This window comes from Polyangium fumosum, assembly GCF_005144585.1.
In the GTDB taxonomy this organism is placed as follows: domain Bacteria; phylum Myxococcota_A; class Polyangia; order Polyangiales; family Polyangiaceae; genus Polyangium; species Polyangium fumosum.
The window spans coordinates 115,344-173,014 of sequence record NZ_SSMQ01000015.1; the positions used below are offsets into that span (position 1 = coordinate 115,344).

The window sequence follows — 57,671 nt, forward strand, 5'->3', positions numbered from 1 at the left end:
CTCGACGCGTACGTCATCGACTGGGGGACGAAGGCGCAGATCACGGCGAAGGGCGGCGCGGGCGGGATCGGCACGATCGGCGTCGGCGGCTCGGGCGGCGGCGGCATCGTGCGCATCCACGCGAGCACCGTCTCGGCGCCGCCGGTGGGCGTCATCGACGTGAGCGGCGGACCGTCGCCGATGAACTGCTCCACGGGCGCGGGGGATCAGGGGACGAACGAGTTCGACGATCAGAACGTCGAGTGCTTCGACCTCGACGGCGACGGCGCGCGCTCGGTCCTCTGCGGCGACACCGACTGCGACGACACCGACGCGGAGATCGCGCCGGGCCTGCCCGAGCTCTGCAACAACAAGGACGACAACTGCGACGGGCAGATCGACGAGGGCGAGACGGACTGCGCGCAGGGCCTGATCTGCAAGGCGGGCAAGTGCGGCTCCGAGGTGAACCCCGACGCGGGCACGATCGACGGCGGCGTCGCGCCGCCGGCGCCCGAGACCGTCGAGTACCGCGGCGGCTGCTCGCTCGCGCCGACGGCCCAGGGAGGCTTCGCGCTCGCGGGCCTCGGGATCTCTGCTGCGCTCGCGGGGCTGCTCGCGCGAAGGGCGAAGAGGGCGCGATGAGACCCGAAGCGAGGCGCGGGACGCGCAAGGCGAGCTGGCTTTTGTTCTCCGTGGCCCTCGCGGCCGCCCTGCCCTACGGCTGCGGCTCCGAGGAAGAGGGCCCGCTCTTCCCCAGCGCGAGCGGCACCGGGGGTGAGGGCGGCACAGGGGGCAGCGGCGGCGCGGGCGGTGAAGGCGGCCAGGGCGGCGAAGGCGGCCAGGGCGGCACGGGCGGCGGCGCGGCGTGTGATCCGGGCACGGGCGCGACCGCGTGCGACACCTGCGTCTACGACCAGTGCTGCGCGGCGGCGGTCGTGTGCGACGAAGGGACGCCCTGCGACGCGTTGTGGACCTGCGCGCGTTCGGCCGGGTGTCTCTCCCCCACGGAGGCGGACTTCGACGGTTGCGCCGTCAAGGCCTGTCCCAAGGAGGCGACGACCGAGGCCGTCTCCGACCTCGAATCCCTGGCCGGCTGCATCCGGACGAGTTGCGGGGAGACGTGCGGATGATGCAGACGGGAAAGCCGGGACTTGACAGAATCACGCCCGCGGAGGACACGCACACGGGCCGGGAGGCTGCGATCACCTCATGACCACGACGCGAAAGCATTCCGACGAGCTCCACCTCGCCCTGTATCGAAAGATGTTCCAGATCCGCCGCTTCGAGGAGGAAGCGGCGCGCGCGTACGCGCAGGGCAAGATCGGTGGGTTTCTCCATCTCTACATCGGCCAAGAGCCGGTGGCCGTCGGCGCCGTGGCGGCGCTCCAGCCGACGGACTACGCGATCACCACGTACCGGGATCACGGCCTCGCCCTCGCCCGCGGGATGACCTCGCGCGCGGCGATGGCCGAGCTCTTCGGCAAGGTGACGGGCTGCTCGAAGGGCCTCGGCGGCTCGATGCACTTCTTCGACGCCGAGCACAACATGCTCGGCGGCTACGGCATCGTGGGCGGCCACGTGCCGCTCGCGGTCGGCACCGCGTTCGCCTCGAAGTATCGGCAGGACGGGCGCGTCGCGATCGTCTTCCTCGGCGAGGGCGCGGTGAGCATCGGCGACTTCCACGAGGGCATGTCGCTCGCGGCGCTGTGGAAGCTGCCGATCGTGATCGTGGTCGAGAACAACGAGTACGCGATGGGCACGTCGCTCGCGCGCACGCTCTCGGTCGAGGACGTCTCGCTGAAGGCGGTGGGCTACGGCATGGCGCGGGATCGCTTCTTCGCGCACCACGTGCTCGAGGTGTACGACCGCCTCGGCGAGGCGATCGACCGCGCGCGGACGACGAGCGAGCCGACGCTGGTCGAGGTGCGCACCTATCGCTTCCGCGGCCACTCGATGAGTGATCCGGGCAAGTACCGCACGTCCGACGAGCTCGAAGAGCGCAAGCGCAAGGACCCGCTCCTGGTCTCGCGCGGCGAGCTCGAAGGGAAAGGCCATCAAGAGGCGCTCCAGAAGATCGAGGCCGAGATCGAGGCCGAGATCGAGGACGCCATTCGTTTCGCCGAGGAGAGCCCCGAGCCGGGGCCCGAGCTGCTCGAGGCGACCACCTACAAGGGAGCATTCGCGCGATGAGCGTCATGCGCTACAGGGAGGCGGTTCGCGCCGCCATGATCGAGGAAATGGAGCGCGACGAGCGCGTCTACCTCATCGGCGAGGAAGTCGGCGCATACCAGGGCGCGTACAAGGTGAGCGAGGGCATGCTCGAGCGCTTCGGCCCGAAGCGCGTGATCGACGCCCCGATCACGGAGAGCGGCTTCACGGGCATCTCGATCGGCGCGGCGATGGTCGGGCTGCGGCCGATCGTCGAGTACATGACGTGGAACTTCTCGGCCGTCGCGTTTGATCAGATCCTGAACAACGCGGCGAAGATCCGGCAGATGTCGGGCGGCCAGCTCCACGTGCCCATCGTGCTGCGCGCGCCGAACGGCTCGGCGCGGCAGGTGGGCTCGCAGCACTCGCACGCGATGGAGCATTTTTACGCGCACGTGCCCGGGCTCAAGGTGCTCGCGCCCGCGACGCCCGCCGACGCGAAGGGGCTGCTCAAGGCGGCGATCCGTGACGACGATCCGGTGCTCTTCATGGAGAGCGAGACGCTCTACAACGTGAAGGGCGAGGTGCCGGACGATCCGGACGTCGTCGTGCCGATGGGCCAGGCGCGGATCGCGCGCGAGGGCAAGGACGTCTCGATCATCGCGTACGGTCGCCCCGTGCACCTCGCGCTCGAAGCGGCGGCGCAGCTCGAAAAGGAGGGCATCGACGCGGAGGTCGTGGACCTCCGGTCGTTGCGCCCGCTCGACGAGCAGGCGCTCGTGCGGACGGTGCAGAAGACGCACCGCGCGGTGCTCACGTACGAGGGCTGGCCGTACGGCGGTGTGGGCGGCGAGATCGTCGACCGCATCCAGCGCCTCGCCTTCGACGAGCTCGACGCGCCGATTCTGCGCGTCACGTTCCGCGACGTACCCATGCCGTACAACGCGAAGCTCGAGCAGTATGTCCTGCCGCAACCGGATCGGATCGCCGACGCGGTCCGCGAGGTGCTGTACCGGAAGGGCTGAACGTCACACGCCGATCGGAGACGTCACATGGCCAAGGTTCTCGATATGCCGAAGCTGTCCCCCACGATGGAGGAGGGACAGATCAGCGTCTGGCACAAGAAGGAAGGGGATACGATCGGCGTCGACGATCTGCTCGCCGAGGTGGAGACCGACAAGGCGACGATGGAGTATCGGTCCTTCGACAAGGGCACGATCCTCAAGATCCTGACGCCCGAAGGCAGCGTCGTGCGCCTCGGACAACCCGTGGCGATCATCGGCGCGCCGGGCGAGGACATCGCCGCCCTCGTCGCGAAGGCGGGCGGCGGCGAAGCGCCGGCCGCGGCGCCGGCCCCGAAGGCCGAGGCCGCGCCCGCGCCTGCGCCCGCCCCCGCAGCCGCTCCCGCTCCCGCTCCCGCAGCCGCTCCTGCGCCCGCGGCTGCTCCCGCGCCCGCGCCCGCTCCCGCGCCCGCAGCCGCTCCCGCTCCCGCGGGTGAGCCTGGCCGGGTCAAGGCCTCGCCGTACGTCCGCAAGCTCGCCCGGGAGCGGGACCTGAGCCTCACGGGCGTCACGGGCTCGGGCCCCGGCGGCCGGATCGTCGCGCGGGACCTCGACACGCTCCCGAAGGCCGCGCCCGCGCCGGCACAGGCCCCCGCGGCCGCGCCCGCCCCGGCGCCCGTGGCCGCCGCGCCGGGCGAGCTCGCCGCGCCCGAGGTGCGTCCGCTCAGCATGATGCGCAAGGCCATCGCGCGGAGGCTCGTCGAGTCGAAGCAGACGGTCCCGCATTTCTATCTGACGATCGACGTCGACGCGGATCCGTTGAACGCGCTGCGCGAGCAGATCAACGCGGAGCTCGCCGCCGCGGCCGAGCCCGGCAAGGACGCGACGAAGATCTCCCTCAACGATCTCATCGTCAAGGCCTGCGCCATTGCCTTGCGCCGCGTCCCCGAGTGCAACGCGCAATATACGCCCGACGCCATTCTCGTGCACCGCCGCGTCGACATCTCGGTCGCCGTCGCCGTGTCGGAGGGCCTCGTCACGCCCGTCGTGCGCGACGCCGACAAGAAGAGCATCACCACCATCGGCGCGGAGATCCGCGATCTCGCGGGCCGCGCGAAGGGAAAGAAGCTCAAGCCGGAGGAAATGGCGAACGGCACGTTCTCCATCTCGAACCTCGGCATGTACGGGATCGACGAGTTCTCCGCGGTCATCAACCCGCCGGAGGGCGCGATCCTGGCCGTCGGTCAGGTGCGGCGCGAGCCCGTCGTGAAGGGCGACGCCGTGGTCCCCGGTCGCCGCCTCGCGATGACGCTCTCCTGCGATCACCGCGTCATCGACGGCGCCATCGGCGCGACGTTCCTGAAGGCGCTGCGGGCGCTGCTCGAGCGCCCGATGCAGATCCTCGTCTCCTGACGACGAAAAGGGTGCGCCCCCGTCGCGGGGCGCACCCTCGCACCTATCCCCTCACGGGCTCTTCGGGCAGTTGCGGCGCGTGAGCCACTCGACCACGGACCGCACCATCGGCCGATAACCGTACGACGGCGACGCGGGGTCGTCGAGGTTCACCGGACAAACCGAGCCGACGACCGCCTGATCGCCGAGCGCCTGGAGCAACGCGAGCGGCCGGAGGCTCGGGTACGCCTTCGCGCGGACCTGGAGCGTGGGCGCATTGCCGTTCGCGGGATCGGGCTCGCAGAGCGGGTTGTCGTTGGACGGCGTGCGGCAATCGCAGGCCGTGAGGCTCGGGTCCGTGCAGTCGCGCGCCTCGCCCGGCGGGAGCGGCAGGATGCACGCGTACTGGAGGTCGTCGTTGGGGATGGTCCACTCGTGCCCGTTGATCGGGTTCGCGTTCGGGCTCGCCGCGTCGACGAGGAGGTCGCCGGTGATCGGGTTCGTGCCGACGCGCTTCTCGACCGACTCGATCATGAGCGGATCGAGCGGCTTGAACTTGAAGTTCGTCAAGCTGCTGCCGAGGATGACGTCCCAGGTCGAGAAGTTGGTCCCGCCGATCGGCGCCGCGAGCTCGGTCGCGGACTTGAAGCCCTTCGAAGCGTCGGTCATGTCTCGCGCCACGTCCTGCCAGGGCACGCCCACGAGGCCGGTGACGAGGACCTTCGCGGGCCCGCGGATGTCCGTGAGGTCGTCGGTCGGGTCGAGGTCGGAGAAGAGCGGGTTCGGCACGAGATCACCGACGCGGTTCGGGATCATGTGCTGGGTGAAGGCCTGCGTGTACCGGTCGATCGGATAGAGGAAATCGATGCCGAAGCGGTTCTTTTGATTCCAGCAGCGCAGGTTGATGTCGTCCTCCTCGGCGTCGTAGAGCGCTATCTTGCCGTCCGGGGTCTGGCACGAGGGATCGGGCGCGCACGCCCCCGGATCCTGGCCACACGATTTGCAGCACGGATCGTCCGGGTAGAGCACGCATTCTTGACGCGCGCGCGGCATCCGCACGTTGCTCGCGCCGACGCGGAGCTGGTTCACGTAATAGAACTGTCCGTACTCCTTCGTCGAGCAATCGTTCTCGTCGGTCAACAGGAGCACGGTGACGAGCGAGTCCGGCCGCAAAAACTCCGCGCGTTGCTGCAAAAGCGCCGTGTCGATGCCCTCCGGCGTCGCCCGGTTGTTCACGATCGAGATGCTCTCGTACGGCTCCGGATCCACGAGGAAGCGGTAGATGCTCTCGAGCTGCGACTCGTAGCCGCAGCCGATCTGCCCGACGCCGACGACCATCTCGCGCAGCGCGGGCACGAGGCCGCCGCCCATCCCGTCGTCGACCACGGCCTCGCCCGGCGGCTGGAGCTGCTGCTCGGGATCCCAGGCGAGGAATCCCTTGTTCACGTAGGTCGGCACCTGCGCCGTGCCGCACGCATTCGTGCGCGCGAGCAGGTGCGCCTTGTCGTTGTTCGTCAGGTTCGGGTTTGGCGCGCACTCCGTGCTGTTCGTGTCCACGTTGGGGCACGAATCCGAGCCGTGGCCGCCGATGCTGGAGCTGATGACGCCGACGTGGATGTCGGTCATCGGCGCGAAGGCGCGGAACGTGCCGGCGGGACACGCCTCGGTCGGCGCGCTCGGCTGCTGGGAGGCCGCCACGCCCGCCTCGTCGATGCACGGCGGATTCACGACGCCCTGCACGATGTCCGGGATCGCGCGGGCCAGGATGTTCTGCTTGTCGGCCATGCTCCGCGAATTGTCGATCGCGAAGAGCAGGTCGAGCCGCTCGGCCGCGATGCAGCCCACGGGGCCGCCGCCCACGCCGCCGCTGCCGCCGTTGCCGGCTCCGCCCACGCCGCCGCCCGCGCCACCCGTGCCGCCCGTGCCGCCGCCCGTCACCTGATCAGGACACCCGACGAGCGCGAGGAGCGCCACCAGACCAAATCCGAAGACCGTCCCGCGTCGACCGTTCATGTCATGCCTCCCTGCAAGGATAAGGACCCTGCGAGGAGACCCGGCTCCAAAGCGAGCGTCAAGGGGCCCGCAACAAATCGCGCGCGCCGTCGGCGACGAATTGCACGGCGATCGCGGCGAGGATGAGGCCCATCACGCGCTCCAGGATCGCCACGCCGCTCTTCCCGAGGACACGTTGCACGAGCGAGGCGGCGCGCAGGATGTAATAGGCCGCGACAAACGTGATCGTGACGGCGAGGAGGACGGGCACGGCGAAGAGGAGGCTCCGCCCGTTGCCCTGGGACATGAGCACCATCACGCTGGCGATGGAGCCCGGGCCAGCGAGCAGGGGCATGGCGAGGGGCACGAGGGCCACGTCTTCCTTGCGGGCGCTCTCCTCGGTCTCCTCCGGCGAGGTGCGGGTCCCCGCGCGCTTGGCGCGCAGCATGTCGAGCGCGGTGAGCATGAGCAGGAGCCCGCCCGCCACGCGGAAGGCGCCGAGGCTGATGCCGAAGATCTTGAAAATGACGCCGCCGAAGATCGCGAACGTCATCAGGATCAAGTACCCCGTGACGCAGGCGCGGCGCGCCATCTGCCGGATCTTATCGGGCGGATCGTTCGACGTGATGGCGAGGAAAATCGGCACGACGCCGATCGGGTCGACCACGAAGAACACCGCCGAAAGGGCGACGAAGAAAAACGTCACGAGCTCGGTCAAGGCCGCATCCCCGGATGCGCTCGCTATAGCCCGGAACGGGCGAGACGCCAGGCACATCGGTCCCGCGAGGCGGGTTGACGTGGGGCGGACGCCGCGGTATCTCGCCTTCCGCATGTTCCGCGTGACCGAAGAAGTGCGGTTTTGTTATGGCCACCGCCTGCTGGACTACGAGGGCCCTTGCGCCCGCATCCATGGCCACAACGCCCGCGTGGAGATCGAGCTCTCGTCCCCCACGCTCGACCGCAAAGGGTTCGTCGCGGACTTCTTCGACATCGAGAAGGCAGGCAAGGACTGGATCCTCGCGCAGTTCGACCACCGCCTCATCCTGCGGGAGGACGATCCCGTCATTCCTTTCCTCAAGCAGGCGGGCGAGGCGTTCGTCACGTTGCCGGTGAATCCGAGCGCCGAGAATTTCGCGAAGCTCATTTTCGACCACCTGCGCGGGCACGGCGTGCCCGTCACGGCCGTGTCGTTTTATGAGACGGACACGGCCGTCGCGACGTACGACGAGCGCTGAGGGGTTTGGATGAGCAAGGCAGCCCTCGTCACCGGCGCAGGCAAGCGGATCGGCCGCGCGATTGCGATGATGCTCGCGCGGGACGGGTTTTCGGTGGCGGTCCATTACCACCGCTCACGGGAAGAAGCGGAGGGCCTCGTCGCCGCGATCGAATCGGCCGGCGGGCGCGCGGCGGCAGTCGGGGCGGACCTCGCGAACGAGGCGGAGACGGCGTCGCTCGTGGAGCGCGCGGCGGGCCTCGTGGGGCCGCTCGTGGCGCTCGTGAACAACGCCTCGACGTTCGAATATGACACGCCGGAGACGGCCACGCGCGAGAGCTGGGACCTGCACATGGAGGCGAACCTCCGGGCGCCCTTCGTGCTCACGCAGCAATTCGCGCGGCGCCTGCCCGAGGGGGCGGAGGGCGCGGTCGTGAACGTCCTCGATCAGCGCGTGTGGAACCTGAGCCCGCATTACACGACGTATACGGTGAGCAAGGCCGGGCTCTGGGCGCTCACGCGGACGCTCTCGCTCTCGCTCGCGCCGCGCATCCGGGTGAACGCGGTGGGCCCGGGGCCGACGCTGCCGAGCGCGAAGCAAACCCCCGAGCAGTTCGCCGCGCAATGCGCCGCCACGCCGCTCGGCCGCGGGGCCACGCCCGAGGACGTTTGCGACGCCGTGCGGTACCTGCTCTCGGCGCGCGCGGTGACGGGGCAGATGATCGCGGTGGATGGCGGGCAGCACCTCGGCTGGGCCACGCCGCCGGATTCGATGCCCGATTGAGGGCAGAGGCCCCGTGCGGCCGCTGCCGTGGGGCCGGCGGATGTGTTATCGAGGGGGATGACCCCGACGTCGATCCCCGTGGCCCCCGGCGACAACCTGCTCGGGCACGGCCATCTCTTCCAGGACGACCGATTGCCCTTCTTCCGGCGCGTCACCGACCAGGGTGACCTCGTCGCGGCCCGGATGGTCCACCGCAGCTTCTATTTCGTGAACGGGCCCCAGGTCGCGCACGAGATGCTCGTGGAGAAGGCCCGGAGCTTCGAAAAATCCCCCGGGATCCGGATCCTGCTCCACGACCTCGCGGGCCAGGGTCTCTTCACGAGCGAGGGTGATCTCTGGCGGCGCCAGCGCCGCTTGCTCTCGCCGCTCTTTCATCCGACGCAGCTCCAGACCTACGTGGGCGCGATGAACGGCGAGGCGCTGCGCGCCCGCGAGCGGCTGAAGGAGGGAGAGCGCACGGACCTCGCCGCCGAGATGACGCGGATCGCGATGAGCGTCGTCGGCCGCGCCCTCTTCGACGCGCGGACCTTCGACGAGGCCGACGAGCTCGGCGAGGCGCTCACCGTCGCGCTCGGCTGGGTGAACGACCGCATGGCGACGCCGTACATGACGCTGCAGGTCTCGGCGCTGGAGATGACCGAGTACCTCGACGGAAAGCTCCCGCCCTGGCTCGAAGACGTCCGCGCCCGCGCCCGCGCCGCGCTCGACGCGCCGATCCTGATGCCTGGCCGGAACGATCCCACGGTCGTGAAGGCGCTCGAGGTCCTCGACAAACGTATTCAGGCGATAATCGACGACCGCCGGGCGAGCCACGCGGATCGAAAAGATCTGCTCACGCGATTGTTGTATGCGCGCGACGCCGATCTCGGCGGCGAGGGCATGAGCGACAAGCAGGTCCGCGACGAGGCCAATACGTTGTTCATCGCGGGGCACGAGACCACGGCGACCGCGCTCGCCTGGTCGTTTTACCTGCTCGCGCGGGATCCGGCCGCGCGGGCGAAGGTGCAGGCCGAGGCCGACGCGTTCGGCCCCGAGGGCCCCACGTCGTACGACCCGGAAAAACTCGCCTACACGACGCGCGTCTTCAAGGAGGCGCTGCGCCTCTATCCGCCGGTGATCGTGCTGCCGCGGCGCGCGCTCGAGCGCGTCGAGATCGGCGGCCACACCTTCCCCGAGCGGACCCTTCTTTTCGTGAACGTCTACGGCATGCACCACCGCAAGGACCTCTTCCCCGATCCCGAGCGCTTCGATCCGGACCGTTTTTCCCCGGAGAACGAGGCGAAGCGCCACAAATCGGCCTGGGTCCCGTTCGGCGTGGGGCCCCGCGTGTGCATCGGCAACCATTTCGCCTTGATGGAAGGGCCCGTCGTGCTCGCCACGCTGATGCGAGGTTTGTCCTTCGAGGTCGAGCCCCAGGACGTCGAGCCCGAGACGTTCACCACGCTCCGCCCGAAAGGCGGAATCTGGGCGCGCGTCCGCCGTCGCAGCGCCCTCTGACGCCCTCCCCGCCCGTCGCCCCGCCGTCGCCCCCCTCGCTCCCTCGCTCCCCTCCTCCGTGCCGCCTGGACACGAACGTGTCCTACGCTACTTCACACGCACAAAAGTTTAGACAAAGTTTGCACGTTCCATGAACAAACGATATTACGTAGAACGTTCGCTGCACAAAATAGCGAGCGAGACCACGTTCCCCCTTCGTTCGAAGGCCAGGCTCAGGAGTACCGACCGTGAAGCAAGAGCTCCTCCGTTCTCCGCACGTGATGCTGGGCGCAGCGCTGCTCGTTTCGTCTCTCGGCGGGCTCGGCGCCTGTCAGAAGGCCGAGGAGAAGGCCGCGCCGGGCCCGGAGCCCGCCGCCGCGGCGCCCGGTCGTTGCGTCTACACGAGCCCCTTCACCCAGGCCGAAGAGTGCCGCGATTACACCGGCAAAGGCTGGTCCGCCGAGACCGCCGAGGCCGATTGCAAGGCGCTCGCGAAGTCCACCTTCACGAAAGCGGAGAGCTGTACCTATCCGACGTCGCTCGGCCGATGCGTGCTCGACGGCGGGAAGGACGACGAAACCAGCATCGTCTTCCCCGGCGAAGACACGGCCCAATGCACCTCGACCCAGCGCGGCTGCGAGCTCTTCGGCGGCGGCAAGTTCGTGCCCGACGCGTGTGAAGGCGTGGTCGACGACCCGGGTGGCCCCACCCCCGAGGGTTCGGTATTCGAATGGCCCACCGAGGCGTGCGTGGACCCGAAGGCCGGCGAGCCCGCGGGCCAGAGCGAGGGCAAGGTCTGCACGTTCGGCGCGATCTCGGGCTGCACCGAGCCCGGCCGCAACTTCGCGGCGTACGCGTCCTGCGAGGCGGTCCTCACGCAACGCCCTTACTGGCCGGCCCCGCCCTCCGATTTCAAGACGCCCGAGGGCGATCCGCGCCTCACAGACACGCAATGGCTCGGCGAGCTCGCGTGGGTGACCGAGCAAGTCGAGGCCTGCGGCTGCGTCTGTTGCCACTCGGAGAAGGCCGCGCCCGCCGAAGGCCCGTCGAACTGGTACATCGAGGCCGGCCCGATCTGGACCGACAGCTTTTATCCGACGGGCCTCGCGCTCGCGGCCGGCTGGGTCTCCTCGGCCGCGCTCGGCGCTTATCCGCCGGACCAGAACAACGGTTTTTCCCGCGACGTCGCCGGCCTGCCGACCACGGACCCGGCAAGGATGGTCGCGTTTTTCGAGGGTGAGCTTCTTCGCCGCGGATTCAAAAAGGAGGATTTTGCGGACGAAACCCCGTTCGGCGGGCCGCTGTATGAACAGAGCCTCTACGTGCCGAGCGATTGCGACGCCGGCCAAGGCGTGGACGCCGCCGGCAAGATCACCTGGACCGGCGGCGACGCACGTTACGTTTACGTCTTATCGGCGGACGCGAAGAACCCAGGCGTTCCGCCGAACCTCGACCTGCCCGAGGGGACGATGTGGCGGCTCGACGTGGCGTCGAAAGCCGCACCTGTGAAGAGCGGTATCACCTACGGCGAGGTTCTGCCGAATACGCAGCAGGGCTACCCCGCGGACGGCAGCCCCGAGAAGCTCGTCCCGGGGACGAAATATTATCTGTATGTGTGGGCGGACGTTGGCGTCCCGATCACGCGTTGCCTGTTCGATGCCCCGCTCTGAGCAGGGTTACGCCCGGACAACCTCGATGACCACCGCCGGCCGGGGCCGCGCCGCAGGGCGCTGCGCGGTCTTCCCCTCGTGCAGCGCTTGCAGCGCCAGCATCGCGTTTTTCGGCCCGACCGAATCCACGAAGGCGCGCGCCGCGCCGAACGCCGACCAGTCCCGCTCGCGGTGCGTCACGGCGTAAGGGCCACGCTCATCGAGCCCGCCCTCGTCGAACGCCTGGAACACCTCGATCATCCGGCCGTCACGCACGCTCTTGCACCCGAACTTCGCGAGCTCCTCGCCTGTCGGCAGAGGCCCCACGAGGTAGGTCTCCGTGACGAGCGTCGCGCCACAGAGAATTGCCCCCGACACCTTCGAGATCGCGTCGAGCCACGCCGCCGAGGCCGCCGCCATCTCGTCTACTTCGCCGCCGCCTTCGAGCTCTGCCACGAGTGCCTCGAGGTCGTCCCGCTCGATCCGGCCCCACCGCCGTACCCACTTCTCACGACCACGGCGGGGCCTGCGTTGACCATCGGTCGGATCGGCTGTTTTGGATCGCATCGCGGGGTCTACCTGCTCCTCTGCACGATCCGAGCCCCCGGGGATCGGGGCGCAAGCGCCCCACGGGGACGAGCTCGGAAGATCGGGCGGGCGTGCCTCTACCGGGAATTTCACACCACCGCAAGTGTTCTTTCGCGGACGTGGCACTCTCGCCCCGGACACACTGGTCCTTCCCATCCGCCCGGGACCATGTGTAGAACGGCCGCCCTCCGCATGCGTACCTCCTCGTTCGAATGGATCGCCGACGACGGCAAGCCGATCTTCGTGCACGTCTTCTCCCCCGACGAAGGCGCCGAGGTCCGCGGCGTCGTCCACGTGTCGCACGGCATGAGCGAGCACGGCGCCCGTTACACGCGCCTCGCCGAGGCCCTCACCGCACGCGGCCTCGTCGTCGAGGCCCACGACCACCGCGGCCACGGGCGCACCGCGAAGTCCGACGACGAGCTCGGCTACTTCGGCCCCGGCGACGGCTTCGGCCGCGTCGTCGCCGACCTGCGCGGCCTGCTCGCCCGCGCCCGCACCGCCTACCCGGGCCTCAAGCAGGCGCTGCTCGGCCATTCGATGGGCTCGCTCATCGCGCAGGGCGCGCTGCCCGCGGTGGGCGACAAGCTCGGGGCCGTGCTCCTTTCGGGCACGAACGGACCGCCGAGCCTGATGGCGCGGGCGGGCGTGCTCGTGGCGAAGGCCGAGCGCGCGCGGCTCGGCGAGCGCGGCAAGAGCGTGGTGATCCAGGGGATGTCGTTCGACGCGTGGAACCGGACCTTCAGCCCGAACCGCACGCCGTACGATTGGCTCTCGCGTGACGCGGCCGAGGTCGACAAGTACGTCGCCGACGCGCGATGCGGCTTCTCGGCCACGACGACGTTATGGGTGCAGCTCCTCGGCGCGATGGGCACGCTCGCGCGCCCGGACGCGCTCGCCCGTCTCCCGAAGGACCTGCCGATCTGCGTGGTCGCCGGCTCCGAGGACCCGGTCCACGAGCGGACGAAGAACCTGCGCGGGCTGCTCGACGCGTACGCGAAGGCGGGCCTCTCCGATGTGACGTACCGCGTCTACCCGGGCGCGCGCCACGAGCTGTTCAACGAGACGAACCGGGACGAGGTGACCCGCGAAGCCGCGGAGTGGCTCGTCCGCAAGCTCGCGCGCTAGCTAGCGCACGAGCACGGAATCCCCTTCGATCACGATGTCGTCGAAGCTCCGCGCGGTCGGATGATCCACGAGGGGCGGAGCGCCGTCCCGCGCGAGCCCGACCCGCAGGAGCCCGGCCGCGCGCGCGGCGTCGAGCTCGGCCTTCACGTCCGACAGGAAAAGCACCTCGTGCGGCGCGACCTCGAGCGCGGCCGTGATGCGCGCATACGACGCGGGATCGGCCTTCTTGCCGGTCGTCGTGTCGAACCACCCGTCGAAGAAGCCCGCGAGATCCCCCTCGATCGTGTGCCCGAAGAGCAACCTCTGCGCGAGCACCGATCCGGACGAGAAGACGGCGAGCCCGATCCCCTGCGCCTTCCACCGCGCGAGCGCGCCCGGAACGTCCGGGTACACGTGCGATCGATACGCCCCCGCGTGATAGCCCTCCTCCCAGATCATGCCTTGGATCGCCTTGAGCGACGTCGCCTTGCGGTCCTCGTCGATCCACCGGAGCCAGAGCGAGATCACCGCCGCGTCGGACAGGCCCGGCTCCCCCGCCTCCGTCCGCGCCGCGTCGAGCGCCGCGACGACACGCGCCTCGCCGGCGTGCGCCCGAACGAACGACACGAGCGACGCCCGCGCATGGGCGAAGAGCGTGCTCGTCACGAAGGAGATGGACGTGGTGGTGCCCTCGATGTCCGTGACGATACGCTTCACCACGGCGCGCCTCGCGTGAGGGCGTCGGCGTCGGGGAAACGCCGCGCGATGGCGTCGCCCGTGAAGGAGGCGACCCAGCCCTCGGGCGTGCCGAAGAATCGGATGGCGGAAAAGTCCGGCTGCGTGCCCATGTCGAACCAGTGCCGCGTGCCGGCGGGGACCGAGAGGAGATCCCCCCGCGCGCAACGCACAGCGAGCACCTGCCCGGCGAGGCGCAGATAAAACACCCCGGCGCCGTGCACGAAAAAGCGGACCTCGTCCTCGCCGTGCGTGTGCTCTTCGAGGAATTTTTCGCGCGCGGCCCGAGCCTTCGCGGGCCAGGCGGGATCGTTCGGATCCGGCGCGAGGCGCGCGACGTCGACCGAGGGATACCCGCCCTCGCGGCAGAGCTTTTCAATCGGCTCCCGGTATGCGGCGAGGATCTCCTCCGCGGGGGCCGAAGGCGTGAACGAAAAGGAAGCCTCCCAGGCCTCGAAACGAACGCCGACCTCCCGCAGGATCGCCGCGATCTCGGCGGGGTCTCGCGAGGCACGAACGAGCGTATCGGGATCGTTCTCCGGAAAAACGTGGATCGAGCTCACCCGGAGAGGATCGACCCAAACCGATCCTCGCCGCAAGCCCGTTCACGCGCTCAGTAATTGACCTGAATCTGCAGGCGCAGGAGGCGCCCGCTCTCCTGCGGGTAAGGCGGCTCCGGGTAGGTGCGCTCGGCGATCGCGTACGCCGCGGTGGCCTCGACGGCGGGGATGGGCTGCCACTCGACGCCCATCTCCAGCTCGCGGATCTTGTAATGCGGCGCGTTCGTCTCGAACTTGCGCCCACCGTCGTACATCAAGCCACGCACGTAGGGCAGGAAGCTGCCAATCTTGGCCATGGCCATGACGTACCCGCCGTGGAGCGGTCGCTCGACGACACGATCGCCCACGAGCTCCGGCCCGCGGCCGAAGTTGTATTCGGCCTGGAGGCCAAACGGCTGCGGGTACAGGACGAACGAGGCGTGGGCGCGGACGTCGCGGATCTCCTCCGCCGCCGTGACGTCGTCCGAGGTCTTCACGACGAACTTGCCCGCATACCCGCCGCCGCCAATCTCCACGATCTGGCGGCCAATCTGGAAGGGCCACGTGATACGGCCGACGACGTGCGGCGTGTCGTTCCGCTCCTTCTGGTTCGCGGTCTGGCCATTGTACACGCCAAGCGCGACGACGCCGTAATCCCCCGATCCCTTGAGCCCATCGTCGACGAGCGCCTTGAACCGCTTGCGAATACGCTCCGGTGCCCAGTAAAAGAAGACGCCGAGATCCCGCTCGTCCTTGACGGCGCTGTTCAACGCATCCGAGCGATCGAGCGGCGCGCGGTTCTGGCTCGATTGCATGTTCTCGAAGCCATACGGCACCTTCGACTGGCCAACGCGGAAGCGGAACTCTTTCTTCTTGTCGAGGGCGATGTCCGCATACCAGTCGCGCAGCGTGGGGACATGGTACTGGTCGGAGACGACGCTCGCAAAATCAGGCTGGATGTACACGAAGACGCGCTCATGCACGTCCCCCTGGACGATCAGGCGGGCGCGGCGGATCAAAAAGCCGCCATCCTTGCCAATCGATCGGTCGCCCTGGGTATTGACGAGCCGCTCGTTCGTCGCGCCGAGCTGGTTGTAACGGACCTGCGAGTATCCGCGGATCTTGATCTTGTCGTACCAGTGCTGCGAAGCCTTGCCCGCCCCCTCGCCGGGCTTCAACGCAGGGGCCTGAGCCGCAGGCCTCGGCGCAGGTTTGACCGCGGCCGGCTCCGCCGATGGAAGCGTGGCCAGCGCGATCTCCGATCGAGGCGCAGCAGGGACATCCGCCGCAGCCGAACGCGAAGACAAAAGAAGACCAAACACCGCGCCAAGGGCCGAGCGCGCGGCCAGACGTGCGAGCAACATGGAAGGATTCCGGGGACGTCCCGGCCTTTCTTCTTCTGGCACACCACGCTAGGCGACTTCGGTGACGAACGCGTTACGACTCGGTCGCGACGCCGTTACCATCTCGTTTGCGTTCTTTACAGATTGGCGAACTTCCGTGACACGAGACGTACATCGACCGGAGCATCCTGGTGGAGGCGCCTCGCTGGGGCGTTGCCCCAGACCCCAGCAGGGGCTGTCCGCCCCTGCACCCGGACCAGCCAGGGGCTGGACCCAAGCTCGATGAACTGCGCTGTGCGCAGTTCATCGAACAGCCAGGTCAAGACCGGCGACGAGCCTGCCGACCAAGAACATGGTGCTGCTGGCTCCACCGGCCACGTGCCCGTCGCCCGATCAAGACCCCCTCCAGGGTCTTGCCACCGGCCCGTTGGAAGAACTGCGCACCGCGCAGTTCTTCCACCTCGGTCCAGGCCGTGCCTGGTCCGGGTCGAGGGGCGGACAGCCCCCGCGGGGTCCGGGGCAGCGCCCCGGCGCAGCGCCCCCCAAACGACAAACACCCCGAACACACGCCCTCGACCTTCGACGGCGCGTGTTCGGCGACGCAACGGTGAGCTCCGACGGACGACCGCCCGAGGGACGCGGCCGGACCGCTGAGGTTGGGCCTCGACGCAGGCCGATCGTCCCCTCGACAAGGGTACATCGAGGGCCGAGGGCCCGTGTTGGGCGGCGAGACCTCCCCCGGGGACACGCGTCGTCCTGTGTTGGGCGGCGAGACCTCCCCTGGGGACACGCGTGGCCTCGTGTCCGGCGGCGAGACAGGGGCCCTGCCGGGCGGACGTGCCTTGTTTGGCTCCGTGACTGAGACCTGGCGGCGGGGATGTGGCTTGTCGTGGCGTGGAACAGACGAAGACGAGGGCCGATGTCGCCTGTCAGGTCAGGGGGACCAGCGTACCGTCTGGAAATCGAAGCGCCCACCGTGCGAAAGCCCGGCGGGGAAGCGGGCTTGCCAGGTGTCTTTGGCCAGGACCAAGAGCTCGGTCCCGTTCAGGGCGACGCCCAGGGGGATTTGGTAGGGGCCGCGGTCGATGAGGAGGGGGAGTTCGTCGCCGAAAGTTGCGCCGTCGTCGGACGAGAGGGCGCCGAAGAGGCGCGTGTGTGCGGCGTCGACGGCTCGCTGGGCCACGAGCGCGAAACGACCGTCGGCGAGCTTCTCCATCATGAAGCCGTCTGTGCCGAGGCCCTCGAAGACCGCCAGCGTCGTCGTGTCCGAGGCGCCGGGGCGCAGCAGGCGGAGCGTCACCGTTTCGGCTTCGTCCTTGCGATTGAGGAGCACCACGCGGCCTTGCGAGTCCAGCACCGCGTGCAGCACGCTCGACACGGAAAAGCCCGGCACCGACAGGACGAGCTGCGTTGCCGAGAGCAGCGCTCCGGTCTTGGAATAACGATGGACGGTCACCCCGGAGCCCAGGCCGACGCGCACCAGCTCCTCGCCGTCCCGGATCAGCTTCACGGCTCGGGTCTGCTTGCCTTGAAACGGCACGGCGCCCGCGGAGAGCTCCGTGAAGGCAGAGGGCGCGGTGACGGACGGCTGCACGTAGAGCTTGGCGACCTCGTCGACCGTGATCGCTGCGAAGGCTTCGCCGGTCGCGAAGACCTCGGCTTCGAGGCCGCCGAACACGCCCGCGGCGGGCAACAGGGACACGCTGGACCAGCTCGTGCCGAGGTCGGTGCTCCTCGAAATCCGCAGGCCGCCCACGTCGTGCGCGAATGCGTAGATGTCGCTCCCCAGCACGCGCAGACGCAGCGGCGCCTTCTCGCTGTTCTCGAAGCCCGGTCGCTCGCCCGAATGCGTGAACGGAGCGGCGGGGCTCGACGCCGAGAAGACACCCCCGAACAAAAAGGCGGCGTCCATCGGTGGATCGGAGAGGCCCCCCGTATACCCCTCGGTGATCACCACGGCGGAACCGTCGTCGGTCAACACGGGCGGCAGGACGACGTCCCAAGGGCCGAGCTCGGGGCGCACGATGCGGCTCGGCAGGGCGCCGGTCCCGTCGGGCGTCTGGGGCACGGGCATACTCGCGATGGCGAGCGAGCCGCTGTTGTCGTAGAGGCCGTACAGCCGCTTCGGCGAGCCCTGGAGGCCGCGGAGGTATTCGGCGTCGAGGAAGTCCACGACCGACCCCCCTTCGGGGCGGAAGACCGACATCAGCGAGACGCAGCGGCCTTCGGAGCCGACGCGCGCCACGTCGAAATCGCGGGGAATCGCCCCGGCGCCGATCAAATAATCACCCGCGCGTGTCGACATCGGGTTCGCGAAGGGCGTCAGCTTCATGAAGCAGTTCGCGTGGTTCTTCGGCGACGCGAGCCCCTCCTGTCCGAAGATCACCTCGGCGCTGTACCAGCCGATGGCGCTCGGCACGGGCCCGGGGCCCGACAGCGGCCAAGCGACGGGCGGCGGCACGTCGGGGTTCGTGCTCGGCTGGAAGTCGAGCGTGGTGTTCTCGACCCATGCGCCGTTCTCGGCGTGGAGCGGCGTCCCCGCGACCACGACGGTGGGGCCCTCCTCCCCCGGCAAGGCGGGCAGCAGGACGAGCTTTCGCACGGGGTCCGGAATCAGCGGCAACCGATACTCGAAGACACAATCACCGGGCTGCGAATACTTATAGTCGGCGCGATGAACGAGCTGGGTCCGGAGCTCGTCGCCGTCGACCTCGACCAGCTTGACATGCCATGAGCAATCGATCGTGTTGCCAGCCTCGTCCCGGAGGAGGGTGCGCTCCGTGCGGAACTCGTACGTGTCCGCGTAGCTGACGTACACGCCGCCCCCGGGCTTCGGGATCAAGACGGGCTGCGTGTGGCGTAGCTCTTCCTGGTAGGCCTTGGAGTCGCCGACGCCCGCCATTTCGTCGAGCGTGGAGTCGAGCTCGCGGCGGCGCCATTCGTGGAAGGGGCCCTCGCCGGGGCGATCGACGAGGATGAAGCGGCCGCGCGTCGTCGAGCCGAACACGGCGTAGATGTGGCCTTTCTCGTCGACGGTGACGTGCGTGTTCGTCACGTCCTCCCAGGGCGCGGAGATACGCTCGATGCCGTAGCCGGTGCCCGTCCAGGTCCGGATGCCGGCGCCTCGTTGCCCGCCCTTGAATACCGTTTCTTGCGCGCGCACGCCGCTCAACTTCAGCTTCACGGCGAAGACGGGAGCGCCGTTCGAATCGAGGCCGATCGTGCCATCGGCGGCGCCGCTGTCCGGCTCGATCGCGGTCATCGGCTCGGCCGTGTGCTCGTCGTTGAAACGCACGAAGCTCTCGGGAGGCAACGTCGTCAGCGCCTTCGACGTCACGGTGACGGGCACACGAATCACGCGCTCGCCCGCGCGAAAAAAGAGCCCCGTGCTCCCCTCCGCCACCCCTTCGAGGACCTTCTTCGCGCCGAGGCGGGCGATGCTGGTGTCCTCGACCTCGAGCTCGACCTCGTCGCCGGAGATGACGGATTGTTCGTAGAGATTGCTACCCGAGAGCGGCGCCACGCCGACGCCGTCGACGGGCCGCAGCTCGCCGACCGCGAGCTCCAGGCGGCCCACGTCGGGCGAGAGATCCAGCGACGCGCCGCCCCACACGTCCACGAAGAGCTGCGGCGATTCGTCGAGTCGCGCATACCCGCTGATGGGTTCGCCCGGACGGGCGAAGATCCCGACGTGGGCGGAGAGCACGTACTCGTCCACTTGGGTCGGGCTCACCGTGATCTCGTAGACGCCGGGCGACGGGTTTTTCATGACCGTCGGCGGGTTCGCTCCACGCGGAAACGAGACGTCCTTCGAATACTCCGCTGGATAAGGGCTTCCCTCGGGCGTCGTCACGGTCAGCGTGTACGTGACGGGCTCGCCGAGCTTCTGGACCACGAACGTATCCGGCGTGCTCCACTTGAACACCGGCGGCGGGGGCTCCGCCGTCCGAGCGCCGTCTTTGTCCGAGGAGCAGCCCAACAACAGGAATGTGGTCAAAGACCACGCAAACAAAAAACGCATAGGGCCGGCACTCTACAGCAACCGGCCCCTCGTTCAGCGCCGCCCGTGCAGCACGCACTCGAGGAGGAACTCGATCGCCTCCACGTGCCTCGCCGCTTCGTTCACGTTTTCGCCCCACGTGTAGAGGCCGTGCCCCGCGAGCAGGTAGCCATAGACGCAGTCGTCGTCGCCGAGCTCCGCGTCGACCTGCGCGGCGAGGCGCGGGACGTCTTGATCGTTCGGGAAGATGGGCAGGCGGATCGAGGTCTCGTGCGTGTTGATGCCGACGAGGGCCTTGAGCATCTCGAAGCCGGAGAGCACGACGTACCCCTCGGCGAGGAGGGCGCGGGACAGGACCGTGGCCGCGACGGAGTGGGTGTGCGCCACGGCAGTGATGCCAGGACGACGCCGGTAGATCTGCGCGTGGAGCGGCGTCTCCGCGGAGGGGCGACCTTCGGTGAGCGGGGAGCCTTCGAGGTCGACGACGAGCAGGTCTTCGGCCCGCAGCGCGCCTTTGTCGAGGCCGCTCTTCGTGATGACGAAGCGGTGCGCGTCGAGGCGCACCGAGAAGTTGCCGCTCGTCGCCTGGGCCCAGCCTCGCGCGTGGCAGCGGCTCGCGAGGGAGAGCAAGGTGGCCGCGGCGGACTCGGGGAGGCGATGTTCCTGCACGCTCGACCCTACCCGGCCAGGGCAACACGAGCAAGCCCTGGCATGCCCGGCGGCAGGGCGGTCCTCGCTTGACAATCCCGGCCGACTTTGCTGGCCTCGCGGCCCCCACACGGAGATTTCCACAGGAATGGGGCGGCCCTCGGTCGCTCGGCCGCTTTCGTCGATGCCCGCGCTCGAAACCCTCCCAAAACGTCGCATCCTTTGGCTCGCCGCGCTGCTCCTCGGGATCCTCCTCGGGACCTCCCTCGTCGGTGTCCACCTGGATTCGCCGACGATGGACGAGCCAGTCCACCTCGTGCGGGGCCTGTCCTACTGGTGGCTCGGGGATACCCGGCTCGGCTACGCGCACCCGCCGCTCGCGGACGCGCTCCTCGCGCTGCCCGCCGCGCTGCTCGGCGCCCGCGTGGCTCTGACCTCGTTTCCAGCGTGGGCCGACGCGGACACGGGCAAGCTGGCCGAGCAATACTTCACGGCGCACTGGGCGGCGGCGCGGGCCGAGCTCGTCGTCGCGCGGCACGTGAACGTGCTCTTTTCGTTCCTGCTCGGGCTTTACGTGTTTCGCTTCGCGCGGCGGCGGGCCGGGGATCACGCGGCCCTCTTCGCGCTCGGGCTTTATTGCCTGCACCCGACGCTGCTCGCGCACGGCCGGCTCGTCACGACGGATCTGCCGATCGCGCTGGCCACGACGATCGCCGTGGGCGAGGCGGCCGAGCATTTCGCGCGGCCGCGCCTCCGCACGGCGATCACCACCACGCTCGCCGTCGCGGCGGCATTTTGCATCAAATACAGCGCGGCGTTCCTGGTCCCGCTACTCCTGTCGCTGGGGTTTTTCTTCGCGTGGCGCGGAGGCGCCGACGGAGACGCGCCCACCCGACGCGGCAGGCTCGGGCGCTTCGCCGCGCACGCCGGCGCCGTCACGCTCGCCACGGTCCTCGCCGTCAATGCGGCGTACGGGTTTCAGCGGACCGGCTGGACGGTCGAGCGGATCCTCGCGGAGCCCGAGCCGCAGAGCTACATCTCGAAGCGGGCGGATCAGAAGCTCCTGGAGGAGCGCTCGCCGCTCGCGCGCCTGCCGCGCTGGCTGCCGGTGCCGCTGCCGTACACGTACGTCTTTGGCTTGTCGATGGTCTCGGTGCAGAGCCGCGACGGGCATTCGACGTATTTCCTCGGCATGCGCGCGGGCGGCGGCTGGGCCGGTTATTTCCCGGTGATGCTCGCGATCAAGAACCCGCTCGCCGTGCTCGTCTTGCTCGGCGTCGGGCTCGCCCGATCGATCCGCCGCCGCGCCGCGCCGGATCGCGCGGCCGGAACGATCCTCGCTGCGTGTGGCCTCTTCCTCGCCATCTCCATCGGCTCGAAGATCAACATCGGCGTCCGGCACGTCCTGCCCGTGATGCCCTTTTTCGTCATCGGGGCCGGGATCGTCGCTTCGCGGCTCTGGGAGGAAGGACGGCGGCGGACGCAGATGCTCCTCGCCCTGCTCGGCGCGGGCACCTTCGCCTCGGCGATTGCCTGGGTTCGTCACCCCGTCGGGTATTTTAATGCCCTGACCCTCGGCCCCGTCTTCGGTCCCGTGGTCAGCGTCGTCGGCGAGGACTGGGGGCAGGACATGGCCGACGTCGCCGACGCCCTGAAAGCCCGGAACCTCGGGCCTGTGTATTACCACCGGTATGGCTGGATGATGGCGCGCGAGCTCGAAGCGAACGGCATCGAATTCGAGCGTTTGCGCTGCGGCGAGCGCCCCGGCCCCGGCGTCGCCGTCGTGCACGCCGTCACCCGCGCCCGCAGCCCCGGCTGCCACCCCGAGCTCTTCGCAAAGGCGCCGCTCCTCGTCGTGAACGGACGCCTCTTCGTGTACGCCCTCGACGCGCCCGAGCGCCCCGCCGCGCCCGCGCCCCGGCCCCGCATCCGCCTCGTCCCCCCGCCGAGCGCCGCCTCCCCCGACGACGAGGACTGATCCGCAAGCGTCCGCACGAGATCGCTTGACAGGTCCCTCTCGACCCTGTATCGATATTGAACATCACTTTCATTATCAACGCACCCGACACCCGAGCACGACACCCGAGCACGAACCCCAGGAGACACGCACCATGTCCTGTCCCGCGAAGGCTTCCCCCTGCGCCCCCGTGACGCTCTCGCGTGGGCCCGTCGCCCGCGTCGACCACTGCCCGCAGTGCAACGTGATCTCGATCCACCTCGGCGCGACGTCGATCCGGCTCGAACCGGCGGCCTACGAGGCTCTCTGGGGCACGCTCTCCCACGCGCTACGCGTGCTGCGCGGGCTCACCGAGGCGCCCGAAGCCACGCCGACGATGTGGACGTCATCCGGCGGGAGCGCCTAGAAACCAAGGTCGTCCGACATCCGCCGCCCCGTGCCTTTCACGGGCGGCGCCGCGGGCGACGCGGGCGCCGTCGGCTTGCGCTGCGCCGCCCACGGGTCTTCGAGATCCACGCTCCGGATCGCAGGGGACGTGGGCACAGGTGACGGGACCGGCGGCGAAGCCGGAGCGGACCCCTCCACCGCTTCGAGCTTCGTCCGCCCATTTTTTACGGTCGCCTTGATCTGCCCCGCGTCGATCATCACCTGCGCCCGCGCCGCGATCGCCTGTGGCGACTCGGCCGCCGCGCGCGCGCGCTCTCGCTCGGTCACGGCCGCCCGCTCGATCCGCTCGATGTTCTGCGCGACCTCTTCCTGCTTGCGCGAGACCGACTCGGCCCGCGCCGTGGCCTCGCGCCCCACCTCGCCGATGACGCCGGCGAGGTAGGAGAGCTGCTGCCCGACGTACATCTGCCGCCCTTCGATCGCCGCGAGCCGCGCCTCGGTCGCGCGCGCCTCCATCCGGAGCTTCTGCACCTCGGCGAGCGCCATGTCGCCCGCGGTGTTGTCCACACACCCGACGCAGGCGAACGACGACGCCCCCGCGAAGGGCACGACGAGGCGAAGGAGGACCGCAGAGAGGTGCTTCGAGGCCATGGGCTCCGCGATGCTACCCCGCGCCGAGCGTGCAAGGAAAGGCCTCGTGCAGGCTCCCTCACGGGCCTTCCCTTTACGCCTCGACGCGGGTCGGGCATCCTCGGGGCCGCCGCGCTCCATGGACGCACCCCGGAGCTCGTCCTCGAAACACCCCTTGGAGACCCTCGACCCGGCCCTTTCGAACCTGATCACGCGCCCCCCGGAGCAGAGGCGTATCGGCCCGTTCGTCCTCGTCGAGCAGCTCGGCGCGGGCGGCTACGCGCCCGTCTGGCTCGCGCGCGAGACCTACGGCAAGGCGGAGCTGCGCACCGCGGCCGTCAAGCTGTTCTCGCTCGACGTGAACGCGAACGACAAGAGCCGCATCCTCGAAGAAGCCCGCGCGCTTTGCCGCGTCGAGCACCCGAACGTCGTGCGCTTCTACACGCTCGCCGTGGACGAGCCCGCCGGCGTCATGGGCCTCGCGATGGAGCACGTCGCCGGCCGATCGCTCGAAGACCGGCTCGACGCCGAAGGAACGCTCTCCGTCGACGAGACGTTGCGCGTCGGCGTGGCCATCGCCTCCGCGCTCGCCGCCGTCCACGGCGCAGGCCTCGTCCACCGCGACGTCAAGCCGAGCAACATCGTCGAGGAGGCCGGCGGCGCGTACAAGCTCATCGATTTTGGCATCGCGTCCGCGTCCTCGACCCCTCAGGCCGTCGAGGACGTGGTCCCCGCGGGGCCGGACGACGACGCCACGCCCCGCGCGCTCGCCGCCACCGCGCGGATCTCGGGCCGCATCACGGGCACGTACGGCTACATTGATCCCGCCGTCTTCGGCGCCGGCGTGTCGCCCTCGGCCGCGAGTGATCTCTACGCGCTCGGGGTCACGCTCCACCGTTGCCTCTCGGGCGCGCTCCCCGCCGAGCGCCTCGACGGCGACGGCGCGCTCGATCCCGGCGTGCTCACGGGGTACGCGCGGCCGCTTCCCCTCGCCGCGCGCATCGAGGGTGTGCCCCGCGCGCTCGCTGCGCTCATCGATCACCTGCTCGCGCCGCGCCCCGAGGATCGGCCGCCGCGGGCCTCGTGGGTCGCGCACCACTTCGAGCAGATCCGGCGTGATCTCGCGGGCCGCGCGCGCGTCCTGCCCGACGAGGACGAGGGCCCGTTCCGGGGCCTGCGCCGCTTCGAAGCGCGTGATCGCGACGTCTTCTTCGGCCGCACCCCCGAGGTCGCCGCGGCGATCGAGCTCTGCCGCGGCCGTGGCCTCGTCGCGCTCGTCGGCCCCTCGGGCAGCGGCAAATCCAGCCTCGCGCGCGCGGGCCTCCTGCCGGCGCTCGCGGAAGGCGGGATCGTCGGCTGGCCCGACGTGTGGGACACGGCCATCGCCGAGCCGGGCCGCGATCCACGCGCCGCGATCGCCGCCGCGCTCGGGCCCTTCCTCCCCAACGCTGCCACGCTCGCGCCCGGCCCGCTCTGCGAGGCCATGGCCCGCCGCGCGAGCGAGGAGGAGCGCGGCCTCGTGCTCTTCGTCGATCAACTCGAAGAGCTCGTCACCACCTCCTCGGGCGAAAGCCGCGAGGAAGCGGCGGCCCTGCTCGTCCGCATCGGCGCGCAGCCCTTGCCCGGCGTGCGCGTCATCGTCGCGGCGCGTAGTGATCTCTTGCATCTGCTCCTCGCGATGGGGGACCTCGGCAACACGATGGCGCGTGGCCTCTGCCGCGTGGAGCCGCTCTCGCCGACGTACTGGCGCGAGAGCGTGGAGCGCGCGCTCGCGTCGTACGGCTACGCGCTCGAAGACGCGGCGCTCGCCGAGGAGCTCTTCGCGGGCATCGACGCGACGGCGGGCGCGATGCCGCTCGTCGAGTTCGCGCTGACCGAGCTCTGGGGCGCGCGTGACAAGGAGAAGAAGCAGCTCTTGCGGTCGGCGCTCACGGCCGTGGGCGGCGTCGAGGGCGCGCTCGAGCGGCACGCCGAGGCCGTGCTCGCGTCGCTGGAGCAGGCCGAGGAAGGCTCGATCGAGGCAACACGCGACGTGCTCCTCGCGCTCACGACGGCCGAGGGGACACGGCGCGTGATGAGCGTGGACGAGCTCGCGGCGCTCGCGGGCCCGCGGGCGCGCCGCGTGATCGACGTGCTCGGCAAGGCGCGCCTCGTGGTGCCGGCCGAGGGGCCCGAGGCTTCCGTCACGCTCGCACACGAAGCGCTGCTCTCGCGCTGGGAGCGGCTCGCGTCCTGGATCGCCGAGGCGAAGGGCGATCGCATGCTCGCCGAGGAAATCGAGCGCGACGCCGCGCGCTTCACCCGCGACGCCGAAAGCGTGACGCTCTGGCGAGGACGGCGCCTCGAGTTCGCGAAGGAGCTCCTCCGGAAACACTCGGTCCGTTTGTCGGCGGCGGCCGAACGTTTCATCCAGACGAGCGCGCGTGTCTCCCGGCGCGGCACCGTGCTCGCGGCGACCGCGGGGGCCATCGTCGCGGCGTCCGTCGTCGTCGGCGGGCTCGGGTACGTGCGGGCCGTGCGCGCCGAGGAGCGGGCGGCCCAGGAGAAGCTCGAACGCGAACAGAAGGAGCGCGCCGAGGCCGAGCGAAACGACAAGGAAAAGGCAAACCTCCTCGAAGAGGTCCGCGCGACGGCCGAGCTCAACAAGGACCTCGAAGAACGCATCCGCAAGACCCTCTCCGGCCCCACGCAGCCCGACCCTGCCGCCTCGGCCTCCACGTCCCCCACGCCCGGCGCGCCCCCGCCCGTCCTCGCGATCATGGCGCCGGGCGCGCATCCGATCCCGAAGGGGGGCTCCCCCGCGGCCGCGGCCCCCACGTCGACCACGGTCCCCGCGAGCACGCCCGCGCCGCTGGAGAACGCCACGCCCACGCCGACGGGCGCCGCGGCCCCGACGGCGGCGCCGGCCGACGCGAAGGGCCCCGTGACGAAACCGGACGACGAATTCTAGTGAAACGCGCCTCCCGACACGCCCTCGGCATCGGCCTCGCCGTGCTCACCTCTGCCGCTGCGGTAGGCCTCGCGCCCCCGGCGTCCGCCTGCGGCCCCTACCCCCCGCCGCGTGTCCTCTCGCCCGCGGACAAGGCCCAGGCGCAAAAGCTCTTCCAGGAGGGCCGCGCGCTCGAAGGCGAAGGCAAGCTCGAACGAGCGCTCGACCGCTACCTCGCCTCCCGCGACCTCTTCCCGCGCAAATCGAACACGAAAAACGCCGCCGTTTGCCTGGACAAGCTCGGCCGCGCCGCCGAGGCGATCCCCCTCTACGAAGAGGTCCTCGATCGATTCCGCAGCGAGCTCACGCCCGAGGAGCAAAAGGCGCTCATCGACGACGTCCGGCGCCTGCGCGAGCTCGTCGCCACGCTCCACGTCGTCGATGGGCAAGGCTCCCTCTTCGTCGACGGCAAAGACCTCGGCGCCCTGCCGCGCCCCTGCCCGCTCTACCTGCCCGCCGGCCGCCATACCGTGCGCGTCAACCGGCGGGCCGTCCTCCTCGACCACGACCTGCCGGCCGGCGAATCCCTCCGTATCGTCGTCGGCGCCGAACCGCCGCCCCCGACCCCGGCGCGCTCGGAGGGCTGGTTTGCCCAGGCCTTCGGCGGCCCCGCGCTCGGCAGCTCCATGGATAGCAATGCCGAGCGCGACGCCCAGAACGCCTGCTCGAACCATTGCCCCTTCGCGAGTGGCTTCCTCACGGGCGCGCGCGGCGGCTACATCACGGCGAACAACGTCTCCGTCGAGCTCTTCACCGGCTTCTTTTCGGTGGAATCGACCTTCGAGCGCACGATCACGCGGGACGTCCCCGTCAGCGACGGCCTCTCGACCGTCACGTACACCCTCTCGCACAAACTCTCCCTGCGCGGCCCGTTCATGGGGCCGGCGGTCGGGTATCGCGTCGACCTCGGGCCGCGGTGGACGGCCCTCTTCCGCGGCTCCCTCGGCCTCGTCGCCGCGCAATCGTCCGACCCGGTGAGCGGCGTCGGCCGCGACGATCGTGGCCACGCCTCCCCGCTCCTGTTCTCCGGCACGAGCACCGTCCTCCGCTCGGCGCCGACGTTCTTCATGCCCGAGCTCGGCATCGAGGCGAAGCTCGGCGGCGTCCGCGTGGGGTTGTCCCTCGGCTACGTGCTTTTCCTGGCGCAGGGAAATGTCTTCAATGGCCGCGCCTTCGACGCGCAGACCCCGTGCCCGCCCTCCGGCGACGACGCCGTCGCCTGCGCGGCGGAGACCCCGGCCGACGTATCCGGCCAGGGCCTGCAAACCGCGCACGGCCTCATGCAGCTCTGGATCCCTCAGCTCACCTTCGGCTTCTTGCCCTGATCGCCGCGGCGATCCCGACGAGCACGAAGAGCCACGCGCCCCGGCCCTCCGCCTCCCCGCCGCGCGCCTTGCACGAATACGCCGGCGGCGGGCCGTCCGCGATCATCACCGCCCCGCAGAAGCGGTCGGTCTTGCAGACGAGGCTCGCGGGGCAATCGCGGTCCGACGTGCAACGCTCGTAGCACTGCGAGCGACGACAAACCCCCCCTTTGTCGCCACACTCCGTCCCCTCGCCCTCGCATTGATCGGGGAGCTGCACGCAGGAGCCCTCGCCGCTGCACACGTAGGAATGCTTGTCCGACACGCGTGGGTTGCACTCATCGACCCCGGGCACCTGGCTGCACTTGCACTTGCCGCCCAGGCACACCCCGCTCGGGCAATCCTTGTCCTCCTCGCAGTACGGCGGGGCCGGCAAGCAATCCTTGTCCGGGCAGATGTAGCCGCAGGCGCAGAGGTCCGTCGGGCTGTTCGGGCAATGCCGGATCTCGCCCTCGCAGATGCCCCCGCTCCCGCCCGCCCCGCCGGCCGGAGGCGTCTCGGGCCGCAACGAAACCCACGGCTCGTCCGGGCCGCCGGCGCCGTCCCCGGAGGCGCCGAGCAGCGCCACGAGGCAGACGAGCCCGAGGATCGTCCGATGGGAGGAGCGACGTGGTGCTGCCATCATGCGCCCCCGGCTACCTCTTCCTTGGCCGCGGCAGATCGTACTCCTCGAGCCGGGACACGAGCGTCCGCCGCGAGATCCCCAGCATCTCGGCCGCGCGGGTCTGGTTGTGGGCGCACTTCTCCAGCGCGTCGAGGATCCGCTGCCGCTCGTCGAGCTGCTTCTGCGCCTCGCGCACGTCGTCCTCCGAGATCGGCTGCGTCGCCGAGCGCCCCTCCCGGCCCTGCGCGGGCGGCGGCCCCGACGGCTGCGCGATCCGCATCCGCGGCGGCAGATCCTCGGGCAGCACGGTATCGCCGGCGCAGAGCACCGCGGCCCGCTCCATCGCGTTCTTCAGCTCGCGCACGTTGCCCGGGAACGCGTGCCGTTCGAGCAGCTCCCGCGCCTCCTTCGCGAGGGACGGCGTGCCCTTGCGCTCGAGCTTCTTCCACGCGTCTTCGAGGAAAAACGACGCGAGCTTCCCGAGCTCCGCCTTCCGCTCGCGCAGCGGCGGCACGACGAACGTGATCCCGTTCAGCCGGTAGAAGAGATCCTGCCGGAACGCTCCCCGCAGCGCCTCGGCCTCCAGATCCCGGTTCGTGGCCGCGATGAACCGCACGTCCACGGGCTTGGGCGCGACCGCGCCGATCCGCAGCACCGCGCGATCTTCGAGCACGCGCAAGAGCTTGACCTGCACCGACGGCGACAGCTCCCCGATCTCGTCGAGCAGCACGGTCCCCCCGTCGGCGGCCTCGAAGAGCCCCTTCTTGTCCTCGGTCGCGCCGGTGAACGAGCCCTTCTTGTGCCCGAACAGCTCGCTCTCGAGCAGCGACTCGCTGAGCGCGGCGCAGTGCACGGCCACGAACGGCTTCGCCCGCCGCGGCGACGCCTCGTGGATGGCCCGCGCGAGGATCTCCTTCCCCACGCCCGTCTCCCCGAGCAGAAGCACGTTGAACGGCGATCCCGCGGCCCTGCGCGCCTCCTCGTGCAGCGCGCGCATCCCGGGGTCCTCCACGATCACGCGCCCCGCGGCGCCCTTGCGCCCCTCGTCGACCGCCTTTGGCCCTTCCTCGTGCCGCGCGCGCCGGACGACGGCGATGACCGAGCCGAGCACGATACAATCCCCGAGCTCGACATCAAACGTCTCGCCCGGCGCGCGATGCACCCGGCGTGTCTCGACGGCGCTGCCTTTGTCCTCGCTCGTGCGCACGAACGTGCCGTTCGCGCTGCCCTTGTCCTCGATGCGAAGCACGGGCCCGACGTGGAGCACGGCGTGCCGGCGCGAGACGGACGCGTCGTCGATGCGCACGTCGTTGCCTTCGCCGCGCCCGATGGTGACGCTGCCCGCAGCCGGCAGGACGGTGGCCGCGGCCTCGTCTCCCGCGGCGTACACCACGAGCTCGAGCGCTCCTCGTTGCTCCTCCCGATCCGCCTGACCCATCCTGTCGTGATCTCCGAGGTCGAGGGTACGGGAAAACGAAGGCCGGAGGAAGCGATGCGTCAGGGGGGGTGCGGACGGGCCTACCAGATCCGCGTGATCGCGGAGAGCCGCGCGGTACGTCCGGGCTTGCACCGCACGTTCCCCGGGCGCCCGACAGCCTATTCACCCCCGGGGAATCTTCCCGCCACGCCCTTCGCCCGGCGAGGACGGCGCTCCCCGCGTTCCCTTCCCCCTCCCGGCGCGCCTATCACGCAGACCTGGGAGCATGAGCACGGCCGCCATGATCACGCTCGCCACGTGACCGAGCATCGGCGCGCTCCTCTGCACTGAGGAGCACGAGCGATCCGCTCGGCGGCATCGGGGGTACAACGCTTCGGTACGCGTCGCGGAAGTCGCGCATCTTCACAGCGGCTTTCGAGATGCCGAGTTCCTCGCGTGCTTCGTCGAGCGTGTACTCTTCGACATGGAGGCGTTCGAGGGTCTCCGCATGAACATGCTCCGAAGTGCGGCTTGCTTCGTACTTCTATCCTTGACCGGCAGGATGTTGGTCGGACAACCTGCCGCTTACCCAGGCTCTCCAACTCTCCGGGGATCCGTACGTAGGGGTCAGGGCAATGAAGTTCCTCCTTTCGTTGCTGCGCGGGGCATTCTTTCTGCGTGGCGCGTGGTCGTCGTCGTGGCGTCCGTCCCGGGTCTGCCTGGTCCTGCTCCTCGCCTTCGGGCTCGTCTTGTCGCCGCCGCCTGCGCTGGGACAGGCGTGCAAGCGCAAAACGCCGATCCATTACATCGGCATGTGCATGCACCCGCACGGGCCGACGCACAATGAATGGACCTACGATTTCTCGGGCAACCCGCTCTTCGGCCGCGCGGCGCGGGAGCTCGTTGCCTGCCATGACGTCTTGCCGCTCTTCGTCTACCAGCCGAACGCGGACCTGAAGAGCAGTCAGTTGATACCGAAGAAGTTTTTTCACCTGGCGACGGCTTGCGAGCCACCTCCCCCGCCCAAGCCAAAGCCTGCGCCACCGCCGCCGCCCGCGAAGAAGGAGGCCCCGCCGCCGAAGGAGAAGGCGGACGGCGACGAGAAAGGCGGCGGCAAAGGCGGGAGCGGCAAGGGCGGGAGCGAAAACGGGAGCGGTGGCAATGGCGGGAGCGACCCGGACAGCGTCGAGGAGCGGGTGGAGAAGCATCGTATTCGTCGCGAGGACCCGCCGCGGAAGGAGGCGGCTTCCGGAGGCTCGCGCTCGAAGGATATGGTTTTGCCGAAGGAGGGGGTCCTCAGCAAGGAGGGCGTCTTGCCCCCGCGTGACGAGGTGCATCCGCCGAAATGCGTCGACGAATCGTGCACGTTGGTCGATCGGGGCGGGGCGCTGCCGGAGCTTCAGCGCCGGGATGGGCGAGCGCTCGTGAGCGCGGTCCCGTGCGCGCAGACGAAGGAGGGATGCAAGGGCGAAGGAAAGGGCAACGGCGACGAGAAGGAGGAGGAGGAGACGGACTTCGACAAACTCGCCCAGCAGCTCGCCCTCGTGGCGGGGCTCGCGGAGGACCCGAGCCACGACCTCCACCGCAAGGACGGCAAGAAGCACGGCATCGTGGGCGGGGAGGACCCGGATGGGTTCAACCACCCAGCGCTCCAAGCAGCCGTCGCCTTCTTGCAGCTCTCGGCCCTTGCAAAGGCGCAGGTCACGGCATTCGAGGCGCAGATGAAGGCGGCGGGGAAAAAGAACCTGCCGGTCCTGATCCAAAAGACGGAGGAACTCAGCAAAGAAGCGATCGAGTACCTGCGGAAGAAGTACGGAAAGAAGAAGCTCGCCGGCACGCTGGCGGACATGCAGGTCATCGGGCCGTACGAAACCATGAGCCAGTTCACGGACGGGCTGAACGGGATCTACGAAGCGCATCACATCCTGGAGGAGGCGATGGCGCGGAAGTTTGGGATCACGAAGGAGCTTGACAAGTTACCGTCGGTGATCTTGGAGAACGCGGAGCACAAGCGGTTCTCGGGTCGACTCCGTGATGCAAGAAAGGCTCTGGCTGACGCGCGGGTGAAGCTGACTCCAGGCAAGCTGTGGACGATCTATGAGGAAGTATATGCGGATCATCCGCGCTGGTTGGCAGCGATCAAGCCGTACTTCGGCAGCAAGTAGGGTGTCGTTACGGCAGGGAGCATGAGCGATGATAACTGTAGCGAAGATCTGGTTTGATGGGTTGGCTCTGCTGGGCGATCCACGGGCTGTCCTCGAATCCATCGGCTGCGGGCCGGACGTCGCAAAGATCGCCGATGCCCCGGTCGGGGAGCGGGTGGACGTATGGGTCACCCTCGACGTAAGGGACGAGCGACTCTCCAAACTTCTGGCGCTCCTCCAGGAGCGCGGCGCCAAATGGCGGGATATTCGCTCCGACCGCTTCGCCGAAGAGGAGATCGAAGCGGCGCCGCTGCTCACTATGTGGTTCAACTTCGACGACACGGTCTTCGGTGGGCCGCGGATGGGCACGACCTACGACATGTCCGAAGCCTGCAAGCGCTGCGGCGCCGGCGCCCGGCAGACGTCCGCGATGATCATCGACGGCCAAGACCTCCACAACCTCGAAGGCCGGCGCGCCGCCGCGACCCCGTACGACGACATGCTCGTCGATGAGAAGCTGGCAAACGTGCTCGCGGAGAGCGGCGCGACCGGAATCTCGTTCCGGGGCGTGTTCGTGGCATTCGCGAAGAGGGGCCACATGCAGCTTCCATGGCGGCAGCTCTGCGCAGCGCACACGATGCCGCCGATGTCGCCACGCTCGACCGCGATCAAACCTTACAATCCATGCTCTTGCAGGCGGACCGGCTTTGAAACGCCCTGGGAGATCCCCGTCCGCGTCGTCTACCGCGCGTCCGATCTCGCGGATATCCACGACGTGAACGTGACCTGGGAATGGTTCGGGGACACGCGCTACGAAGGCGACGTGAGTGAAGCCCTCTTCGCGTCCCCCTGGTTCCTCGTCACCCCCAAGGTCCGCCGGATCTTCCTCGATGCAGGCGTCACCGACTTCAGTTGGCGTCCCATCTACGTCGTCGACGAATAGGCCCGGAGCCCTGCGGGCCCGTGCCATCCGTCCCCTTACCACCTCCCTCCATCGATCTGCAAATGCCACTGCGGATGCGCCGACGCTTCGACCAGCGCCACGCCCGGCGAAGGACGCGCCTCGTCCGCATTCGGGCGTTTCGCCTTGGAGCTGCGCGCGGCTCTCGGCTGTCTCGGCGCTCCCCTCGCAGGGCTCGTCGTCGTGCTCTCGCCCCTCTGGGTGCGCGACGCAAAGCGATGGCTCGACGTGGCAGAGCCGTCATCGTCGCTTGGCAAGCTCGCGGCGCACCTTCGCCACCTCGCGCGCGGGCATCTTGCGGAACAGCTCTGCGGCGCGTGCCCACGCATCGTCCTCCGGGAACGTCAGCAGGTAGAGCGGCGAAAGCCCGAGCGCGTGCGCGATGCGGAAGATCGTCGGCACCGTGATCGCCGCGAGGCCGTGCTCGATGCTCGACCATCTCTGCTTTCCCTCCCCGCCATCCGCTCCCCATCAGAACCCCGTCTCACCTCCCCTTCCCTCGCCCCTCCTCGTTTGTAAATCATCTTTCATCCATCCCTCCCTCCTGCGTCCCATCTTGTAAACCATCTTTCATCCTCCTTCCCTCCACCGTCCCTCTCCTCAAATCCTGTTCTGAACGTGCCTTCCCTCCCCCGAACCCCTTGTGCCTCCGGCAAAGATCCCTGTACAGTCCCCCACACTTTATCACTCGAAGTTCACCGGAGCCCCCTTCATGGCCGACCCTGATCTCCAAAAAGCCTACGAAAAGCACCTGCTTGCGGCGAAGGCCCTCCCCGCCTCCGAGGTCCTCCCCTATCGCCTCGACCCGGATCTCGCCCTCGTGAACATCACGACCGGAATGAAGGTCATTTACGATCACCAGGCCGTGATCCCCGCCCACTTACCCCAGATCAGCCTCGCCTCCCTGCTCGCCCTCCCCGAGCTCGCTCTGGCCACGAAGTACGCCGCCCTCGCGGCCGAACAAGAAACGCCGAGTGAATCCCACGTCCAGGCGAAGCTCTCCCTTGCGCGTGACCTGCGTGGGAAACTCCTGTCCGTCGCCAAGGGGCTCGCCGAGAATGGGATCGTCCCCCAGGCCGAGGTCGACGCCATCGCCGCCGGGCGCGGCCTGCGCGATCGCGCAGAGGATTGCGTCTCCCTCGCCTCCCTCTTTCGCAAACACGCCGCGGCCATCAGCGGCAAACAGCCCATCACCGACGCGCAAATCAACGAGACCGCCGAGGTCGGCTCCTGGCTCGTCGCGAACCTTCGGCCGGCGGACGCCCCGCCCAGACCCTCGACGGGTCCGACCGAGGCCGTGGAGATCCGCAACCGGTTCGCGACCTTGCTCGTACGCGCCCACGCGCGCCTTCAGGTCGTCGCCCATTACTTTCACGAGGAGGATTGGGAAGAACGCACGCCCGCGCTCGGATCCAGGCGGATCAAGCGGCAAAGCGGTGACACGCGAGAGAGCACCACCGCAACGCCGACGCAGACGACCTGATCACGGGCACCAGTGACCGGGCCCGGGGATGCAACTGGGCGGGGCGGGCGGCTGGTCCGCGGTCATCATCTGCTCCCAGCTCAGCCCGCTGCTCTGGTTCGTTTCCAAGTTCCTGCCGTTGGGGCAAGTCGTCGAGGCATTGAACTCCTGCTCGCTCAGCTTCGTGGCCTCGTACCTGAACGTGATGGTCTCGACCGCCCCGCCTCCTCCCCCGAGCCGCTTGATCCATATCGCGCTGCCATAGACGTGCAGGGCGTCGTTCTTGCGCAGGATTCCCAGGTTGGCGTAGCCGCGACCGATCAGTACGTCGCTGCTGCTGCCGTTGGAGATATCCCAGTGGGTGCCCGCTCGACGAACTTCGATCGTTGCGTCGTCCGCCAGCGGGTAGCCGGCGGCCCGGCAGGCGCTCTTGATCCCTTCGGAGAGCTTGCCCTCGTCGAGATCCGCGGCGAGATCGGTCGCCATGTGGAAGAGCGGCACGCCGTTGAGACGGGCTCCGTCGGACTGCGCTTCGACAGCGACCGCGGCATTGTGGAGAACCGCGTTGCCGAGGTCGGCCAGGGCGCAGTTTGCACCCACGAGGAGCGCCTGCACCAGCGAGGACTGTTGACCCGACACGGAGATGCCGAGTTTCGCGTGACCCAGATTGGCGTTCGCCAGGATGGCATTGCTGAGTCTCGCGCCGCGCAATTCGGCCATCTGCAGGTTGATCTCGCCGAGGTTGGCGTTTGACGCTTCGATCTCCTCCAGGATGGCGTAATCGGCCTTGGCGCCCGCGCCGTACCAGTGTGCGCCGGACATGTTGACCGCGAAGAGGTTGGCATGGTTGAAGTCCGCATCGGGCATGTAGGCCCCGGAGAGCACCGCGGCCTGGTCGACCCCGAGGTAACGGTACACCCGGATGCTGCCGCTTTCGTCGAGGCTGAGGAGGTAGCGCTCCTCGTCGCTCGCCAGCAGCCAAGTGCGCTCGGGATCACGCACCGTCAGGTGGGCGGACGCGGCCAGCGCGACGCCGTGCGCCGCGAAGCCCTCGCGCAGCTCGGCGACCCGATCGCCACGCGAAAGCAACGCTCGCATTTGCGCTGGAAACGTGAATAGGCTCTCCGCGGCGCCCAGTTGCGCGGCCCTGCAGTTCGCCCCGACCAGGCGCGCCGACGCCAGCGTAGCTTTGCGCAGCCTCGCCTCCTGCAGGCTGCTCCTGCTCAGGTCCGCGTGGCTCATGGTGGCCCCGGTCAGGTCGCAATTGTCCAGGTTGGCCTCCGTCAGGTTCGCCGTATCGAGGTTCGCGCCGCTCAGATTGCCGCGGGTGAACCGCGCGCCGTGCAGGTTGCATTTGCTGAGGTTGACTCCACCCAGGAGGGCGCCTTCGGCCGCCAAACCCGACAGGTCGCGCGAATCGCCCTCTGCGAATCGGAGATTCGCTTGCCTCATATTCAGGTACGACCAATCCTCGAAGAAGGGGGCCGTCAGGGTGGCCCCGGCGAACTGGGTTCTGTCCATCAGACCCATCGGGGTATCGTTCACCGGATCGTGCGAGAACTTTGGCCTCTTGGCGAACTGCGCCCCACTCAGGTTGGCACCATTGAAGATGGTGCGCATCATCGAAGCGTTGCTCAGATCGACCTGTTGCAGCGAGGCTCCGATGAGATGGGCCCCGTCCAGGTTCGCGTCCCGGAGAGAGCGGCCGTCGAAGATGGTGTCTACCAGCCTGGCCTCCGGGAAGTATACGTCCGAAGGGAGATGGATGGGGCGCATGTCGATCCCGGAGAAGTTGGCCATGCGCAGGTTGGTTCCCCGCCAACCCGAGGGATCCAACCTCAAAGCCACCAGCAGATCCGCGAAGCCCCTGAAGTCGACGCCGCTCAGGTCGGCATTGATCCACAATTCCTCGTCATAATTCCGGAGTTCGTCGAAGCCTGCCGTGACCGAAATCACGGTAAACGGAACCGGTGAACGCAACGGTGCTACTGCGAGGTGTTGGTTGGGGGGTGCGAAGGCCCCATGCGTGAAGAAGACATCTCCGTCTTTATGTATGATATGCACTCTGCCCTCTGCATCGCCAGGAATGGGCAACAGAGCGAATGACTCGTTGGGCTCGTCGTCGAATGCTGCGATGAGCTGTTCACTCCCCGCTGGTTGGAACTTCCAGAAAAGGCCATAGACCGGAGAGGAAATGTACCAACGATCTGGATTGTCGCGATCGTAGTAGCGACAGAAGGTGGACCTTTCATTGATCTCACGGCCCCCGTTGACGACGTACCGACCCGCCACCCCTTCAACATGCATCTGCAGGTAGCCATGGGTAGGATTGTGGAGTGCAACCTTGCCAGCAAAAATCAGGCGTTTCATTATCGATGCTCCTTTCATGGATGGTCACGTCAACGAACCATCACGCGGCGTTCAAGTACGGCCGGGCCTCAGCATCCGCGTCTCGCCGCCGGGCGCGGTGGGGGTCCAGTGGCTGACCGTCGGCTCGGTGCGCCCGCCGGGGCCAGCAAACGTCTCGTAGTTCAGGGCATACAGGCTGCGCCACAGGTCCACCACGATTCGCGCGGCGCACATGGGCTCACCGCGGTGATTGGGGGCTACGCGGGTCAGGTGAGCGCCGTTCGGTTCGTAGACATCGAGCATGTAGTCCTGCGGCGCATGGCCCTTGTCGACGTGCGAGAGAACATAGATGTAGCCCATGGACTCGACCGCCACATCGACGTACGTGGTATTGGCTGGGCCTTGCAGATTCATGAACGGCTGGTACGCAAGGACCCGGATCTGTGTCTGGCTGAGGGCCTGCAAGTGGTAGGCCTGGCCGCTGGTGTGATCGGTGATGATCCATCGCTCGCCGACTTCGCGCACGTCGATGGTCACGTCGCGCAGTTCATCGAAGACCACAAGCGAGCTGCTGCCGCGTGTGATCGCATAGGCGCGAGATTGCCCCGCGTCGATGACGCGCCAGGACGCGCCGGCCGTCTTCACCTCGATTCGGGCGTTGACGCTCGGATCGTCGGGCCGCTCGGGGCTATGGGTCAGCAGCACGCCCTCGGCCTGGAATGCCTCGCGCAGCGCGTCGGTCATCACGGCGCGGTCGAGGGTCGCCTGCCAGGCCAGCGCCAGATCGCAGCGGTGGCTCAGTTTATTCGCCTGGAATTGGGCTTGCAATGCATCCGAGAACACGCCAGCGTCCAGAGCGGCCAGCAATGATGCCGACGGGAAGATGGCTAGCTGGTCGCCATCGAAGCAGGGCACGGGGTTCCCGGCCGTGTCGAACGCCTGAATGCGCTTGTTGTACTTCTCGAGGATCAGGATGCGACCATCCGGCGTCACCGAGAGCGCGCATGGCGCGTTCAGCAGCCCCATGCGGCTCCCCACGCCGCTCAGCACATGGGCCACCGGGGCCTGGGCATCCGGCTGCGCCGCTTCCGGGAGCTGGATCAGCATCAGCTTGCTCTGCACCGTGTTCAAGCCGATCGCATAACCACTCGGATGGATCACGAGGTCATCCAGGTGCTCCAGCGGAAAGCGCCCCCAGCTTCCCTGGTTTGCGGTCAGGTCGATCGTGCGGCTCCCGTCGCTCAATACGATCTGGCGCAGGTGGTAGCGCCCGTAGCGCGCATCCACATAGAAGTTGCGCTGGCTTATCGCTGCGCCGCTGCTCGCGGGCAGCTTGGTGAACATATCGTACGCCACCACGGGCTGCTCCACCATCCCGCGGTTGACGAACTTCATGCGGTCTTCCGGCTCTTCCAGGACCGAAAGGTTCTGGAAGGCGTACATCTGTACGCTCTCCGGGGTCGTGCCCGCGCCGAGCAGCGGCAGGTTCTGGCCCGACGCCCTCCAGGCATAACCGATCTGGGAGGCTGGCTGGTTGATGGTCAGGCAGACCAGCCTGGAGAGGTTCTTGCCGATGTTGCCCGCGCTCAGATTGGCCTGCGTCGCGGTGGGCAAGCCACCGGTGCGCCAGACGTGGCCCTGCGACGCATCGTAGGCGATCTTTTCTTTGTAGATGTACTGCGTGTCGCTCGTCAGCGGGACCAGGCTCTCCTTGATCGCTCCAGCTACCTCCAGGGCGCTGCTGTTTCCCGGCGGTAGGGCCTGCACCGTCTCGCTCTGCCAGCCCCCACACAGCCAGCCATTCGCCGAATAGATCCCGGCGATGACCCGGAGTTCGCCGCCGGCCGGCAGCCCCTCGAAGGTCACGTCGATGGGCGTGCTCGAGGTCGTCCTGGGCATGGCGCCCTCTTTCACGAAATAGGTGCCGCCGAGGTACTGGACCGTGATGTGGTAACGGGCGCTGAGCGCTGGCCAGACCGCCGTCTCGGGCTTGCCGGCCTCGCCGTGGTTCGGGTCGGGCGTCAGCACCACCCGCAGATCCATCGTGCGCTTGACGTGGAGCTCCAGCGTGGCAGGCGAGGACAGGATGTGCGCGGTGGTGACGCCCAAGAGCAGCGACGTCACCGCGATGCTGGCCCCCAAGTTCACCCAGCCGGCGAACGGGATCGCGTTGAGGAGCTCCGCTGCGACGATGCGGCTCGCGAGCTTCACGGCCAGCTTCTCCATACCCTTCGCCACCAGGATCCCGCCCATCGAATTGGCAAAGAGCAAAAGCAAACCCTGTGGGTCAAGCAAGAACTCGATCAGGCTCTCCCCCATCACCAGCTTGCCGATCGCTATCGCTCTGAGCTGGATCGCAACGTCCAGCAGCAGGTCGTGATACCATTTTGTATCCGACACCATCGCGCCAGCGAGCAGACACATCATGGGCACGCCATAGCCGAAGATGGCGGTCAGGATCGTGCCCAAGGTGTCCACGTCGGCATCCCATCGGCTGATGCCCAGCCCGCCGAACAGCAGCTTCACCGACGCAGCCTCATCGGGAAATGGAATGTTCAACCCCGTCGCGGTACCCGGTAGCGGAATGCCCATGATCGCGTTGACGGGCGAGATGTTCTCCAGGTACTTCTTGCTGTCCGTATCGTACTGACGCCGCTCATCGCCGGGCAATTGGCTCGTCCAGCCGCTCGGGTTGCGGATCACGTTCCCCTCGACATCGAAGAACTGGGCAAAGGCGCTGAGGGTGCGCAGAAAGTGATTCTTGACGTCGAGCGAGAGGGTACGCGCGGTGTTGTTGAACGCGATCGAGCCGACGTCGGAGGTGAGGCCGCTGTTCGGCGTGACATCTTCCAGCGTCCATTGCAGCCCCCCGCGCTGGCTACGCACGCGCGCGGCGCGACCCTCCGGCTGGTTGAACGCCGTGACGCCGGACTGGACCGACCAGCTACGGCCCTGGAGGCGGGGGTCGTCGCTCGCGCTGCGCAGCGCATTGGCGATGGGCGACTTGAGCGCCACCGAGGTGCGCTGCGTGAGCTGGTAGATCAGCACCTGCTCGCCGGCCTTGCGATCGCCGAGATCGAAGCCGAAGGTCATCGGTTTGCCGGCGCTGTCGGTCGAGGCGGTGATCTGGGCCCAGCCGTTTTGTCCCTGCGCGCCGATCTCGTTTACGAGCTGGTTCAGCGCCAGGCTGTTCGCGTCGGACGCGATATGATCCTCCATCACGATCGTCGCGGTGAAGGGGTCGTACGAGGCGAGTTCGGGGCAATGGAAGACCAGCGTCTTCGCGACGTCCAGGGGGGTCGCGAAGTCGCCGAGATCTCGCAAGATCTGCTCCGCATCGCCGCGCGGCAGGGCATCGACGCCATAGGCCGCCAAGGTGGACGGGACACCGGCATCGCCGCTCTTCGCTAGGCGATTTTGAAGGTGCCGCAGCCGATAGGCTTTCGGGAGGTGGAAGCTGACCCAGAGAAGCTCCGGCAGGTAGATGGCCGGATCTTCACTCGGCATGGTGACCCTGAGATGGGTCAAGCGCTGGGTGGAGAAGATATCCTCGGGGACCTCGACGAAATGCGAGATGCACGCCTCCTGGGCCGCCGGTAGCAGCGCCAGGGCTGCATTGTTCCGGCGGGCCGCCGCGCGCGTGGCGGGCGTGTGCGGCTGGAGGGTGAAGGAGCGCGAGCCCGCATGGAAGGACAAGGGCCCAGGCATCGCGCGGGTCGAACGGCGGATCTGCTGGGAGAGGTCGAAGTGCAGAATACGAACGGCCGAAGGGGTCATTGGCAAGCTCATTTCAATGTATCGTGGAGCCCCCCAAGCTTTGCCAGGGAGGCTCCCGAGGGTTGACTTGCGAACTTCGCGTATGATCTAACAAACATCACACGGTGGAGTTCCAGGACGAGACAGTACCGAACCCTACAGCACATCATGCTAAAGAACGCAAGCATCACCATGCGAGGATGGACGGTACGCGCGAAAACGTGTACATCCATCACCCATGTCCCTCGACGTACGCGACAAGACCGTCGTCCTCACCGGCACCTTCTCGAAGTTGAAGCGCGCCGAGGCGGAGAAAAAGCTCGCGGCGCTCGGCGCCAAGATCGGCGGCAGCGTCGGCAAATCCACGCACATCCTCTTCGCGGGCGAGAAGGCCGGCAGCAAAATCGACGCCGCCGGCCGCCTCGGCGTCACCGTCCTCGGCGAGGACGAGCTGATGGCGCTGCTCGCCGGGAAGAGCAAAAAACCGGCAAAGGCGCGCGCGGCGGCGTCGGGGTTTTCGGCGCTCGATCCGAAGGCGCCCGGACCGGCGCTCGCCGCCGCGATCGAGTCGCTGCCGTGGGACGATTTCGAGGCCGACCGCGATCTGCCGGCGCTGCGCGAGGTCTTGTACGCCCACGAGGCCACGCACGGGATCACGGCGGCTCACCGGGCCGCGACGGCGCGCCTCCGGCCGCAGGCGACGCTGGGGCATGCGCACGGGCACGACGTCGAGGTCAGCGAATGCGACCTCTCGCCCGACGGGCGTTTCCTCGCCACTGGCTCGTGGGTCGGCGACGATTACGATCGCGGCGGCGTCTTGCAGATCTGGGACGTGCGCGCCGGGCGCTGCGTGAACATGCTACGCGTGCGCGGCGGGGTCGGCTGGCCCGATTACGGCGGATGTATTCAATGGCGCCCCGACGGCAAGCGCGTCGGCCTCGCGTTCGATACGAATGGGGTCGGCAGCTTCGACCCGTTCGGCAAGTCCGGCGAGCCCGATTCGTGCGCCTACGTGACCGACGGATGGAACCGGCCGCCGTCGTGGGCGTGGTCGTCGAACAGCCGCGACGTCTACATCGCCTGCTGGGGCCCGAACATGGCGCTCGGGGCGATCGTGCCGCTCGTCGGCCGGCGGCCGCAGCCGCGCTGGTGCGAATCGATCGGCCGCAGCGACCCGAACGACCCGAACTCCGAGCCACGCCTTCAGCCGATGAGCGGCATCGATTGGTCGCACCCCGATCGCATCATCGGCTCCAGCGGGCCGTCGCAGGTCTTCGCCCTCGACGCGAAGACCGGGAAGATCTTGTGGAAGCAAAAGGCGCATCCGCCCGTCTCGTTCTCGCCCGACGGCAGCGAATTCGCGATGCACCCGGCCGGCATCGTCTATTACGACGCGCGCACGGGATTGCCCAATGGGAAGCTGCCGATGCACGTCGGCGCCGCGTCGTTGATGTACACGCGCGACGGCGCGCGGCTCGCCGCGATCGTGCAACCGGAGAACAAGTGGGGCGCCGACCCGGGGATCTTCCTTTACGATCGCGGCACGTATCGTTATAGCCCCGACGTGCCGGCGCCGGGGACCGACGACGAGACGTACGGCTTCTCGTGGCGCCCCGACGGCCGCGCGGCGGCCATCTCGGCGGGCGGACGGCTGCAAGTGTGGGAGCTCGGCGAGACGCCCGCGCGCGTGCTCGATATCGCCGAGCCGAGCGGCGGGGTGTCCTATGGGGACGGCGTGCTCGTCAGCCTCACGTCGAAGGGGCTGGCTTTCTTGCGTGATCACGACGGGGCGGAGATCGGCCGGTTCCGCCCGGCGGTCGAGGCGAGCGGCGAGAGCCCGCTTTTGGTGGGCGGCGACGATTTCGGATCGACCTGGGATTGGAACCCGGCGTTCCCGCTCGACCACGAGCGGGTGGCCGCGGCCTTGCCCGAAGGCGTGGTGATCGGCCCCCCCGACGCGAGCGCCAGCGTGGCCGAGGTCGACGCCAAGATCGCGTGGGTCATCGATCACAAATGGGCGTGGCCGTGGCGCTGGGGCGAGGCGAAGGTGTGGCCGGACGCGGCGGCGGCGGCGGCCGATCCGGCGGCGCCGGCTTCATTCAAGCGCAAGTTCGGCAAGAAGGGCACGGCGCCCGCGCGGACGCCGAAGTCGAAATGGCCGATGGAAGGGGGCTCGATCGACGACATCGCGGCGCTCGTCGAGGAGGCCGTCAAGAAGTTCGACAACCCCCACTTCGAATCCGAGTACCGGCGAACCTTGGCCGAGCGGACGATGGCGCTCGGCCTGTTCGATCGCGCCGCGGCGGCGCTCGACGGCACCGGCGGCTGGTCGGCCTGGAAGAACCCGTGGTTTGCGGCCCTGGCCCGCGCCGAGGCCGTGGTGGCCGCGCTCGCGTGGCGCAAGGGCCCGCCGCTGACCGACGCGCAGACGGCCGCGCTGCGCCGCTGGCTCGGTGAGGCCGAGAAGCTCTTGACGAAAAAGGAGGCCAAGCAGCGGAATCCATTGCCGGCGCGGGCGATGATGGGCGCGGGCTGGGTGCTGCTCGGCGAGACGGACCGCGGCGAGAAGCTCCTTTCGTTGGCGATCGCCACCGTCGAGCCCGAGGACAACCCGGGCGAGAATCGCCGTGTGGTCGCCGAAGCGCTCTGCGCGGTCGGACGGATCCGCGAGGCCATCGACATGCTCGCCGACGGCGAAGAAAAACCGTCGTGGACCGAGACGAGGCCCGCCTTCTCGGCCATCTGCCCGCGCGCGTCGACGGAGGAGTTATCGCACCTCGTTTCGCGGATGAAGGCGCGCGACGCGCACAACGAATTCGAGCTGCTCGACCGCGGGCTCACGCGGCTCCTCGCGCGGAAGGCGTGGGACGAGGCGAACGCGTGGATCGGCGAATTCGACGGGCTCTCGACCACCCGGGCGCGCCTCCGGCTCGTCACGGAAATGGTGGCCGCCGGCGAGGTGGCGCGCGCCGAAGCGGCGATCGCCAAGGAGCTCGTGCCGAAATACGCGAGCTGCGCGGAGTTCTTGCTGGGGCTCGCGCGCGTGGCGCCGGAGCGGGCCGAAAAGCACCTCCCGACGATCGTCAAGGCGGCGCCGAAGCTGCGCAAGCAATGGAACCGCGATTTTTTGCGGCACCTCGCCGCCGCCGCGGCGACGCTCGGGCGGCTCGACGTGGCGACGAAGCTCGAAAAGGTCGGGCCCACGGAGCCCGAGATACACGAGGTGCGTGTGGGCGTGCTCGGCGCGCTCGACCCGACGCATCCGGAATGGAACGACTGGTTCACGCGCGCCCGCGAGGTCATGCCCGAGGACCGCAAGTCGGTCCAGCGCATGGCAGGGATCGCGTCGCGCGGCGGGCTCGTGGAGGTCAGCGCCGCGCTTTTGGACCAGGCGATCGAGGCGGCGCGCGGCGAGGGTTATCCGGACATCGCGCTCCAGGATGTCGTTTCGGTGATAGCCGAGGCCGGCGACCTCGCCGGGGCGCATCGCGCGTTCATGGCGATCAGCAAGGGCATGCGCTCCTATCGCAACGGTCCGCTGCTGTCCGCCGCCGGGGCGCGCGGATTGTGGGCGGCGGTGCTCGATGTCTTGCGGCAGATGCCCCCGGACATCAATGGCGCGCCGAAGCGCGGGCTCTCGATTTTGCTGGCGGCGAGCGATCGCGACGGGTTCTAATCTCAAGCACCGTTCAAAGTTCGACCCCTGAGCGCCCCCGCGCTGCCCCCCGAGGAGCGGGCACCGGAGGGTTGCGAAGACTTGTGCCCATCGCAACAACCTCTTGACATTTTGCGCGAGGCGGGGCGATGCTGAAGGCCCTCATCGATCGGGATCGACGATGAGGTGGGGGATACGCGGGGGAATACGGGGGAGACAACCGTGCGACGAGCACGAAGAGAGGGGAGAACCATCGTGAAGATCGCGGTGATCAATACCGGGGGTACGATTAGCTGTGTCGGCAACCCCCTGGGGCCCATGACGGCGAGCGACTTCGCTTCGGCGTGCGAAACGATCATGAACCCGATCCTTCTCCAGAAGTTCCCGGGGCTCCGCATCGATTACATCACGGACCTCGTGTTCCCGGAGTCCAAGTCCGGGACGCTGGACAGCACGAACCTGCAGCCGACGGATTGGTGCCTGCTCGGCGCGTACATCTTGAACCATTACGCCGACTACGACGGGTGGGTGGTCCTGCACGGCACCGACAGCATGGACTTCACCGGCACGGCGCTGCCCTTCCTGCTCTCGTGCTTCGATGCGCGAGGCGTGGCGACCGCCGCGCTGAGCAAGCCGATCGTGATCACCGGCTCGCAGGTCCCGATGTTCTATCAGGACCCGACGACGAAGGCGCTCTCGCTGAACTACAACACGGACGCGTTTCAGAACTTCTGCGGCGCGGTCGCGTCCGCGCAGACCGGCATCCCCGAAGTGTGCGTCTATTTCGACAGCAACTTGTTCCGCGGGAGCCGGGTGCTGAAGACGAACGCCAGCGAGTTCGACGCGTTCTCCTCGCCGAACTACCCGGCCCTGGGGCAATACGGCGTCGCGTTCACCTTGCATGCCGACAACGTACAGCCTCCGCCCGTCAGCTTCGCCGTCAGCCTCGACAACACGACGGCGCGATCCGCGGCGATCGCGCAGCTCGCCGACATCCAGGCGTGCATCAACGCGTTCCCGGTCATGCAGTTCAATGCGTTCCCGGGTTGGTACAACACCAGCAATTCCACGGCCATCCTGGCCAACTTGATCACCGCTTGTGTGGGTCAGGGGATCAAGGCGTTGATCCTCGAATCGTACGGCGAAGGGAATTTTCCGTCGGGCAACCCCGACACGCCGAGCGCCGGGGCCATTTACAAGGCCCTCGACCAGGCGAACGAGGCGGGCGTCGTCATCCTGGATTGCACGCAGGTGATCCGCGGGGTGGTGAACGACAGCGCCTACGCGGCCGGCGCGTGGCTTCCCGCCGTGGGCGCGCTCAGCCCGGCGGACATGACGCCGACGGCGGCCTTCGCGAAGGTGATGGTCCTCCTCGCCGCCGCCAAGCACAACGGATGGTCCCTCGCCGACGTGAAACAATTGACGCAGCTCGATCTGCTCGGGGAGATGATGAGCGTGAGCCGGCTCGACAGCCGATCCAATGCCGCGCTCCTGGCGGGCCAATCGATCTCGGCGCTCGATGGCAGCGCCACGCTGAGCAACGATCCGGCGCGTGGGCCGATCCTGACGACGAGCACGGGCGCTGTCCTGTGGACCGCGCTTTCGAGCCCACCCCCCGACGAAATGCCGGGGCGCCTCGTCATGCAGGACGACGGGAACCTCGTCTTTTACGGCAGGTACAACGGCGCGTTGTGGGCCACGAACACCGGCGACGCGCGCGGCGCGTCGTCCTTGTTGATCCTCGGCGGATCGACGAGCGACGAGAGCTTGTACCTGCAGGTCTACGACTACTCCGCGAACACGGCCACCATCACCTTGTATCAGCAGGCGAACGCAGACATCGAGAAAGGAAGACCCATGAAATCGTCCTCCACGCCCCGACGTTTCAAGTTCAGCGGCATCGCCGCGCCCGAGGACACGCGCCATCGCATCACGTTTGCCGCGCTCGGCGGGCCGGCGCCCGACGAACACCAGATCGCCCCGACGACCGTCAACGTGACGATCACGAGTCCGCCCCCCACGCGGGTCATCGGCGTCCCGCAGTACGCGAAGACCGTCCGCGGGACCTCGAACAGCTACAACCCGGCGGGCGATTGTGACGGCTCCTTCATGTCGTCCAGGTTCCAGCCGAACAACAACTGTTATGCTTACGGGTGTAACATCGCGACGAACACCTTCCCGCAGCCGGGTCGGGCGAGCGGCAACCTGCTCACGCTGGACACGCTCGACGGCGCCACCGTCGCGGCGTATGCCACGAAGGACGGCCTCATCGAGGTCGGCAAGGACATGGCCTCGCTTTTTGCCTTCGCGTCGAGCCGCAAGGGGACCCAAGGCGCCCTCGACGGCCATTTCGTGGCGCTCATGATCTCGCCGCCGGGGGACGCAAACTGGCCCGGTGATTATCACTGGGCGCGCTGCGACGACAACGTCGAGTTCCGCTCCTGGTCACAGAAGGACGGAAACGACCAGGTCACGAACTTCGATTTCGCCGGCAACCCGATTCGAGATCCCGCGAAGGCGAACTGGCAGGTCAACCAGGGCCCCATTCAGCCCGACAAGACCGCGCCCGACTACAACCCCAATGACTTGATCGTCGAATACGCGTTCTACTGCTACATGTTCGTCCCCAACACGGGCGTGAACATCCTCTGACGCCCGACACCGGAAAGACGAGGTGATGCCATGTGTACCATTGGGTGGGTCCGCGTCGAGGGCACGACGCATGTGTTCAAGCAGTGTGATTTGACGCAGAAGACGAGGTTTCTCGAGCCCGACATCGCCGAGGGGATCGCGGGGCGCTACCTCGCCTTCCGGCGCGAGGGGCGCCCGGGGATCTGGTCGGGGGTCAACCAGCGAGGCGTCGGCTTCGTGGCTGCCGACTACTACACGGAACAAGACCCCGGCAGCCCGGACACGCCGCCTTCGTTATGCGCGCGCACGAGCAGCCACGTGGGCGAGAGCAGCCCGGTCGACGCGCTGTTCCGGGCTTACGAGGCGTCCATCGCCGACCACGGCACGAGCGCGGACGCCGTCGCATACCTTTCGAATTGGTACTTGACCCAGGGAGATCCGGGCAACCCCGATCCGAGCTTCAAGTCCCCCGACATCGTCCTGATCGCCGACCCCACGCAAGCGATCTTTCTCGAATACTACCCCGGCGACCGGCCGGGCACGGCGAAGGTCCTGACGCTCTCGCCTCGGCAAGGCTGGTTCGTTTCGACGAACCACGCGCGGATGTTCCAGCAAACCGTGAAGTACAGCCAGAATCACAGCACGTACCTTCGGCTCGCCCGCGCCGAGGCGATCCTCGATCGGCAACCGAACATCGAGGCCATCAAGGCCGTGCTGCGGGATCAGTACTACGGCGAGACGGAGCTCTCGATTTGCCGCATCGCAGGGCAGCCTGGGCAGTATTTCACGCAGGCCACGTTCATCGGCACGGCGGCCAACGGATCCGTGAGCGCCGACTACCTCCTCAACGGCAATCCGAGGACGAAGTCGTACGAGACGAAGCGGCTCTGAAGCCGAACAGAGCCGCGGGGCGAGCCCGGGTGAGCTCGCGGGGCTCGACGTGCTCCTCCACGAGAACGAGAGGTTCTCGGCCGACGCGCTCGGGCAGCTCGACGGGCGGCGACGCCAGGAAGCATTCGGCGGCGGACCCGCGTCGTACATTTCCAAGCAGGGTGATACGAGGTGCCTCGCCCTACGCACCGCTCGACTGTATGGTTGGCGTACAAGACTCCGCGCGTGGGCAAACACCTCTGCGCGCGCTCGGCCTCCGCTCCCGGCTACGACGCCGCGCGTCGTCCACAGTAAAAAAAGACGTTTTACCATCAATGCCGTCGCGACGGCCGAACCTTTCATGTAGCGTGGCCACGGCGATGGGGTTTTGCGGGGAGACAGGCGGGACGCTGCGTGATCGCAGCATCCAAGGGGACCTACCACCGTCCGCGTCGAGCGAGCGGTCGAGGGCCACGTGGAGCCCTCTCGTGCACGTACCGCCGCAGCCTCCACGAGGGAGAGGCCAATGACCTGCACCCGCAATCGCGTGTTCCCGTGTTTCGTGGTCGCCCTGCTCCTCTGCACGGCGACGCCCGCCATCGCCCAGGGGGACGGAGACGCCGCGACGGGGGGCCAAACCCAAAGCACTCCATCCGCGCAGGATCTTTACACCTCGGCGCAAAAGCTCTTCGATCAAGGCAACTTCGCCGAGGCGCTCATTGGCTTTCGCCACGCCTACAATGCTTCAAGCAGCCCGAACGCGCGCATCATGATAGGCACCTGCCTCGTCGCGCTCGGGAGGACGGCCGAGGCCTACGAAGAAATGTCCGCGACGCTGCGCGAGGCCACGACGCGCGCGGAGACCGAGCCGAAATACGTACGGACCCGCGACGCCGCCGCGAAGCACGTCGCGCTCCTCGAGTCGAAGGTGGGAAAACTCGTCGTCAAGCTCGTGAATCCCGCGGGCGTCGACGTGACGGTCAATGGAACACGTTTACCGCCGGACAAACTGGGCGTTCCCATGGCGGTGGACCCCGGGACCCTCGTCGTGACGGCGACCCACACGGACGGGCGCGTCGAGCGGCGAGAGCAAGCGGTCAAGGCGGGCGAGAGCGCGCAGGTGACGGTGGAGTTCCCGGAGCCGCCGCCCAAGAAGGTCGAGCCGACGGGCCCGGTGCGCGTGGAGGCCCCGAAGCCGGCCGGCGGCGAGGTCCGGCGGGGCGGCCCCGTGCGGACGGCGGGGATCGCGCTCGCGGGCGTTGGTGTCGCGGGGCTCGTCGTCTTCGGCGTGACGGGGCTCATGGCCCGGAGCCGGTTCGCGACGCTCGAAGACGAATGCCACGGGGCGCGCTGTACCGATCTGAAATATGCCGACGTCGTCGACAGCGGCACGGCGCTGACGACGGCCGCCAATGTCAGCCTCGCCCTGGGCGCGGCCGGGCTCCTCGGCGGGGGGCTCATGGTCTGGCTCGGCGGGCCGTCGGGCGGTCGCAGCGCTCCGCCCTCGGATTCTGCACGCACGAGTTTCGGGTCGCCCGCGGGCCCCGCCGTGGGCGCGGGCTTCACGATGTCCCCGGGGCGCGCGGGCTTTCACTGCACGGTAGCTTTTTAGGAGGGGGAAATGGGTCCGATCCTTGGGCGTGGTCCCGCGTCGTCTCCCCTGCTCGCCGTCGCCGCCGTCGCCGCGGTCTTCGTCGGCGCGTGTAGCTTCGATTGGGAGGGGTACGATCCGCGGCTCGCCCCGAGTGGCGGGACCGGGGCCACGGGTCCCGGATCCGGCGGCGCCGGAGGTGATGCCGGCGCAGGTGGAGCGGGCCTCGGCGGAATGGGCGGCGGCGGCATGGGGGGAGGCATGGGCGGCGGCGGCATGGGCGGCGGCGGCCCGCCTCCGGACGGCCTTCGCTTGCAATACAAGGCGGCCAACACGACAGCCGACGACATCCAGATCAAGCCGCACTTCAAGATCGTGAACGACACCCAGGACAACGTGCCGCTGAGCGACCTCACGATCCGTTACTGGTTCACGAGGGACGGCGGGGCGAACTTCATCTACAATTGCGACTTCGCCCCGTTCAACTGCATTTACACGGCGGGGACGTTTGGCGCGGCGACCGGCGTGAAAGCCGACATGTACGTCGAGATATCGTTCATGCCCGACGCCGGGGTGCTCGTCACCGGCGACACCACCGGGGAGATCCAGGCGCGCCTGCACACGCAGAACTTCACGCTCGTGAACCAGACGAGCGATTACTCGTTCGATCCGACGAAGGTCGACTTCGAGGAATGGACGAAGGTCACGCTCTATTCGAAGGGTGTGCTCGTTTGGGGAAACGAGCCTTGAGGGGAGCACGATGGATCTGCGCGGAGGGCGGTACGAGATCCTGCACTTGATCGCATCGGGCGGAATGGCGACCGTGTACCTCGGGCGCGCCCGCGGCATGGGCGGCTTCGAGCGGCTCGTGGCGGTCAAGACGATGCACGCGCACCTCGCCGACGAGCCCGAGTTCGTCGCGATGTTCCTCGACGAGGCGCGCCTCGCCGCGCAGATCCGCCACCCGAACGTGGTCGGCACGATCGACGTCCAGCAGGACGAGCGGGGCGTCTTCATCGTGATGGAGTACATCGAGGGGGCTTCTTTGCAGCAGCTCCTGCGCTCCCTCCACAAGCAAGGGAACACGCTGCCGCTCGAGATCGCGCTCCGCGTGTTTCTGGACATGCTCGCCGGGCTGCACGCCGCGCACGAGCTGACGGACGCGCAGGGCAAACCCCTCCATCTCGTGCATCGCGACGTATCGCCGCAGAATGTCCTCATCGGCGTGGACGGCGTCGCGAGGATCACGGATTTCGGCGTGGCGCGGGCCGAGGCGCGTATCTCGACGACCCACGGCTCGCAGCTCAAGGGCAAAATCGGGTACATGTCGCCCGAGCAAGCGGGGCGATTGCCGGTCGATCGGCGGACGGACGTCTATGCAGCCGCCGTCTTGTTGTGGGAGCTCATGGCGCTGCAGCGGCTCATCCGCGGCGACAGCGAGGCCGAGATGCTCGCGAAGGTCGTGGCGAGCGAGACGCCCTCCCCGCGCTCCGTGAATCCCGACGTCCCGGAGGCGCTCGACGCCGTGTGCATGCGCGCGCTCGAGAAAAACCCGGACGATCGATATCCCACGGCGGCCGATTTCGCCGAGGCCCTGGACGAAGCCGCCCGCAGCATGGGAATGAAGATCGCCACGCCGCGCGCCGTGGCCTCGTTCGTCCGGGCGCACGGGGTCCACACCCCGCCAGTCGATCTGCGCGCGAAGAGCAACGCGGAAGGCCAGGCCGCGCAGGTCCCGACGCGCATCGAGAATCCCGTCTCCGGGCGAGCGTCGGCCGCGAGTTTCCCCGACAGGATGAGCTCCCCCGACAGGAAGTCCTCGGAGAGCGCGTCGGCCGTGATCGTGCCTCCGGACGAGACCCGCGGCAAACGCATGCGGACGGCGCCGCTCGTGATGGCGAGCGTCGCGGCGGTCGCGCTCGCTGGCGGCGCCTTTTGGATGCTTCGTGCTCCGAGGACCAACGAGGGCGCGCCCGTGGTGTTGTCACAGCCGGTGCCCTCGGTTGATCCTCCGACGATCGCGCCGACGCCGAGCATGGTTCTCGCGCCCGCGCCCCCGCCGAGCGCCTCCGCGGCGCCCACGCCGCCCGCGATGGAGTCCGCGCGGGCGGCGCCCTCCGCGTCGAATACGGGAAAGGCCACCGCGACGACCAAGCGAGATCCGAACGCGCCCCCGACGGCGACCGCGCGGCCTTCGAGCGGCGGCCCGATGTATCGCCCCTCGGAGCTTTAGCGGTTCATGGGCTGAAGGCGCGGAGCTGGGGCTTTGCCCCAGGCCCCAGCAGGGGCTATCCGCCCCTGCACCCGGACCAGCCTGGGGCTGGACCCAAGCTCGATGAACTGCGCGATGCGCAGTTCATCGAACAGGCCCGGTCAAGACCAGCAGCGACGTTGCCCACCGAGACAGCCGCGCTGCGGGTTCTGCGGGCAATCCGGCTTCTTCGTCGGCCCGTTTGAAAAACTGCGCTCCGCGCAGTTTTTCAACCCTGGGTCCAGCGCCTCGCTGGTCCGGGGTCGAGGGGGCGGACAGCCCCCCGCGGGGTCCGGCGCAGCGCCCTGGCGCGGCGGGCGCTTTACCGAAGGCCTCCCGCGCTGGCGGCGTGCACGGTGGCGTTCATCTTTTCGGCGCGACGCACGCCAATTTGCGACAGTCGCAACGGCGCCTCCCTCGGATCGGGGTGCACGATCCGCCCCTCTCCGTCGATCGGCGGTGACGCCGGCTCGTTGCCCAGGAGCTGTTTCAGACCGTAAAACCCGTTCATCGCCGCCGACAGCATCATTCCGCCGCGGCTCAATTGCCGGGCTCCACGCACGAGCCGATCCATCACCAGCGCCGGCGAGAAGGCACGGTTCCAGAGCCGCCGATGCGCCGTGAGCAGCTCGTCGGGGCGCATTTTTGCGGGACGGAAGGCCACGCCGTAGCCGGTGTAATGGCCCCAGTCGCGCTCCGTGAGGATCCGGCCGTCGCGCAGGTATTCGTCGTAGAGCGGCGTGCCGCGGAAGGGGGTGAGCACGCTCAGGAAGGGCACGTCCACGCCCACGGCGTTGAGGCGGTCGGCGGTCGCGACGATCGTCTCCGGCGTTTGATCGTCGAAGCCCGAGATGAAGCCCGCCATCACGCAGATTCCTCGATCGTGGAGGCGCTCGATCGCGTCGCGGTATTCGCGCACCCGGTTCTGGCGTTTGTCGACGCTGCGGAGGTCCGCCTCGTCGAGGCTCTCGATGCCGAGGAAAATGCCGATGCATCCGGATCGCTCCATGAGGTCGAGCAGCTCGCGATCCTTGACGATGTCGATCGACGCCTGCGTGAGCCACCACCGATCGAGGCCCACCATCGCGCGGAGCAGCTCCTTGGCCCAGCGCCGCTGGACGAGGAGGTTGTCGTCCCAGAACCAGGCGACCTTGTCCTGCCAGAAACGAGGAAACCGCGTGGTCGCGATGTCGCGCACGACGTCATCCACCGGACGCACGCGGAAGCCCGGATTCAAATCGGGCACGGTGCAGAAGCTGCATGTGAAGGGACAACCTCGCGTGGCCTGGAGGACGCGCGGGACGAGGAAGCGGTCTTCGAGCAGATCGTAGCGGGGGGTCGGCAATCCAGCGAGCGACGCCGGCTCCCCGCGGTACACGCGGCGCGGTGTTCCCCGCTCGAGGTCACGCAAAAGCTCGGGCCACACCGACTCGGCCTCGCCGGTGACCACCACGTCGACATGCTCCAGGGCCTCTTCGGTCCAGTACGAGACGTGCGGACCGCCGGCGACCACACGCACGCCGAGCGCACGGTAACGATCGGCGAGCTGATACGCGCGGCGGGCGAATCCAGAGAAAAACGAGAGGGCGACGACGTCCGGCGTCGTGTCGACGGGGACGGGGCGCACCTGCTCGTGAATGACCTCCACCTCGTGCTCGGACGGCGTGATCGCCGCGAGGTGGATCCCCGTCACGGGCGGGACGAAGTGCCATTGATGACCGTGACGGTAGCGGGGCACGTAATCGACGACGATCCTCACCTTCATCGTGGGTCTCCTGGGGACACGACGATAGCCGCGGCAGCCGGGCGAGTCGCGCAAAGGTGCGTGAACGGTCGACCGTGGGGCGCGAGCGGTCGCGGCGCCGTGTCGAGCGGTCGCACGTTCCGCCGTGTCGCGAGATCGGCTATCACCTTCGCCAATGACGGCGAACGTGGCCTCTGGACCTGAAGAGCCTTCCGAGCCCCTCGCGCTCGCGACCCTGCGCGCCCTCGCCGCGCCGCGCCGCCTCGTCCCGATCCTCGTGGTGATCGTCTCGCTCCTCATCGCGCAGGCGCGCTCGGGCGGCTCGGCCTCGCTCGCGGTCGGCGTCGCGCTCTGCGCCTCGTTCACGCTGCTCGCGCCGGTCTCGTGGCGCGTGATCGCCGCCGATCGTCCCACGCTGCTTCGTATCCTCGTGTATGCGGCGCTCGGCGTGATCGTGGTCTTCGGCATCGGCGGCGTGATCCCTCGCTGGTTCCGCCTGCCGCCGAGCTTGCTCACCGCGCCGTGGAACCTGCTCAGCTCGCTCGCGCTCTACTGGGTCGGCGGCTGGGGGCTCGGTCGGGACATCGATCTCGAGGCGCGCCTCGTCGCCCAGCGAGCGCGCGCCGAGAAGCTCGCACGCGAGGCAGAACGCGCGCAGCTCCTCGCCCTCCGCGCGCACCTCGATCCCCATTTCCTTTTCAACACGCTGAACGCCATCGCCGAATGGTGCCGCGTCGACGGCGCGGTCGCCGAGCAGGCCGTGCTGCGCCTCGCGTCGATGCTGCGCGCGGTCCTCGCTGGCGTGCGCGCCGAATGGTGGCCGCTCGAGCAGGAACTCGCGCTCGTGCGCACGCTCTTCGAGCTCTTCAGCCTGCGTGATCCGTCGCGATTCACGGTCGTCACGGAGATCGATCCGGACGCCTCACCCTGGCCCGTGCCGCCGCTCGTGCTTTTGCCGCTCGCGGAAAACGCGATGAAACATGGCCCCGGCGCGGGGCACGAGGGAGAGGTGCGCCTCGTGATCCAATGCACGAAGGGCGCGCTCCGCATCACGCTCTCGAATCCGGGCCCCTACACGGGCCCGAGGTCGGGCAGCGACGGATTGCCTACGGTCGAGCGCCGGCTCGCGCTCGCCTACGACGGGCGCGCGCGCCTCGCGATCCGCGGCGAAGGCGACCACACGCGGGTCGATCTGGAGCTGCCGGAGGTGACCTCGTGACGGCGTTGCGGGTGCTCGTCGCCGACGATGAAAAGCTCGCGCGGGCGCGCCTCTTTCGGCTGCTCGGCGCGATCGAGGGCGTGGTGGTCGCGGGCGAGTGCGATCGCGGCGACGCCGTGCGCAAAGCCGTGCAGCAGGGCGGCATCGACGTGCTCCTGCTCGACATCGAGATGCCCGGCCTCACCGGGATCGAAGCGCTCCGCTTGTTGCCCGAGCCGCGGCCGTACGTGATTTTCTGCACCGCGCACGCCGAGTACGCCGTCAGCGCGTTCGAAGTGGGCGCGGTCGATTACTTGCTCAAACCCGTGGAGGCCGGGCGCCTGCAGATCGCCATCGAGCGCGCCCGCCGCATCGTCCACGCTGCCAAAACGGACGCCCCTCGCCCCGCCGCGCGGCGGCTCGCGATCGAGACCCGCGAGGGCGTGTTGCTCCTCGATCCCGCCGAGATCGCCTTCGCCGAGCTCGATGGCGCGCTCGTCACGATTGCGGCCGGCGGGCGGCGCGTGCTCACCGTCCTCTCGCTGGCCGCGCTGGAGGAGCGCCTGCCCGCGGACACCTTCGTCCGCGTCCATCGTCGCGCGCTCTTGAACCTCGAACACGTGAGCCTGCTCGAACCCACGCCCTCGGGCGGCTACCTCGCGCGCATGAAGGACGGCCAAGCGGTCGAGGTCTCTCGCCAGGCGGCGAGGGAGCTGCGCCGCGCGCTCGGGATCACGCGCGGGACGGGCAGCGACGAGGATTGATCCTCGTTGCTGCGCCGGACGACACTTCGCGATATCCTGCGAGGAGTCAAGATGACTTCACTTCGATCCCTTTGGGTGCTGATGGTCCCCCTCCTCGGCGGCTGCGTCACGAATCGCGAGCCGCCGCCGGTCCAGTACAGCGACGGTTTCTTCGCCGCGTTCGACCAGATGATGGACGACACGATGTCTCGGGGCACGCGGGGCGATCAGGCGCGCACGCTCGACGTCGAGTTTGCGCGTCGCGTGGACGAGGGTCCGGGGCCCGACGAGATCGTGGCCGTCGGAGCGACGTGGGACAAGGTGGAGGCCTTTCTCTCGATCGGGCTGCTCTCGGCGGATGTCATGGCGCCGATCGACGGCTCCGAGCAGAGCCGGGTGGACATCTTCGGGCACGCGGCGGACCGGGTGCTTCGAAGCGACCACGAGGCTATCGCGGCCTGGAACGAGACCGTTCGTTCCATGAACTTCCCCGACGATGTAAGAATGGAGCCGACGGGGGAGATCGTATGGGAATCCCTCTACCTCGTGCTCACCGCCTCGGAGCACGCTTCGCAGGAGGTCTGGATCGAACGCGGAGCCTGGGTCGAAGGAGCGTGGGTGCGCTCGGACGGGTATTACGAGCAGCTCTGGGTCGACGGATACTCCGAGTCCTTGTGGGAGGAAGGCGCCTGCTACGACGAATACGTCGACACGGAGTGCGAGACGTATTGGGTCGAGGCGTCCTGCTACGAGGTGTGGATCGACGACGGATACTGGGAGAGCTACTGCTCCGCGTACGACGACGAGGGCAACTGCGTGGAGTGGACCGACGAATGGGTGGACACGGGGTATTCGGAGACCCAGTGTGATCCGGGGTATTACGAAGAGGACTGTACCGACATCTACGAGACGGTCTGCGATCCGGGGCAATGGGTGGACGTCTGGACCGAGGGGCACTGGGTCGAGGGCGCGTGGATCCCCGGCGAGCTCTCCTGGGTGGAAGGATACTGGGCCGACACCTCGGGGTATGAGACCGTGGCGCTGCCGGCGCAGGAGGCGGAGATCCTCGCGGCGGGAATCAACTACGTGGCAGGGTTTGGCCCGGAACGCGTAGGCGGCGATTGTTACGCGGGGCTCGACGACGCCCTCGCGACAGGGGCCACGAGCGCGCCGGAGAACGCCGTGAAGCTTTCGAGGGACGCGATCCTGGCTTGCCTGTCACCACGCTGAGTCGAACCAATGGACGGCTCAGAATGCGCCTGCCACGCCGAGCACCGTATGCCCCTGCCGAACGTCGATCACCGGCGCGAGCGAGTCAACGAGGCGCGGGGGCCTTTGGGCCGTGCGCGGCGCGGGGGCCTCGTAGGTCGAGAGCGCTGCGGCGTCGATGACCACGCCGATCAGCGCGCCCAGGTAGCTCATGGCAATGCCGTATTCGAGGTAAAACCCATCGCATTTCTCGAAGATGCACGCGACCGGCAGGGAGAGGCCGAGGGCGGTCCCCGCGGCCCCGACGTTCATCCCGAGCACCGCGAATCCCCTGCCGACCCGCCCATGTTTCCAGTGCATGATGGGCCCGCTGAACACCATTCCGCTGAGCGAAAGCGGCCAGACATAAGGATGCACGCCGAAAAACACCGCTGGAACGGTCCCCACGCCGAGGGAGGCGCCGGCGATCGTCAGGGTTTGCCAGCCGTACCAGACCTCGCGTGACCCCTCGACGGACGGGAGGGCATACGCCGCCATCGGCGGTGCCGGCTCTGCGGCGGAGGCGGCCGTGGTGGCGGCGAGGGACGTCAGAAGGAATGCCAGACAAGCTCCGTGGGTTCGCATGTGACCTCACGAACGAGCGTCTCCGTCTGCGGAGCGAATGTCAACGCGCCTGCTACCGGGGAACGGGCGGCCTGATTCTCACCTGTTTGACGTGGCGTGGCGTGGCCTCGACGACCTCGAGGCTCGTCCCGTCCGGCGTTTCGAGCCGCGCCCCGACCGGGGGGATGCTTCGCGCGAGGTCGAGGACGAGCCCCGCGAGGGTCGAAAAGCCCTCGCCGGTGGGCAAATCGAGCCCGAGCTCGCGGTTCACGTCGTGCACCGGCGCGCTGCCGAGGACGAGGAACGTCCCATCCGGCTCGCGCCGCACGAGCTCCGGACCGGGCGCTTCATGTTCGCTGAAGACGTCGCCCACGAGCTCCTCGACGAGATCTTCGAGCGTGACGATGCCGCTCGTCGCGCCGAGCTCGTCGACCACGATGGCGAGCTGCGTGCGGCGATTCTTCATCGCGTCGAGCAAGGAGACCGCGCGCATGGTCTCCCCCACGAAATACGCGGGCCGCAAGACCTCTTTCACGGTGAACGGCGCTTCGCCCGAGGCGCG

The 57,671-nt window shown here is 68.4% G+C and carries 43 protein-coding genes (2 of these 43 cut by a window edge); 26 read left to right on the plus strand and 17 right to left on the minus strand.

Going from position 1 to position 57,671, the window contains the following annotated elements:
• From E8A74_RS54770 to E8A74_RS16705, 5 genes are all read left to right on the plus strand, one after another.
• Nucleotides 1-621, plus strand: partial view of a putative metal-binding motif-containing protein gene (locus E8A74_RS54770; RefSeq protein WP_136930004.1) — the end only. 666 nt of this gene lie to the left of the window's left edge; the window shows 621 of its 1,287 coding nt (coding positions 667-1,287); the start codon falls outside the window, past its left edge; its stop codon occupies nt 619-621.
• Nucleotides 618-1,109: a hypothetical protein gene (locus E8A74_RS53950; protein ID WP_136930005.1), complete on the plus strand. Its 492-nt coding sequence runs from the start codon at nt 618-620 to the stop codon at nt 1,107-1,109. The genes E8A74_RS54770 and E8A74_RS53950 overlap by 4 nt, the downstream gene beginning before the upstream one ends.
• A gap of 79 nt (nt 1,110-1,188) precedes the next feature.
• Nucleotides 1,189-2,169: a pyruvate dehydrogenase (acetyl-transferring) E1 component subunit alpha gene (pdhA, locus tag E8A74_RS16695; protein ID WP_136930006.1), complete on the plus strand. Its 981-nt coding sequence runs from the start codon at nt 1,189-1,191 to the stop codon at nt 2,167-2,169.
• A complete protein-coding gene (locus E8A74_RS16700) occupies nt 2,166-3,152 on the plus strand; it encodes a pyruvate dehydrogenase complex E1 component subunit beta (RefSeq protein WP_136930007.1) in 987 nt (328 codons plus the stop codon). Before pdhA ends, E8A74_RS16700 begins: the two co-directional genes overlap by 4 nt.
• Before the next feature lie 27 nt (nt 3,153-3,179).
• On the plus strand, nt 3,180-4,541 hold the full coding sequence (locus E8A74_RS16705) for a pyruvate dehydrogenase complex dihydrolipoamide acetyltransferase (protein ID WP_136930008.1): 1,362 nt from the start codon (nt 3,180-3,182) through the stop codon (nt 4,539-4,541).
• A 51-nt stretch (nt 4,542-4,592) separates the two neighbouring features.
• Here the strand turns inward: E8A74_RS16705 and E8A74_RS16710 are convergent, their stop codons facing one another.
• Both E8A74_RS16710 and E8A74_RS16720 read right to left on the minus strand, forming a co-directional pair.
• Nucleotides 4,593-6,533: a hypothetical protein gene (locus E8A74_RS16710; protein WP_232379599.1), complete on the minus strand. Its 1,941-nt coding sequence runs from the start codon at nt 6,531-6,533 to the stop codon at nt 4,593-4,595.
• Between the two features lie 58 nt (nt 6,534-6,591).
• Nucleotides 6,592-7,230: a MarC family protein gene (locus tag E8A74_RS16720; protein WP_136930010.1), complete on the minus strand. Its 639-nt coding sequence runs from the start codon at nt 7,228-7,230 to the stop codon at nt 6,592-6,594.
• A gap of 79 nt (nt 7,231-7,309) precedes the next feature.
• On the opposite strand from E8A74_RS16720, the gene E8A74_RS16725 reads away from it, so the two are divergent.
• From E8A74_RS16725 to E8A74_RS16740, 4 genes are all read left to right on the plus strand, one after another.
• Entirely contained in the window at nt 7,310-7,747 is a 438-nt protein-coding gene (locus tag E8A74_RS16725; RefSeq protein WP_211365375.1) for a 6-pyruvoyl trahydropterin synthase family protein, read from the plus strand.
• A 9-nt stretch (nt 7,748-7,756) separates the two neighbouring features.
• Nucleotides 7,757-8,509, plus strand: a complete 753-nt coding sequence (locus E8A74_RS16730; RefSeq protein ID WP_136930011.1) for an SDR family oxidoreductase — start codon at nt 7,757-7,759, stop codon at nt 8,507-8,509.
• Nucleotides 8,510-8,566: 57 nt separating this feature from the next.
• Entirely contained in the window at nt 8,567-10,006 is a 1,440-nt protein-coding gene (locus E8A74_RS16735; RefSeq protein WP_136930012.1) for a cytochrome P450, read from the plus strand.
• Nucleotides 10,007-10,233: 227 nt separating this feature from the next.
• Nucleotides 10,234-11,655, plus strand: coding sequence for a proteinase inhibitor (locus tag E8A74_RS16740; RefSeq protein WP_232379600.1), 1,422 nt, complete (start codon nt 10,234-10,236; stop codon nt 11,653-11,655).
• A gap of 6 nt (nt 11,656-11,661) precedes the next feature.
• Here the strand turns inward: E8A74_RS16740 and E8A74_RS16745 are convergent, their stop codons facing one another.
• Complete coding sequence (locus E8A74_RS16745) at nt 11,662-12,201, minus strand: hypothetical protein (protein ID WP_136930013.1); 540 nt, start codon at nt 12,199-12,201, stop codon at nt 11,662-11,664.
• A gap of 213 nt (nt 12,202-12,414) precedes the next feature.
• Between E8A74_RS16745 and E8A74_RS16750 the strand changes: the two genes are divergently transcribed.
• Entirely contained in the window at nt 12,415-13,350 is a 936-nt protein-coding gene (locus E8A74_RS16750; RefSeq protein ID WP_136930014.1) for an alpha/beta fold hydrolase, read from the plus strand.
• Here the strand turns inward: E8A74_RS16750 and mtnC are convergent, their stop codons facing one another.
• From mtnC to E8A74_RS16775, 5 genes are all read right to left on the minus strand, one after another.
• On the minus strand, nt 13,351-14,049 hold the full coding sequence (gene mtnC / locus E8A74_RS16755) for an acireductone synthase (RefSeq protein WP_136930015.1): 699 nt from the start codon (nt 14,047-14,049) through the stop codon (nt 13,351-13,353). It lies immediately after the preceding gene.
• Entirely contained in the window at nt 14,043-14,627 is a 585-nt protein-coding gene (locus E8A74_RS16760) for a 1,2-dihydroxy-3-keto-5-methylthiopentene dioxygenase (protein WP_136930016.1), read from the minus strand. The genes mtnC and E8A74_RS16760 overlap by 7 nt, the downstream gene beginning before the upstream one ends.
• A gap of 50 nt (nt 14,628-14,677) precedes the next feature.
• The gene (locus E8A74_RS16765; protein ID WP_136930017.1) at nt 14,678-15,967 is read right to left on the minus strand and encodes a porin; all 1,290 of its coding nucleotides are present in this window, start codon (nt 15,965-15,967) and stop codon (nt 14,678-14,680) included.
• Between the two features lie 913 nt (nt 15,968-16,880).
• The gene (locus E8A74_RS16770; RefSeq protein WP_136930018.1) at nt 16,881-19,967 is read right to left on the minus strand and encodes a hypothetical protein; all 3,087 of its coding nucleotides are present in this window, start codon (nt 19,965-19,967) and stop codon (nt 16,881-16,883) included.
• 33 nt (nt 19,968-20,000) lie between these two features.
• Nucleotides 20,001-20,615: a methylthioribulose 1-phosphate dehydratase gene (locus tag E8A74_RS16775; protein WP_136971269.1), complete on the minus strand. Its 615-nt coding sequence runs from the start codon at nt 20,613-20,615 to the stop codon at nt 20,001-20,003.
• A gap of 163 nt (nt 20,616-20,778) precedes the next feature.
• Here E8A74_RS16775 and E8A74_RS16780 point away from each other — a divergent pair, with 163 nt between their 5' ends.
• The gene (locus E8A74_RS16780; RefSeq protein WP_232379601.1) at nt 20,779-22,572 is read left to right on the plus strand and encodes an ArnT family glycosyltransferase; all 1,794 of its coding nucleotides are present in this window, start codon (nt 20,779-20,781) and stop codon (nt 22,570-22,572) included.
• 169 nt (nt 22,573-22,741) lie between these two features.
• Nucleotides 22,742-22,957: a hypothetical protein gene (locus tag E8A74_RS16785; protein ID WP_136930021.1), complete on the plus strand. Its 216-nt coding sequence runs from the start codon at nt 22,742-22,744 to the stop codon at nt 22,955-22,957.
• Here E8A74_RS16785 and E8A74_RS16790 read toward each other — a convergent pair.
• Entirely contained in the window at nt 22,954-23,589 is a 636-nt protein-coding gene (locus E8A74_RS16790; RefSeq protein WP_170229174.1) for a hypothetical protein, read from the minus strand. The two genes, E8A74_RS16785 and E8A74_RS16790, sit on opposite strands and share 4 nt — an antisense overlap.
• A 154-nt stretch (nt 23,590-23,743) precedes the next feature.
• Between E8A74_RS16790 and E8A74_RS16795 the strand changes: the two genes are divergently transcribed.
• Together E8A74_RS16795 and E8A74_RS16800 are read left to right on the plus strand one after the other, a co-directional pair.
• Entirely contained in the window at nt 23,744-26,518 is a 2,775-nt protein-coding gene (locus E8A74_RS16795) for a serine/threonine-protein kinase (RefSeq protein WP_170229175.1), read from the plus strand.
• Nucleotides 26,518-27,882, plus strand: coding sequence for a tetratricopeptide repeat protein (locus E8A74_RS16800; RefSeq protein WP_136930024.1), 1,365 nt, complete (start codon nt 26,518-26,520; stop codon nt 27,880-27,882). Before E8A74_RS16795 ends, E8A74_RS16800 begins: the two co-directional genes overlap by 1 nt.
• Here E8A74_RS16800 and E8A74_RS16805 read toward each other — a convergent pair.
• Both E8A74_RS16805 and E8A74_RS16810 read right to left on the minus strand, forming a co-directional pair.
• On the minus strand, nt 27,860-28,546 hold the full coding sequence (locus E8A74_RS16805; RefSeq protein WP_136930025.1) for a hypothetical protein: 687 nt from the start codon (nt 28,544-28,546) through the stop codon (nt 27,860-27,862). The two genes, E8A74_RS16800 and E8A74_RS16805, sit on opposite strands and share 23 nt — an antisense overlap.
• A gap of 10 nt (nt 28,547-28,556) precedes the next feature.
• On the minus strand, nt 28,557-29,963 hold the full coding sequence (locus E8A74_RS16810) for a sigma 54-interacting transcriptional regulator (RefSeq protein ID WP_136930026.1): 1,407 nt from the start codon (nt 29,961-29,963) through the stop codon (nt 28,557-28,559).
• A 614-nt stretch (nt 29,964-30,577) separates the two neighbouring features.
• Between E8A74_RS16810 and E8A74_RS16815 the strand changes: the two genes are divergently transcribed.
• A complete protein-coding gene (locus tag E8A74_RS16815; protein ID WP_136930027.1) occupies nt 30,578-32,107 on the plus strand; it encodes a hypothetical protein in 1,530 nt (509 codons plus the stop codon).
• A gap of 28 nt (nt 32,108-32,135) precedes the next feature.
• Nucleotides 32,136-33,029, plus strand: coding sequence for a hypothetical protein (locus E8A74_RS16820; RefSeq protein ID WP_136930028.1), 894 nt, complete (start codon nt 32,136-32,138; stop codon nt 33,027-33,029).
• Between the two features lie 258 nt (nt 33,030-33,287).
• Here E8A74_RS16820 and E8A74_RS52320 read toward each other — a convergent pair whose 3' ends face one another.
• Nucleotides 33,288-33,449 carry a hypothetical protein gene (locus E8A74_RS52320; protein WP_170229176.1) on the minus strand — a complete coding sequence of 54 codons (162 nt, stop codon included), beginning with the start codon at nt 33,447-33,449 and terminating at the stop codon, nt 33,288-33,290.
• Nucleotides 33,450-33,759: 310 nt separating this feature from the next.
• On the opposite strand from E8A74_RS52320, the gene E8A74_RS16825 reads away from it, so the two are divergent.
• The gene (locus tag E8A74_RS16825; RefSeq protein ID WP_136930029.1) at nt 33,760-34,530 is read left to right on the plus strand and encodes a hypothetical protein; all 771 of its coding nucleotides are present in this window, start codon (nt 33,760-33,762) and stop codon (nt 34,528-34,530) included.
• Here the strand turns inward: E8A74_RS16825 and E8A74_RS16830 are convergent, their stop codons facing one another.
• Together E8A74_RS16830 and E8A74_RS16835 are read right to left on the minus strand one after the other, a co-directional pair.
• Nucleotides 34,531-36,879 (minus strand): pentapeptide repeat-containing protein, encoded by a 2,349-nt coding sequence (locus E8A74_RS16830; protein ID WP_170229177.1) that lies wholly within the window; start codon nt 36,877-36,879, stop codon nt 34,531-34,533.
• A gap of 51 nt (nt 36,880-36,930) precedes the next feature.
• Nucleotides 36,931-40,635 (minus strand): hypothetical protein, encoded by a 3,705-nt coding sequence (locus E8A74_RS16835; RefSeq protein WP_136930031.1) that lies wholly within the window; start codon nt 40,633-40,635, stop codon nt 36,931-36,933.
• A gap of 217 nt (nt 40,636-40,852) precedes the next feature.
• Here E8A74_RS16835 and E8A74_RS52325 point away from each other — a divergent pair, with 217 nt between their 5' ends.
• The 6 genes from E8A74_RS52325 to E8A74_RS16870 all read left to right on the plus strand — a co-directional run bounded on the left by E8A74_RS52325 (nt 40,853) and on the right by E8A74_RS16870 (nt 51,594).
• Entirely contained in the window at nt 40,853-44,290 is a 3,438-nt protein-coding gene (locus E8A74_RS52325; protein WP_170229178.1) for a WD40 repeat domain-containing protein, read from the plus strand.
• Between the two features lie 234 nt (nt 44,291-44,524).
• Nucleotides 44,525-46,921, plus strand: coding sequence for an asparaginase domain-containing protein (locus E8A74_RS16845; protein ID WP_170229179.1), 2,397 nt, complete (start codon nt 44,525-44,527; stop codon nt 46,919-46,921).
• Between the two features lie 30 nt (nt 46,922-46,951).
• The gene (locus tag E8A74_RS16850; protein WP_136930033.1) at nt 46,952-47,791 is read left to right on the plus strand and encodes a C45 family peptidase; all 840 of its coding nucleotides are present in this window, start codon (nt 46,952-46,954) and stop codon (nt 47,789-47,791) included.
• A 505-nt stretch (nt 47,792-48,296) separates the two neighbouring features.
• On the plus strand, nt 48,297-49,382 hold the full coding sequence (locus tag E8A74_RS16855) for a tetratricopeptide repeat protein (RefSeq protein ID WP_136930034.1): 1,086 nt from the start codon (nt 48,297-48,299) through the stop codon (nt 49,380-49,382).
• 9 nt (nt 49,383-49,391) lie between these two features.
• On the plus strand, nt 49,392-50,111 hold the full coding sequence (locus E8A74_RS16865) for a cellulose binding domain-containing protein (protein ID WP_170229180.1): 720 nt from the start codon (nt 49,392-49,394) through the stop codon (nt 50,109-50,111).
• Nucleotides 50,112-50,121: 10 nt separating this feature from the next.
• A complete protein-coding gene (locus E8A74_RS16870; protein WP_136930036.1) occupies nt 50,122-51,594 on the plus strand; it encodes a serine/threonine-protein kinase in 1,473 nt (490 codons plus the stop codon).
• Nucleotides 51,595-51,934: 340 nt separating this feature from the next.
• Here the strand turns inward: E8A74_RS16870 and E8A74_RS16875 are convergent, their stop codons facing one another.
• Nucleotides 51,935-53,377, minus strand: coding sequence for a B12-binding domain-containing radical SAM protein (locus E8A74_RS16875; protein ID WP_136930037.1), 1,443 nt, complete (start codon nt 53,375-53,377; stop codon nt 51,935-51,937).
• 166 nt (nt 53,378-53,543) lie between these two features.
• Between E8A74_RS16875 and E8A74_RS16880 the strand changes: the two genes are divergently transcribed.
• Genes E8A74_RS16880 through E8A74_RS16890 form a run of 3 tightly spaced genes read left to right on the plus strand, consistent with a single transcriptional unit; the run spans nt 53,544 to nt 56,527 of the window.
• Entirely contained in the window at nt 53,544-54,575 is a 1,032-nt protein-coding gene (locus E8A74_RS16880) for a sensor histidine kinase (protein WP_232379602.1), read from the plus strand.
• Nucleotides 54,572-55,318: a LytR/AlgR family response regulator transcription factor gene (locus E8A74_RS16885; RefSeq protein ID WP_136930039.1), complete on the plus strand. Its 747-nt coding sequence runs from the start codon at nt 54,572-54,574 to the stop codon at nt 55,316-55,318. The genes E8A74_RS16880 and E8A74_RS16885 overlap by 4 nt, the downstream gene beginning before the upstream one ends.
• Before the next feature lie 51 nt (nt 55,319-55,369).
• Complete coding sequence (locus E8A74_RS16890; RefSeq protein ID WP_136930040.1) at nt 55,370-56,527, plus strand: hypothetical protein; 1,158 nt, start codon at nt 55,370-55,372, stop codon at nt 56,525-56,527.
• An 18-nt stretch (nt 56,528-56,545) separates the two neighbouring features.
• On the opposite strand, the gene E8A74_RS16895 is transcribed toward E8A74_RS16890, so the two are convergent.
• Both E8A74_RS16895 and E8A74_RS16900 read right to left on the minus strand, forming a co-directional pair.
• On the minus strand, nt 56,546-57,130 hold the full coding sequence (locus tag E8A74_RS16895; RefSeq protein WP_136930041.1) for a hypothetical protein: 585 nt from the start codon (nt 57,128-57,130) through the stop codon (nt 56,546-56,548).
• Between the two features lie 52 nt (nt 57,131-57,182).
• Nucleotides 57,183-57,671: the 3' end of a hemolysin family protein gene (locus E8A74_RS16900; protein ID WP_136930042.1), read on the minus strand. 786 nt of this gene lie beyond the right edge of the window; the window shows 489 of its 1,275 coding nt (coding positions 787-1,275); the start codon falls outside the window, past its right edge — the gene reads right to left on this strand; its stop codon occupies nt 57,183-57,185.

Coding starts and splice junctions, on each gene's coding strand:
- E8A74_RS16730 (WP_136930011.1), top strand. CDS start 7,757: ATGAGCAAGGCAGCCCTCGTCACCGGCGCAGGCAAGCGGATCGGCCGC.
- pdhA (WP_136930006.1), top strand. CDS start 1,189: ATGACCACGACGCGAAAGCATTCCGACGAGCTCCACCTCGCCCTGTAT.
- E8A74_RS16705 (WP_136930008.1), top strand. CDS start 3,180: ATGGCCAAGGTTCTCGATATGCCGAAGCTGTCCCCCACGATGGAGGAG.
- E8A74_RS53950 (WP_136930005.1), top strand. CDS start 618: ATGAGACCCGAAGCGAGGCGCGGGACGCGCAAGGCGAGCTGGCTTTTG.
- E8A74_RS16875 (WP_136930037.1), bottom strand. CDS start 53,377: ATGAAGGTGAGGATCGTCGTCGATTACGTGCCCCGCTACCGTCACGGT.
- E8A74_RS16810 (WP_136930026.1), bottom strand. CDS start 29,963: ATGGGTCAGGCGGATCGGGAGGAGCAACGAGGAGCGCTCGAGCTCGTG.
- E8A74_RS16835 (WP_136930031.1), bottom strand. CDS start 40,635: ATGACCCCTTCGGCCGTTCGTATTCTGCACTTCGACCTCTCCCAGCAG.
- E8A74_RS16815 (WP_136930027.1), top strand. CDS start 30,578: ATGAAGTTCCTCCTTTCGTTGCTGCGCGGGGCATTCTTTCTGCGTGGC.
- E8A74_RS52325 (WP_170229178.1), top strand. CDS start 40,853: ATGTCCCTCGACGTACGCGACAAGACCGTCGTCCTCACCGGCACCTTC.
- E8A74_RS16735 (WP_136930012.1), top strand. CDS start 8,567: ATGACCCCGACGTCGATCCCCGTGGCCCCCGGCGACAACCTGCTCGGG.
- E8A74_RS16830 (WP_170229177.1), bottom strand. CDS start 36,879: ATGAAACGCCTGATTTTTGCTGGCAAGGTTGCACTCCACAATCCTACC.
- E8A74_RS16710 (WP_232379599.1), bottom strand. CDS start 6,533: ATGAACGGTCGACGCGGGACGGTCTTCGGATTTGGTCTGGTGGCGCTC.
- E8A74_RS16895 (WP_136930041.1), bottom strand. CDS start 57,130: ATGCGAACCCACGGAGCTTGTCTGGCATTCCTTCTGACGTCCCTCGCC.
- E8A74_RS16700 (WP_136930007.1), top strand. CDS start 2,166: ATGAGCGTCATGCGCTACAGGGAGGCGGTTCGCGCCGCCATGATCGAG.
- E8A74_RS16865 (WP_170229180.1), top strand. CDS start 49,392: ATGGGTCCGATCCTTGGGCGTGGTCCCGCGTCGTCTCCCCTGCTCGCC.
- E8A74_RS16770 (WP_136930018.1), bottom strand. CDS start 19,967: ATGCGTTTTTTGTTTGCGTGGTCTTTGACCACATTCCTGTTGTTGGGC.
- E8A74_RS16745 (WP_136930013.1), bottom strand. CDS start 12,201: ATGCGATCCAAAACAGCCGATCCGACCGATGGTCAACGCAGGCCCCGC.
- E8A74_RS16765 (WP_136930017.1), bottom strand. CDS start 15,967: ATGTTGCTCGCACGTCTGGCCGCGCGCTCGGCCCTTGGCGCGGTGTTT.
- E8A74_RS16870 (WP_136930036.1), top strand. CDS start 50,122: ATGGATCTGCGCGGAGGGCGGTACGAGATCCTGCACTTGATCGCATCG.
- E8A74_RS16890 (WP_136930040.1), top strand. CDS start 55,370: ATGACTTCACTTCGATCCCTTTGGGTGCTGATGGTCCCCCTCCTCGGC.
- E8A74_RS16780 (WP_232379601.1), top strand. CDS start 20,779: ATGCCCGCGCTCGAAACCCTCCCAAAACGTCGCATCCTTTGGCTCGCC.
- E8A74_RS16850 (WP_136930033.1), top strand. CDS start 46,952: ATGTGTACCATTGGGTGGGTCCGCGTCGAGGGCACGACGCATGTGTTC.
- E8A74_RS16805 (WP_136930025.1), bottom strand. CDS start 28,546: ATGATGGCAGCACCACGTCGCTCCTCCCATCGGACGATCCTCGGGCTC.
- E8A74_RS16790 (WP_170229174.1), bottom strand. CDS start 23,589: ATGGCCTCGAAGCACCTCTCTGCGGTCCTCCTTCGCCTCGTCGTGCCC.
- E8A74_RS16820 (WP_136930028.1), top strand. CDS start 32,136: ATGATAACTGTAGCGAAGATCTGGTTTGATGGGTTGGCTCTGCTGGGC.
- E8A74_RS16825 (WP_136930029.1), top strand. CDS start 33,760: ATGGCCGACCCTGATCTCCAAAAAGCCTACGAAAAGCACCTGCTTGCG.
- E8A74_RS16855 (WP_136930034.1), top strand. CDS start 48,297: ATGACCTGCACCCGCAATCGCGTGTTCCCGTGTTTCGTGGTCGCCCTG.
- E8A74_RS16750 (WP_136930014.1), top strand. CDS start 12,415: ATGCGTACCTCCTCGTTCGAATGGATCGCCGACGACGGCAAGCCGATC.